Annotated in this window: 51 protein-coding genes and 2 pseudogenes (1 of these 53 running past the window's edge); 23 read left to right on the forward strand and 30 right to left on the reverse strand. The window is 62.6% G+C overall.

All coding sequences use genetic code 11. The features are described from left to right. Positions 1-814 (reverse strand): formate dehydrogenase accessory sulfurtransferase FdhD (locus AC0L2K_RS14310; RefSeq protein ID WP_473531636.1); only part of this gene is annotated, 814 nt, incomplete at its 3' end. A 181-nt stretch (positions 815-995) separates the two neighbouring features. Here AC0L2K_RS14310 and AC0L2K_RS14315 point away from each other — a divergent pair. The 4 genes from AC0L2K_RS14315 to fdhF all read left to right on the forward strand — a co-directional run bounded on the left by AC0L2K_RS14315 (position 996) and on the right by fdhF (position 7293). Beyond that, positions 996-2252 carry a molybdopterin molybdotransferase MoeA gene (locus AC0L2K_RS14315; RefSeq protein WP_473531637.1) on the forward strand — a complete coding sequence of 419 codons (1257 nt, stop codon included), beginning with the start codon at positions 996-998 and terminating at the stop codon, positions 2250-2252. A 130-nt stretch (positions 2253-2382) separates the two neighbouring features. Beyond that, positions 2383-2622 carry a sulfurtransferase TusA family protein gene (locus AC0L2K_RS14320; RefSeq protein WP_031254334.1) on the forward strand — a complete coding sequence of 80 codons (240 nt, stop codon included), beginning with the start codon at positions 2383-2385 and terminating at the stop codon, positions 2620-2622. A 206-nt stretch (positions 2623-2828) separates the two neighbouring features. Then, positions 2829-4502, forward strand: coding sequence for an NADH-ubiquinone oxidoreductase-F iron-sulfur binding region domain-containing protein (locus tag AC0L2K_RS14325; protein ID WP_473531638.1), 1674 nt, complete (start codon positions 2829-2831; stop codon positions 4500-4502). Position 4503: 1 nt separating this feature from the next. Next, positions 4504-7293, forward strand: coding sequence for a formate dehydrogenase subunit alpha (gene fdhF / locus AC0L2K_RS14330; RefSeq protein ID WP_473531639.1), 2790 nt, complete (start codon positions 4504-4506; stop codon positions 7291-7293). A 63-nt stretch (positions 7294-7356) separates the two neighbouring features. Here fdhF and AC0L2K_RS14335 read toward each other — a convergent pair whose 3' ends face one another. The 6 genes from AC0L2K_RS14335 to AC0L2K_RS14360 form a co-directional block, all read right to left on the reverse strand. Then, positions 7357-8106 carry a ribonuclease activity regulator RraA gene (locus tag AC0L2K_RS14335; protein ID WP_023797622.1) on the reverse strand — a complete coding sequence of 250 codons (750 nt, stop codon included), beginning with the start codon at positions 8104-8106 and terminating at the stop codon, positions 7357-7359. Between the two features lie 23 nt (positions 8107-8129). Next, on the reverse strand, positions 8130-9293 hold the full coding sequence (locus AC0L2K_RS14340; RefSeq protein ID WP_473531640.1) for a mandelate racemase/muconate lactonizing enzyme family protein: 1164 nt from the start codon (positions 9291-9293) through the stop codon (positions 8130-8132). A gap of 49 nt (positions 9294-9342) precedes the next feature. Continuing rightward, positions 9343-10440 (reverse strand): ABC transporter ATP-binding protein, encoded by a 1098-nt coding sequence (locus AC0L2K_RS14345; RefSeq protein ID WP_128173384.1) that lies wholly within the window; start codon positions 10438-10440, stop codon positions 9343-9345. Positions 10441-10450: 10 nt separating this feature from the next. Then, positions 10451-11341, reverse strand: a complete 891-nt coding sequence (locus tag AC0L2K_RS14350) for a carbohydrate ABC transporter permease (protein ID WP_473531641.1) — start codon at positions 11339-11341, stop codon at positions 10451-10453. After that, entirely contained in the window at positions 11338-12297 is a 960-nt protein-coding gene (locus AC0L2K_RS14355; RefSeq protein WP_128173383.1) for a carbohydrate ABC transporter permease, read from the reverse strand. Before AC0L2K_RS14355 ends, AC0L2K_RS14350 begins: the two co-directional genes overlap by 4 nt. A 65-nt stretch (positions 12298-12362) precedes the next feature. Next, positions 12363-13838, reverse strand: a complete 1476-nt coding sequence (locus tag AC0L2K_RS14360; RefSeq protein ID WP_473531642.1) for an ABC transporter substrate-binding protein — start codon at positions 13836-13838, stop codon at positions 12363-12365. Positions 13839-14049: 211 nt separating this feature from the next. Between AC0L2K_RS14360 and AC0L2K_RS14365 the strand changes: the two genes are divergently transcribed. The 6 genes from AC0L2K_RS14365 to AC0L2K_RS14390 all read left to right on the forward strand — a co-directional run bounded on the left by AC0L2K_RS14365 (position 14050) and on the right by AC0L2K_RS14390 (position 21562). After that, positions 14050-14757, forward strand: a complete 708-nt coding sequence (locus tag AC0L2K_RS14365) for a GntR family transcriptional regulator (RefSeq protein ID WP_027151244.1) — start codon at positions 14050-14052, stop codon at positions 14755-14757. 59 nt (positions 14758-14816) lie between these two features. Continuing rightward, positions 14817-15983 (forward strand): mandelate racemase/muconate lactonizing enzyme family protein, encoded by a 1167-nt coding sequence (locus tag AC0L2K_RS14370; RefSeq protein ID WP_473531643.1) that lies wholly within the window; start codon positions 14817-14819, stop codon positions 15981-15983. A 61-nt stretch (positions 15984-16044) separates the two neighbouring features. Beyond that, on the forward strand, positions 16045-17406 hold the full coding sequence (locus AC0L2K_RS14375) for a mandelate racemase/muconate lactonizing enzyme family protein (RefSeq protein ID WP_287225611.1): 1362 nt from the start codon (positions 16045-16047) through the stop codon (positions 17404-17406). A gap of 17 nt (positions 17407-17423) precedes the next feature. Next, positions 17424-18623: a mandelate racemase/muconate lactonizing enzyme family protein gene (locus AC0L2K_RS14380; protein WP_128173379.1), complete on the forward strand. Its 1200-nt coding sequence runs from the start codon at positions 17424-17426 to the stop codon at positions 18621-18623. Between the two features lie 71 nt (positions 18624-18694). Next, positions 18695-19519, forward strand: a complete 825-nt coding sequence (locus AC0L2K_RS14385) for a 5'-3' exonuclease (protein ID WP_128173378.1) — start codon at positions 18695-18697, stop codon at positions 19517-19519. A 537-nt stretch (positions 19520-20056) separates the two neighbouring features. Then, positions 20057-21562, forward strand: coding sequence for a calcium-binding protein (locus tag AC0L2K_RS14390; RefSeq protein WP_473531644.1), 1506 nt, complete (start codon positions 20057-20059; stop codon positions 21560-21562). 248 nt (positions 21563-21810) lie between these two features. On the opposite strand, the gene AC0L2K_RS14395 is transcribed toward AC0L2K_RS14390, so the two are convergent. Continuing rightward, complete coding sequence (locus AC0L2K_RS14395; protein WP_236473698.1) at positions 21811-22014, reverse strand: DUF6074 family protein; 204 nt, start codon at positions 22012-22014, stop codon at positions 21811-21813. 31 nt (positions 22015-22045) lie between these two features. On the opposite strand from AC0L2K_RS14395, the gene AC0L2K_RS14400 reads away from it, so the two are divergent. Further along, a complete protein-coding gene (locus tag AC0L2K_RS14400; protein WP_128166335.1) occupies positions 22046-22318 on the forward strand; it encodes a hypothetical protein in 273 nt (90 codons plus the stop codon). A 3-nt stretch (positions 22319-22321) separates the two neighbouring features. Here the strand turns inward: AC0L2K_RS14400 and AC0L2K_RS14405 are convergent, their stop codons facing one another. After that, a complete protein-coding gene (locus AC0L2K_RS14405) occupies positions 22322-23191 on the reverse strand; it encodes a LysR family transcriptional regulator (protein ID WP_473531645.1) in 870 nt (289 codons plus the stop codon). Between the two features lie 236 nt (positions 23192-23427). On the opposite strand from AC0L2K_RS14405, the gene AC0L2K_RS14410 reads away from it, so the two are divergent. Further along, positions 23428-23583 (forward strand): YjiS-like domain-containing protein, encoded by a 156-nt coding sequence (locus AC0L2K_RS14410; protein ID WP_473531646.1) that lies wholly within the window; start codon positions 23428-23430, stop codon positions 23581-23583. Positions 23584-23632: 49 nt separating this feature from the next. On the opposite strand, the gene AC0L2K_RS14415 is transcribed toward AC0L2K_RS14410, so the two are convergent. From AC0L2K_RS14415 to bglB, 7 genes are all read right to left on the reverse strand, one after another. Beyond that, complete coding sequence (locus AC0L2K_RS14415) at positions 23633-24715, reverse strand: ABC transporter ATP-binding protein (protein ID WP_473531647.1); 1083 nt, start codon at positions 24713-24715, stop codon at positions 23633-23635. Between the two features lie 8 nt (positions 24716-24723). Further along, positions 24724-25776: a carbohydrate ABC transporter permease gene (locus AC0L2K_RS14420; protein ID WP_473531648.1), complete on the reverse strand. Its 1053-nt coding sequence runs from the start codon at positions 25774-25776 to the stop codon at positions 24724-24726. Continuing rightward, positions 25773-26798, reverse strand: coding sequence for a carbohydrate ABC transporter permease (locus AC0L2K_RS14425; RefSeq protein WP_473531649.1), 1026 nt, complete (start codon positions 26796-26798; stop codon positions 25773-25775). Before AC0L2K_RS14425 ends, AC0L2K_RS14420 begins: the two co-directional genes overlap by 4 nt. Before the next feature lie 15 nt (positions 26799-26813). After that, positions 26814-28076: an ABC transporter substrate-binding protein gene (locus AC0L2K_RS14430; RefSeq protein ID WP_473531650.1), complete on the reverse strand. Its 1263-nt coding sequence runs from the start codon at positions 28074-28076 to the stop codon at positions 26814-26816. An 82-nt stretch (positions 28077-28158) separates the two neighbouring features. After that, the gene (locus tag AC0L2K_RS14435; protein ID WP_473531651.1) at positions 28159-30684 is read right to left on the reverse strand and encodes a hypothetical protein; all 2526 of its coding nucleotides are present in this window, start codon (positions 30682-30684) and stop codon (positions 28159-28161) included. Beyond that, positions 30681-31517 (reverse strand): 5-dehydro-4-deoxy-D-glucuronate isomerase, encoded by an 837-nt coding sequence (gene kduI / locus AC0L2K_RS14440; protein WP_473477739.1) that lies wholly within the window; start codon positions 31515-31517, stop codon positions 30681-30683. Before kduI ends, AC0L2K_RS14435 begins: the two co-directional genes overlap by 4 nt. Further along, positions 31514-32602: a beta-galactosidase BglB gene (bglB, locus tag AC0L2K_RS14445; RefSeq protein ID WP_031254343.1), complete on the reverse strand. Its 1089-nt coding sequence runs from the start codon at positions 32600-32602 to the stop codon at positions 31514-31516. The genes kduI and bglB overlap by 4 nt, the downstream gene beginning before the upstream one ends. A 119-nt stretch (positions 32603-32721) precedes the next feature. Between bglB and AC0L2K_RS14450 the strand changes: the two genes are divergently transcribed. Continuing rightward, on the forward strand, positions 32722-33765 hold the full coding sequence (locus tag AC0L2K_RS14450; RefSeq protein ID WP_023797644.1) for a LacI family DNA-binding transcriptional regulator: 1044 nt from the start codon (positions 32722-32724) through the stop codon (positions 33763-33765). Positions 33766-33803: 38 nt separating this feature from the next. On the opposite strand, the gene AC0L2K_RS14455 is transcribed toward AC0L2K_RS14450, so the two are convergent. Then, the gene (locus tag AC0L2K_RS14455) at positions 33804-34349 is read right to left on the reverse strand and encodes a flavin reductase family protein (RefSeq protein WP_023797645.1); all 546 of its coding nucleotides are present in this window, start codon (positions 34347-34349) and stop codon (positions 33804-33806) included. Between the two features lie 67 nt (positions 34350-34416). Further along, the gene (locus tag AC0L2K_RS14460) at positions 34417-35574 is read right to left on the reverse strand and encodes an LLM class flavin-dependent oxidoreductase (RefSeq protein WP_473531652.1); all 1158 of its coding nucleotides are present in this window, start codon (positions 35572-35574) and stop codon (positions 34417-34419) included. A 130-nt stretch (positions 35575-35704) separates the two neighbouring features. Between AC0L2K_RS14460 and AC0L2K_RS14465 the strand changes: the two genes are divergently transcribed. Together AC0L2K_RS14465 and AC0L2K_RS14470 are read left to right on the forward strand one after the other, a co-directional pair. Further along, positions 35705-36382, forward strand: coding sequence for a GntR family transcriptional regulator (locus tag AC0L2K_RS14465; RefSeq protein WP_473531708.1), 678 nt, complete (start codon positions 35705-35707; stop codon positions 36380-36382). 9 nt (positions 36383-36391) lie between these two features. Continuing rightward, positions 36392-37519 (forward strand): Gfo/Idh/MocA family protein, encoded by a 1128-nt coding sequence (locus tag AC0L2K_RS14470; RefSeq protein ID WP_473531653.1) that lies wholly within the window; start codon positions 36392-36394, stop codon positions 37517-37519. A gap of 18 nt (positions 37520-37537) precedes the next feature. Here AC0L2K_RS14470 and AC0L2K_RS14475 read toward each other — a convergent pair whose 3' ends face one another. From AC0L2K_RS14475 to AC0L2K_RS14505, 7 genes are all read right to left on the reverse strand, one after another. After that, complete coding sequence (locus AC0L2K_RS14475; protein ID WP_473531654.1) at positions 37538-38593, reverse strand: 3-carboxy-cis,cis-muconate cycloisomerase; 1056 nt, start codon at positions 38591-38593, stop codon at positions 37538-37540. Beyond that, the gene (pcaG, locus tag AC0L2K_RS14480; RefSeq protein WP_287171264.1) at positions 38590-39204 is read right to left on the reverse strand and encodes a protocatechuate 3,4-dioxygenase subunit alpha; all 615 of its coding nucleotides are present in this window, start codon (positions 39202-39204) and stop codon (positions 38590-38592) included. The genes AC0L2K_RS14475 and pcaG overlap by 4 nt, the downstream gene beginning before the upstream one ends. After that, positions 39204-39962, reverse strand: coding sequence for a protocatechuate 3,4-dioxygenase subunit beta (pcaH, locus tag AC0L2K_RS14485; protein ID WP_287171263.1), 759 nt, complete (start codon positions 39960-39962; stop codon positions 39204-39206). Before pcaH ends, pcaG begins: the two co-directional genes overlap by 1 nt. Positions 39963-39964: 2 nt before the next feature. Then, positions 39965-40363, reverse strand: coding sequence for a 4-carboxymuconolactone decarboxylase (gene pcaC / locus AC0L2K_RS14490; RefSeq protein WP_287171262.1), 399 nt, complete (start codon positions 40361-40363; stop codon positions 39965-39967). Beyond that, entirely contained in the window at positions 40360-41160 is an 801-nt protein-coding gene (gene pcaD, locus AC0L2K_RS14495) for a 3-oxoadipate enol-lactonase (RefSeq protein WP_287171345.1), read from the reverse strand. Before pcaD ends, pcaC begins: the two co-directional genes overlap by 4 nt. A gap of 5 nt (positions 41161-41165) precedes the next feature. After that, positions 41166-43058 (reverse strand): bifunctional sugar phosphate isomerase/epimerase/4-hydroxyphenylpyruvate dioxygenase family protein, encoded by a 1893-nt coding sequence (locus tag AC0L2K_RS14500; RefSeq protein WP_473531655.1) that lies wholly within the window; start codon positions 43056-43058, stop codon positions 41166-41168. Between the two features lie 84 nt (positions 43059-43142). Further along, the gene (locus AC0L2K_RS14505) at positions 43143-43829 is read right to left on the reverse strand and encodes a TetR/AcrR family transcriptional regulator (RefSeq protein ID WP_128166363.1); all 687 of its coding nucleotides are present in this window, start codon (positions 43827-43829) and stop codon (positions 43143-43145) included. A 176-nt stretch (positions 43830-44005) separates the two neighbouring features. Between AC0L2K_RS14505 and AC0L2K_RS14510 the strand changes: the two genes are divergently transcribed. The 6 genes from AC0L2K_RS14510 to AC0L2K_RS14535 all read left to right on the forward strand — a co-directional run bounded on the left by AC0L2K_RS14510 (position 44006) and on the right by AC0L2K_RS14535 (position 49127). Further along, positions 44006-44917 carry a shikimate dehydrogenase gene (locus AC0L2K_RS14510; protein WP_473531656.1) on the forward strand — a complete coding sequence of 304 codons (912 nt, stop codon included), beginning with the start codon at positions 44006-44008 and terminating at the stop codon, positions 44915-44917. Positions 44918-44965: 48 nt separating this feature from the next. Next, a complete protein-coding gene (gene dctP, locus AC0L2K_RS14515; protein WP_473531657.1) occupies positions 44966-45952 on the forward strand; it encodes a TRAP transporter substrate-binding protein DctP in 987 nt (328 codons plus the stop codon). A 73-nt stretch (positions 45953-46025) separates the two neighbouring features. Then, positions 46026-46544, forward strand: a complete 519-nt coding sequence (locus AC0L2K_RS14520) for a TRAP transporter small permease (RefSeq protein WP_091595709.1) — start codon at positions 46026-46028, stop codon at positions 46542-46544. Continuing rightward, the gene (locus AC0L2K_RS14525) at positions 46541-47842 is read left to right on the forward strand and encodes a TRAP transporter large permease (RefSeq protein ID WP_287171254.1); all 1302 of its coding nucleotides are present in this window, start codon (positions 46541-46543) and stop codon (positions 47840-47842) included. The genes AC0L2K_RS14520 and AC0L2K_RS14525 overlap by 4 nt, the downstream gene beginning before the upstream one ends. Before the next feature lie 4 nt (positions 47843-47846). After that, positions 47847-48281: a type II 3-dehydroquinate dehydratase gene (locus tag AC0L2K_RS14530; RefSeq protein WP_473531658.1), complete on the forward strand. Its 435-nt coding sequence runs from the start codon at positions 47847-47849 to the stop codon at positions 48279-48281. Positions 48282-48290: 9 nt separating this feature from the next. Further along, a complete protein-coding gene (locus AC0L2K_RS14535; RefSeq protein WP_128246273.1) occupies positions 48291-49127 on the forward strand; it encodes a 3-oxoadipate:acetyl-CoA acetyltransferase in 837 nt (278 codons plus the stop codon). Positions 49128-49378: 251 nt separating this feature from the next. On the opposite strand, the gene AC0L2K_RS14540 is transcribed toward AC0L2K_RS14535, so the two are convergent. From AC0L2K_RS14540 to AC0L2K_RS14550, 3 genes are read right to left on the reverse strand one after another with little or no spacing between them, the layout of a single operon-like run. Continuing rightward, the gene (locus AC0L2K_RS14540) at positions 49379-49633 is read right to left on the reverse strand and encodes a nickel-binding protein (protein ID WP_287174752.1); all 255 of its coding nucleotides are present in this window, start codon (positions 49631-49633) and stop codon (positions 49379-49381) included. Between the two features lie 25 nt (positions 49634-49658). Further along, positions 49659-51386: an ATP-binding protein gene (locus AC0L2K_RS14545; RefSeq protein ID WP_473531659.1), complete on the reverse strand. Its 1728-nt coding sequence runs from the start codon at positions 51384-51386 to the stop codon at positions 49659-49661. After that, the gene (locus AC0L2K_RS14550) at positions 51353-52741 is read right to left on the reverse strand and encodes an AAA family ATPase (protein ID WP_473531660.1); all 1389 of its coding nucleotides are present in this window, start codon (positions 52739-52741) and stop codon (positions 51353-51355) included. Before AC0L2K_RS14550 ends, AC0L2K_RS14545 begins: the two co-directional genes overlap by 34 nt. A 494-nt stretch (positions 52742-53235) precedes the next feature. On the opposite strand from AC0L2K_RS14550, the pseudogene AC0L2K_RS14555 reads away from it, so the two are divergent. Next, a pseudogene (locus AC0L2K_RS14555) lies at positions 53236-54170 on the forward strand (carbon-nitrogen hydrolase family protein). A gap of 128 nt (positions 54171-54298) precedes the next feature. Here AC0L2K_RS14555 and AC0L2K_RS14560 read toward each other — a convergent pair. Then, positions 54299-54883, reverse strand: coding sequence for a GNAT family N-acetyltransferase (locus AC0L2K_RS14560; RefSeq protein ID WP_287237902.1), 585 nt, complete (start codon positions 54881-54883; stop codon positions 54299-54301). Between the two features lie 211 nt (positions 54884-55094). Here AC0L2K_RS14560 and AC0L2K_RS14565 point away from each other — a divergent pair. Next, positions 55095-55814: pseudogene (locus tag AC0L2K_RS14565) on the forward strand (DUF899 domain-containing protein). Positions 55815-55933: 119 nt separating this feature from the next. On the opposite strand, the gene AC0L2K_RS14570 reads toward AC0L2K_RS14565, so the two are convergent. After that, positions 55934-56162: the 3' portion of a GFA family protein gene (locus AC0L2K_RS14570; RefSeq protein WP_128180880.1), read on the reverse strand. 188 nt of this gene lie beyond the right edge of the window; the window shows 229 of its 417 coding nt (coding positions 189-417); its start codon lies off the right edge, out of view; its stop codon occupies positions 55934-55936.

The raw sequence follows: 56162 nt of genomic DNA on the forward strand, positions 1-56162 counted from the left end.
CCCCCCCCCCCCCCCCCCCCCCCCCCCCCCCCCCCCCCCCCCCCCCCCCCCCCCCCCCCCGCCCCCCCCCCCCCCGCGCCAGATCTACTCCCCAGGCGGTGAAACCCGAGCGCGAGACGAGGATCGGAATGCCCATTCGAACCGTCTTGATCGTCATTTCCGACGTCAGCCTGCCCGTCGTGTAAAGGATCTTGTCAGCGGCATCGATGCCCTGGCGATACATCCAGCCGGCGATCTTGTCGACGGCGTTGTGGCGCCCGACGTCCTCCATGTAGCAGATCGGCGTGCCTTCCTTGCAAAGCACGCAGCCATGAATCGCGCCCGCTTCAAGATAGAGCGACGGCGTCGTGTTGATCGTGCGGGTCATTTGGTAAAGCCAGGAGGTGTGCAGCGCGGCTGGCGGCAGAGTGATATCGAGCGCCTCGAGAAGATCGCCGAAAGCGGTCCCCTGCGCGCAGCCTGAAGTCTGCGTCCGTTTTCTAAGCTTCTGCTCGTAATTTGTGTTGCGCTCGGTACGGACGACCACGACCTGCACGTCGTCGTCATATTCGACCTCGGTTACGACGTCGTCAGATTTAAGCATGTTCTGATTGAGCAGGTAGCCCAGCGCCAGATATTCGGGATAGTCGCCGATCGTCATCATCGTGACGATCTCCTGGGCATTCAGATAGAGCGTCAGCGGGCGTTCAACGGGGACGCGGATTTGAATAGCGGCGCCCATATGATCGATGCCGCTGACCTGTTCGGTCAATCGGATGTCATCCGGGCTCGGCATGATGATGGCGGGGTCTGGTCGGGTTTTCATCTGTTGCATGGCGCTCTCTTGAAATTGCAATCCCGCTCGCCGGAGTGGACGCGTTACCTCCGGCTTGACCTGCACTATATAGCCTGTTCAAACCGATGCCGGTCCACAAAAGCGCGCACAGGCGCAGACTGGGTTTGCCGGATGGCGCCGAGCTGCCGGCTCGGCCAGATCCATAGAGGCTGAAGGCTCGATGGCGCAACTTTCAGATGACTGCTTCGCTTTCGGCGGCCCGATGCGATCGCTCGATGATACAGCCGCACTGATTGCTTCACGGCTGACCGTTGTCGACGAGACCGAAACCGTCCAGCTGGCGATTGCCGATGGGCGCGTCCTGGCGAGTGAACTGGTGGCGCCGCTGCCCCTGCCGCCTTTCACCAACTCAGCCGTCGACGGCTATGCACTGCGCGGCGACGACCTGCCGGGAACCGTTGAAAAAGCCTTGCCGGTGAGTGGCAGGATCCAGGCTGGGATGGCGCCGGATCGGCACGCCGCGCCCGGACAAGCCATACGCATCTTCACCGGCGCTCCGCTGCCGGAGGGGGCAGACACGGTCTACATGCAGGAAGATGTCCGTGTCGACGATACCGGCAGGGTCATTCTTCCGCCCGGCCTGAAAAGAGGAGCCAACGTGCGGCCGGCGGGCGAGGACGTCGCAGCAGGCAAGGTGGTCCTGCAGGCCGGCCAGCGCATGCGCCCGCAGGATGTTGCGCTCGCCGCGGCGCTCGGCATGACGCAGATCGATGTGCGGCGCAAAGTTCGCGTCGCGATCTTCTCGACCGGCAACGAGATCGTCGCGCCGGGAAAGGTCCGGGGACCGGCCCAGCTTTTCGATTCGAACCGCTTCATGCTGATGGCCATGCTGGCAAGATTGGGCTGCGAGACCACCGATTTGGGCATTCTGATCGACGACAGCAGGCTGATCGCGGATGTGCTGAGCAAGGCTGCGCCAGGACAGGACCTGATCCTGGCGTCCGGCGGGGTCTCGACCGGGGAGGCCGACTGCGTCAAGGCCGCCGTCGAGAGTGTGGGCACCCTGGTCTTCTGGCGGGTGGCCATAAAACCCGGCCGCCCAGTCGCCATGGGGGTGATCCGGGGAACAGCCTTCATTGGGCTGCCCGGCAATCCGGTGGCGAGCTTCGTCACATTCGCCCATATTGCGCGCGCCGCGATCTTTGCACTGGCCGGCGCACGGCAGCAGCCACCAATTTCGCGGCCGGTGCGGGCCGCCTTCTCCTACCGCAAAAAGCCGGGGCGACGCGAATATGTGCGGGTAAGCCTGCGTGGGACGCAGGATGGCACATATGAAGCCGTCAAATTCCCGCGCGAGGGCGCTGGCATGCTGTCTTCTTTGGTTCAAACGCACGGCCTTGTCGAACTCGGCGAGGAAATAGCCGAGGTCGAGCCGGGCCAGACCGTTCAGTTCCTTGCCTATTCGGACCTGTATTGACGAACGCCGTCGAGCCGGTGGGCATGCAGTATGCCAAAATGCGGTGCGACGCCTGGCCGCTCTCAACTGCAGTATACCCTGGGTCGGCGACCGTTGACGACCGGTAAGCGGTCCGCCATGGTGCGCCACCATGACGACGAGACAGCTCGATCTGACGGGATTGAAATGTCCCTTGCCGGCGCTGAAAACCCGCAAGGCGCTCAGCGGCATAAGCCCAGGCGAGCGCCTTGAGGTCCGTTGCACCGATCCGCTGGCAGCCATAGACATTCCCAATCTGATCAACGAAATGGGCGACCGCCTGGAGGCGATGCAACGGCAGGGAGACCACATCGTTTTCTTGATCGAGAAGGCGCAAGCTGCCCCGGTATAGGCCGTGCGACAAATCAGGGCGCAGATCAGTTCTGTCGCGGCGCCCCGGCCATGCTAAAATTGTCAAACCGGCATTTGGTTCAACTTGTCTGCCAAGTCGATTTGTGTGCCAAGTCCTTGATCCAAGGTGCGCCGGGCTGAGGGAGCTCACAACCACATTGGTGGCGGGAGCCGCTTCCTCAGACGAAGGGTCCGGGAGGAGAGAGGATGACAATGCAGCAACGGCGATCTCCCGATCGCGGACCCAAAGGGCGGGCGCTGGATGATGTTGCCCTGGCCGAGGTCCGGGAACTTCTTGGCCATCGCGAACGGCGCCGGGATCTGTTGATCGAATTCCTGCATCTGATCCAGGACCGCTACGGTTGTCTGTCGGCCGCGCATCTGCGAGCGCTTGCCGAAGACATGCGCCTGTCCCAGGTGGAGGTTTACGAGGTCGCGACCTTCTACGACCATTTCGATATCGTCAGGGAAGGCGAGGCGAGGCCCGCGCCGCTGACAATCCGGGTGTGCGAATCGATAAGCTGCATGCTGGCGGGCGCCGAGCACCTGATTGGCGAACTGGCCGCCAAGGCCGACCCGAAGACGGTCCGCGTCATGCGTGCGCCCTGCATGGGCCGCTGCGCCACAGCGCCCGCGGCGCGCATTGGCGACCGTGAGGTCGACCAAGCCAGCAGCCATATCCTCATCGATCTGGCTCGCTCGGGCGATACGAAGGTTGTCGTGCCCGATTATGTTGGCCTTGATGCCTATCGGGCCGCTGGCGGCTATCAGCTTTTCCGGAAGGTGAGGGCGGGCGAGACCGGCGTTGACGCCATCATCGACACCATGGAGCACGCCGGTCTGCGCGGTCTCGGCGGCGCCGGCTTTCCGGCCGGCAAGAAATGGAGCTTCGTGCGTGGCTATCCAGGGCCGCGGCTGATGTCGATCAATGGCGACGAAGGCGAACCTGGCACTTTCAAGGACCGCATCTATCTTGAAAAGGATCCGCACCGCACCTTCGAAGGCGCGCTGATCGCCGCCCACGCGGTCGAGGCCGAGCGCATCTATTTCTACATGCGCGACGAATACCCGGCCGTGCTCGCCATTTTGCGCGCCGAGATCGCGGCGCTCGAGGCAGCCGGCATCGTCAAGCCCGGTTTCATCGACCTGCGGCGCGGCGCCGGCGCCTATATTTGCGGCGAGGAAAGCGCGATGCTGGAAAGCATCGAGGGCAAGCGCGGCATGCCCCGTCACCGGCCTCCCTATATTGCCGAAGTCGGACTTTTCGGACGCCCGACACTCAACCACAATGTCGAGACGCTGTGGTGGATTCGCGACATCGTCGAGAAGGGACCCGATTGGTTCGCCGCGCAGGGCAAGCCCGGCCATCAGGGAATTCGCTCCTGGTCGGTTTCCGGACATGTGAAGGAGCCGGGCGTCAAGCTGGCCCCGGCCGGCGTCACCGTGCGCGAACTGATCGAGGATTATTGCGGCGGCATGGCAGACGGGCATGAATTCAAGGCCTATCTGCCAGGTGGAGCCTCGGGCGGCATCCTTCCGGCGTCGATGGGCGACATTGAACTCGATTTCGGCGGCGAACTCGCCAAACAGGGCGCCTTTGTCGGCTCACATGCGGTGGTCGTGCTTTCGCAAGCCGACAACATCAGGGATGTGACCCTCAATCTCATGAATTTCTTCAAACATGAGAGTTGCGGGAAATGCACGCCGTGCCGGGAAGGAACCGAAAAGCTGGTAATGCTCTTGAAAGAGAAGGGCGTGCCGAATGAGACGGCGATGCGCGACCTTGAAACAGTGATGCGCGATTCCTCTATCTGCGGTCTCGGCCAGGCGGCGCCAAATCCGGTCAATCACCTTTTGACGCATTTTAGGGATGATCTTTGAAATGGCAGATGGCGTCATATTCACCCTCGACGGCAAAACGGTCACAGCCGCTGACGACGAGACGATCTGGGACGTTGCAAAGCGCGAAGGCACCAGGATCCCGCATCTGTGCCATGTCGACATGCCCGGCTATCGGCCAGACGGCAATTGCCGCGCCTGCATGGTTGATGTCGAGGGCGAACGGGTGCTTGCCGCCTCCTGCATCCGCAAGCCTTCCGCCGGAATGGTGGTGAAGACGAATACCGAACGGGCGACGAAATCGCGCCAGATGGTGTTCGAGCTGCTCGCCAGCAACATGCGGCCGGCGGCCGACGGTCCGGATCAGCAGTCGATGTTCTGGCAGTGGGCTGGTTCGATGGGCATTTCCGGCGGTCGCTACAGCTCGAAATTCGCCACGGATGATGTTCGGCCAGAATTCGACATCACGAATCCCGCCATTGCCGTCAATCTCGATTCCTGCATCACTTGCGGCGCCTGTGTCCGGGCCTGCCGCGAAGTCCAGGTCAACGATGTGATCGGCATGGCCGAGCGCGGCAATCACTCGCTTCCCGTCTTCGACATGCACGATCCGATGGGCCTGTCGACCTGTGTCACCTGCGGTGAATGCGTGCAGGCCTGCCCGACCGGCGCGCTCTACGAAAAGTCGCTGATGGATGAGGCAGGCAAGACCCGGGTCATCCAGGAATTCGACAAGGTCGTCGACACGCTGTGCCCGTTCTGTGGCGTCGGTTGCCAGACCAGCGTTGCGGTCAAGGACAACAGAATAGTCCAGGTCGATGGCCGCAATGGCTATGCCAACGAGAACCGGCTCTGCGTCAAGGGTCGTTTCGGCTTCGACTATGCGATGTCGCCTGAACGCCTGACCAAGCCGCTGATCCGGCGCGACGATGCGCCGAAGTCGGGCGATGCCGATATGCGCGGCGTCGATCCGCTGACCGTTTTTCGTGAGGCTACCTGGGAAGAGGCGCTTGCGCGCGCCGCCGGCGGGCTGAAGACGATCCTCAGGGATTATGGCGGGCAGGCGCTGGCCGGTTTCGGTTCGGCGAAAGGCTCCAACGAAGAGGCCTATCTGTTCCAAAAACTGGTGCGCCAGGGTTTTGGCACCAACAATGTCGACCATTGCACGCGGCTTTGCCACGCATCTTCGGTGGCGGCGCTGATGGAAGGCGTCGGTTCGGGTGCGGTTTCGGCGCCCTTCAACGACGCGCTGAAGGCCGAATGCATCATCGTTATCGGCGCACGGCCGACCACCAACCATCCGGTCGCCGCGACCTATTTCAAGCAGGCGGCCAAGCGCGGCGCCAAGCTGATCGTCATGGACCCGCGCGGCCAGGACCTGATGCGCCATGCGTCGCATTCGCTGCGATTCAAGGCTGGCAGCGACGTCGCCATGCTGAACGCGTTGATCCACGTCATCGTCGAGGAAAAGCTCTACGACGAGCAATATATCCAGGCCAACGCTTCCGGATTCGAGGCCCTGAAGGCCAAGGTGAAGGATTTTTCGCCCGAGGCGATGGCCGAGGTCTGCGGCATCGAGGCGAGCGTGCTGCGCGACGTCGCCCGCACCTACGCGACCGCCGAGCGGTCGATCATCTTTTGGGGCATGGGGATTTCCCAGCACACACACGGAACCGATAATGCGCGCTGCCTTATCGCTCTGGCGCTGATCACCGGACATGTCGGCCGGCCGGGAACAGGCCTGCACCCACTGCGCGGCCAGAACAACGTGCAGGGCGCATCCGATGCCGGGCTCATCCCGATGTATTTCCCCGACTATAAATCGGTCGAGAACATCGACATCCGCGGCGCATACGAGAACTTTTGGGGTCAGACGCTGGACCCGAAACGCGGCCTGACGGTCGTCGAAATCATCGACGCCATCCATGACGGCGAAATCAAGGGCATGTACATACTGGGCGAGAACCCGGCCATGTCCGATCCGGACCAGACCCATGCCCGGCAAGCACTGGCCATGCTCGACCATCTCGTAGTGCAGGACATCTTCCTGACCGAGACCGCCTGGCACGCCGATGTGGTGCTGCCGGCCTCGGCGCATGCCGAAAAGCTCGGCACATACACCAACACCAACCGGCAAGTGCAAATCGGCCGGCCGGCGCTCGACATGCCGGGCGAAGCGCGCCAGGATTGGGAACTGATTGTCGAACTGGCGAGGCGCATCGGTCTGGACTGGAATTACGGCCATGTCTCCGAGGTCTATGCGGAAATGGCGGCCGTGATGCCGTCCTTGAAACATATCTCCTGGGACCGCATCGAGCGCGAAGGTTCGGTGATCTATCCGGCCGACGGTCCCGACAAGCCCGGCAATGAGATCATCTTCTCGTCCGAATTCCCGACCGCGGACGGACGCGGCCGCATCGTGCCGGCCGATTTGCTGCCGCCTGACGAAGTGCCCGATGAAGAGTTTCCACTGGTGCTCACCACCGGCCGCCTGCTCGAGCATTGGCACACCGGCTCGATGACCCGCCGGGCGGGCGTGCTGGACGCGATCGAACCACAAGGCATCGCTGCGATGAACCCTTATGAGATCAAGCGGCACGGCCTGCGCCAAGGAGAGATGATTGCGGTCGAGACCCGGCGCGGGACGGTAGACGCCATCCTGCGCGCCGACCGGGAGGTCGCCGACGGTATGGTGTTCATGCCGTTCTGCTTCAACGAAAGTCCGGCCAACATGCTCACCAATCCGATGCTGGACCCCTACGGCAAGATCCCGGAGTTCAAATACTGCGCCGCGCGAATTGCGCCGGCGGCGAGGGCCGAAGCTGCCGAATAAACCAGTCCGCGCGCCATCTGTGAACGGTTGCCAGCTGCCGCCCGCCACGGGGTAATCCATGCGCTAACCGGGGTTCTCCAAGCGGTTTGTCTTGCGCCACTCCTCGTACTCCCCGCGGGCATCGTCATGCAGCGGATAGTAGCGTTGCAACGGCCCGCCCTCCATCAGCTTCACTCGCGAGAACTCCTCCCAATCGTGATGCTTCTGTGATTCTTCGATTACCGCCGGGGCCATTGCGACGGGAAGCACCACCACCCCGTCGTCGTCGGCGACGATGATGTCACCGGGGATCACCGTGACACCGCCGCAGGCAATCGGAACGTTGACGGCATTGGGATAAATGCTGGTCTGCACATGATAGTTCGGCGTCCAGCCGCGCAGCCATAGAGGCAGATCGAGCTTTTCAACATTGGGCCGGTCACGCATGCATCCATCGATGACGATGCCGGCGCCGCCCCTGCCTTTGAAATACGTCGACATCATATCGCCGAAGACGCCCGAGCTCATGTCGCCGCGCGCGTCGACCACGACCACATCGCCCGCCTGTGCGTGATAAAGCACGTGCCGATGCAGCTGCGTCTCCGGATCGGCATATTCTCCCTCGGTGAACAGGTCCGGCCGCTGTGGCATGAACTGCAGCGTCAGCGCCGGCCCGACGATCGACTTGCCGTGGTTCTGCGCCACAGGTCCGACCATGTGCGGATTGCGAAAACCCATGTGGCCAAGCGTGCCGGCAACCGTCGCGGCGCCGATCCCCCTCAGCGCGTCGATCAGGTCTTTTGGCGGCCGCGTGATGTCGGGAGCATGTGTCATGGTGGACTCCGGTTGAAAGGCAACTACCAGTTCGTAACAGAACCGTCGCGGCGCTTAAGGTGAGGCGCTTCCCAAAAACGAAAGCTCGCCGCCTGGATCGCCTCCTCGTTGACCTCGACGCCGAGCCCCGGCAGATCGCCGACCGGATAGTCGGTCCCGTCAAGCCGTGGTTGCACGGGGAAGAAGTCGGAGTTGTCGAAGCCCAGCTTTGTTTCGGGTTCCCTGGTCTCGAGCCACGCGAAGTTGGGTACCGCGGCGGCGAGATGCACGGTCGCGGCCGTGCACACCGGACCAAGCGGATTGTGCGGCATCAGGTCGACATAGTGCGCCTCGCTCCAGCCAGCGACTTTCATCGCCTCGGTAAGCCCGCCGACATTGCAAACATCGAGCCGGTTGAACTGATGAATGCCGCGCTCGATGTAGGGCAGGAACTGCCACTTGCTGGAAAATTCCTCGCCAATGGCAAAGGGGATGTCGGTCATCGTACGCAGCGATTCGTAGGCCTCCGGTGTCTCGTCGCGTATAGGCTCCTCGAGGAAATCAAGCACGCCGCGGCCGAGCTTGTTGCAGAAGCTCGCCGCCTCGGCCACCGACAGCCGATGATGATAGTCGATGCCGAGGACGACGTCGTCGCCCAGCGCCTCGCGCGCCCGGTTAAGGATACTGGCGGTAGTGCCGATCGACTCGCGCGGCTCGAAGATGTCCCTGCTGTTTTGCCCGGCGGGGAAGAAGCGGATCGCCTGCCAGCCCTGTGCACGCAGCTCGCGGGCGCGTTCGATGGCAGCGTCACCTTCGGCCTCGCCTCCGGTCGAGGCGAAGGTGGGGATGCGGTGGCGCTGCTTGCCGCCTAGCAACTCGTAGACCGGCACTCCCAGCGCCTTGCCCTTGATGTCGTGAAGGGCGATGTCGATGGCGGAAATCGCCGCCTGCAGAACACGTCCGCCTTCGAAGTACTGGCTGCGATAAAGCTCCTGCCAGGTCCGGCCGATCTGCATCGGGTCGCGGCCGATGAGAAACTCGCGATAGTGCTCGACCGCGCCGGCCACCGCCTTCTCGCGACCACTCAAGCCGCTCTCGCCCCAGCCGAAGATGCCCTGGTCGGTCTCGACCTTGACGAGCATCTGGTTGCGCGTTCCTACCCACACTGGATAGGGCTTGATCGCGGTGATCTTAAGCTTCGTAGTCATCCACGCCACGTTCCAAACGCATCCGCCCTGTTTCAGTTGGCGCCCTGTCTCAGTTGGCCTTGAGGGCCATTTCGGTTTCGCCGTCGAACAGATGCATCCGCTCCTGGTCGAACTCGAGCCAGATCTGTTCATCGGGCGCGACGGCAATGTTCGGCGGCACGCTGACGTTGACGATGGCGCCGGACAGGAACGCCTGCACGAAGGTGACGTCACCGGTCGGCTCCACCGTGTAGGCCTTGGCCGGAATGGCACCGGGGACGGCGCTGTTGCGCAGCTTGATCGTCGAGTGACGTGCGCCGAGCACGACTTTCCTGGTCGTCGCCCTTGCGACCTTCCGGGCGTTGCGCGGCGAGAGCTCAAAGCTCCAGCCCTCCGCGCTGGTCAACACAGAGTTGCCGTTTGCCGTCGATGCCTGCAGCGGAATAAGGCTCATCGCCGGGCTGCCTATGAAGCTGGCGACGAACATGTTGACGGGATGGGCAAAGACCTGCGCCGGTGAATCATATTGCTGCAGGTAGCCGCCGTTCATCACCGCCATCTTGTCGGCCATGGTCACGGCTTCGAGCTGGTCGTGCGTCACATAGATGATCGTCGCCTTGAGGTCCTGGTGGAAGCGCTTGATCTCAGACCGCATCTGCACGCGCAGTTTGGCGTCGAGGTTGGAGAGCGGCTCGTCCATCAGGAACACGGCGGGGTCGCGGACAAGCGCACGGCCCAGGGCCACCCGCTGCTGCTGCCCACCCGAAAGTTCGCGCGGCTTGCGCTCGAGCAGGTGCGTCATGTCGAGCACTCGCGCCGCTTCCTTGACCTTCTTGTCGATCTCGTCCCTGGGCAGTTTGCGCATCTGCAGCGGGAACGCCAGGTTCTTGTAAACCGATTTCTGCGGATAGAGCGCGTAGTTCTGGAACACCATGGCGATGTCCCGGTCCTTGGGGTCGAGGTCGTTGACCACCCGGTCGCCGATGACGATGTCGCCCGATGTCATCGGGATCAGCCCCGCGACGAGATTGAGCGTGGTTGTCTTGCCGCAGCCTGAAGGGCCGACGAGCGCAACGAACTCGCCGTCATTGACCGTCAGCGACACGTCGTTGACAGCTTTGAAGCTGCCATAGGACTTGACGAGATCTTTGAGGACCACGTGGGCCATCGGCAACTCCCTAGTGCTTGACCGCGCCTTCTGTAAGGGCGCGTACGAAGTATCGTTGCAGGACGAGGAACAGCACGACGACGGGCACGCTCATCATGAAACTGGCCGCCATCAGGCCCGGAAAGTCCGTCGTATTTTCCGAGAAGAAGCGCTGGATGCCGACGGGCAGTGTCAACTGGTCGTTCTTGGTGAGGAAGGTGTAGGCGTAGATGTACTCGTTCCACGCGCCGATGAACGAATAGATCGCGGTGGCGATGATCCCCGGCGTCGAGAGCGGCATCACAATCAAGATGAAGGCCTGGAACCGCGTTGCCCCATCGATGCGCGCCGCCTGCTCGAGCTGCACCGGAATGTTGTCGTAAAAGCCCTTGAGCAACCATATCGCCAGCGGCAGGCCGAAGGTGAGATAGGTGAGAATCAGCGAGCCATGCGTGTTCATCAACCCGAGCAGGCGCATCAGGATGAACAGCGGCACGAGAAAGATCACCGCCGGGAACATGTTGCGCAGCAGCACGGCAAAGAACAGGAAGTTCCGGCCGGGGAAACTGAAGCGCGAAAACGCGTAGGCCGCAGGGACGGCGACGATCACCGAGAGGATTGTCGTGACGGTCGACACGAAAAGGCTGTTCCAGAAGAAGCGGAGGAAGTCCTGGCCGACGCTGTTCTGGGGATCGAGCAGCTTCTCGTAGCTGGCGAGGGTAGGTTCGTCCGGCCACCATTGCGGCGGGAATTGCAACGCCGCGAACCCGGACTTGATCGAGGTGATCAGCATCCAGATCATCGGCACCGCGGTGTAAAGCAGCATGAATGCGAGGAAGATGCGCCCGGTCCACCGCCATCCGTCGACGCGCATCGGGCGACGGCTCGGGGCTCGCGGGGCGGTCTCGGCAGTCGTGCTCATGCGCTCCCCTCTTGCCGCTCGTTGCCGCTTAGCGCACGGACGTAGAAGTAGCCGAGCGTCATCAGGGTGAGGAACAGGAGCACCGAATAGGCAGATGCCACGCCCCAGCGCTGCCGGCCGAAGGCGAGCTCATAAATGTGGGTGATCCAGATATGCGATGCGTTGGACGGGCCGCCGCCGGTCATGATCCAGGGGATGATGAAGGAATTGAAGTTGGCCACCGCGAGCAGCAGGATCGTCACCGTCGAGACGTTGCGCAAGTGCGGGAAGGTAACGTGCCAGAAGCGCTGCCAGGCGCTGGCGCCGTCGACCTGCGCGGCGCGCAGCAACTGCTCGGGCACGGTCTGCAGGCCGGCCATCATCATGATCATGGCAAACGGAAACTCGCGCCAGATATTGACGACGATCAGGGAAGGCAGAACCGTGTTGACGCTGTCGATGAAATTCGGCGGTCGGTCGGCCAATCCGAGGCCGACCAGCACAGCGCCGATGATCCCGAAGTCCGAATGATAGATCCACTTCCAGATATAGGAGGCGGCGACCGCGCTGATGACCCAGGGAATGATCAGGATCGCGCGCAGCACACCGCGGCCGACAAACTCGCGGTGGAGTGCCAGCGCGGTGGCAAACCCCAGGACAAAGGCAATCAGAGTGGAGCCCAGCGTCCAGATCAGAGTGTTCCAGGTGACTCTCCAGAACACCTCGCTGGTGAGGATGGTCGTGTAGTTGTCGAAGCCGATGAAGCTCTTGTCGCGAAGCTGCAGGCCAGGCGGCGTCTTGAAGAACGACAGCTCGATCGTGTAGTAGATCGGATAGGCGATGACGATGAGCATCACGGCGATCGCAGGGAGCACATACGCGTAGTCAGCGCGATGCTCCCATATCTCGCGTAGCACGCCGGACCTGCCGGATTGCAATCTTCGGCGAGCCTCGGCCTTGCCGGTCACGATCGTCACTTGGCGCGCCCTTATTCTTCTGAACGAACCGGCTGCACTATCGGTGCAGCCGGTCAGGCCCTGGACTAGAGCCCGCCCATCAGGTCTCTTACCTTCCTGGCCGCGTCGTCCGCTGCCTCGTCGACGGTCATCGCTCCGGTCAGGGCATTCTGCAGCATGTCCGGGACGATGATGTTCATGATCTCCGGGGCCTGCGGCAGCGCTGGGAACGGGATGCCGTATGGCAGCATCGAGGTCGTCACATCGAGGAACTTGATGTTGTCCAGACGTTCCTTCATCCATTTGGTCTTGAAGCCGTTAAGGTTGCCCGGGTTCGAGCCGGCATAGGCCATCTTCAGCGACCATTCAGGGCTCGTCCACATGCAGATGATAGCCTTTGCGGCCGGCTCGTCGACCTTGCCGCCCTCGACATATTCGGGCTTCAGGATGTGAATGTTCGAGCCGCCGAACACGACTGCGCGCTTGCCGTCGGGGCCAGTGGGAATCAGGCCGTAGCGCATGTTGTCGATGACGGTCTGCGCCTTGTCCTTGTCGGCGCCCGTCGCCTTCTTCTGCAGGTCGAGCATGACGTCGTAGTCGGACGGATGCGAGATCATCATGCCGAGCTGGCCGGCGAGGAACAGGGGCTGGTTATCGGCCTGCTGGTTGGTGAGTGCGGAAACCGGAACCGACTTGTCGCGAACATACATGTCGTACGAGGCTTGCAGGGCGGCCTTGCTCTGCGGGCTATCGAGCCTGACCTCCTCATAGGTCGGGTTCGCGGTGGCTTCGTCGAAGACGCCGCCGCCATGAGCCCACAGCTGCGGCATGAAGCGGTACGGCGTATTGCCGGCATTCTTGCGAGCCACGAGGCCGTAACCGGCAATGCCGAGCTTGTCGTGGATCTGCTTGGAATACTTGACGACGTCGTCCCAGGTTGCCGGAGCCTTGTCCGGATCGAGGCCCGCACGCTTGAAGATGTCGGCGTTCCAGATGAACGCCATCGTCTCGTTGTTGGTTGGAATGCCGTAGGTCACTCCCTCCCAGGTCACAGCCTTCATGGCGCCGGGCCAGAAGTCCCCGGTGGAATACCCGACATCCTCGGGTTTGAGCGGCTCCAGATAGCCTTTTGAGGCGAACTCGGTACCACCCAGGATTTGCAGGCGGACCGCCATCGGCGCGGCATTGCCCAGGAGCGCCGTACGGAACTTGTCAAGAAGGTCGTTATAGGTGAGGGCTTGTTCCTCGAGCTGGATGTTCGGATAGGTCTTGCGGAAGGTCTCGAAGAAATCCTTGTAGTACTGGCGCAAAAGGTCGGGGTCGCCCTCGAACACGCCCTGATACCAGAAAGTCAGTCGCCCCTTGTAGTCGAGCGGGGTGACCTTGGCGCAATCGGCCGCGGTGTCAAAATCCTCTGTGCCCGCAATGGAGCGCACATATTCCGGCGACCACTTGCTGAGGTCGACGGGCGCTCCCAGCGCCGATGTCGACGTCAGCGATGCCATCAAAGCAGTGGCGACAGTGCCGCGCAGGACCGCACTGCCGAGCGTAATCCTCGTCATAGGTATCCTCCCTGGTTCTCTATGCCGCCCTGCGCCGAGGCAAAGCGGTCTAGCTCGTTCGACCGCGGGACGCTTTCTGTTCTATGTATCCCTTCGATCATTTTGTACGTTTTCAGATCGTGGATTGCCTGTCAACGCGCTGGATCGTACATTGTTTGTGAAAACCGTGTGTGATATCGGGCAGGGTATGTGTTGATCAGGGGAGCCGGTCTTGGCCGAAATAGATGATTTTAAAGCCATGCCACCGGTGGAGACTGACCCCATGGCCTCCAGCGAGGGCGCCTCGCTTTATGAACTGATCAGGGAAGACATCATCGAGGGACGGCTCGCCGCCAACGAACGGCTCGTGGTCACCGATCTCGCCCGGCGTCACGGCACCTCGACAAACCCCGTACGCGAGGCCCTGCAGCTCTTGCGCGGGGAGGGTTTTGTCACCTTTCTCCCCAACCGCGGGGCGCGCGTGCGACCCATAGATCAGGATTTTGTCCGGGATATCTATGAAATCGGTGTTCTGATCGAGCCGGCCCTGACGCGATGGTTTGTGAACATGGCGACCGGCGAGGACATCGCCGAACTCGAACGTCTCCAAGGCCTGATTGAAGAGAACAATTTTGCCGACACCTTCAGGCACAGTGAACTGGATACCGCCTTCCACACCGTGATGTACCAGCGGCACTATAACCGCCATGCCGCTGAACTTTGGTGGAAGCATCGCGAAGTGCTGCGAGCCGTGAGCCGGCGTTTCAATTTCACGCTGGCGCGTCGTGCCGCGATCATTCGCGAGCACCGCGAACTCATCGCGCACGTGAAAGCGGGAGAAGCCGACAAGGCGGCCGAACTCGTTTCCCGCCATGTCGAGGGTTCCGGCCGGCATATCCTCGAACAGATGCGTGCGCGCAACGCCGCTCGGGCCGGATAGGAACGAAGGTCCAGTCTCGAACACCGTTAGCCCTAAGCATTTCAGATAAAGGGATTGAGATGAAAATCACGAGCATTCGGCCGTGGCTGATCAAGTGCGATGCTTCTTATTGGGGAGAGTTCCTGTTCGTCGAAGTGACGACCAGCGAGGGGGTGAGTGGCTGGGGAGAGATCACCACCACGACAAGGCTCGCCAACCGCGCTCTCTGCACGATCCTGCGGCAGATCGGCGTCGCCGTGACAGGCGAGGATCCAGCGCGTATCGAGTATCTCTGGCACAAGATTTTCCGCAGCTTCACCTATATGGGCAGCCGCGGCGCCGCCGTCGAATGTGTGAGCGCCATCGATATAGCCCTCTGGGATATCCGCGGCAAAGTCCTCGGCAAGCCGATTTACGAGCTGCTGGGCGGACCGGTACGCGACGAAATCGCGCTCTACACCCATCCCAACCAGGCCAGATTCATCAGCAAGGAGGCTGTGGTCCGCGAAATTCTGGACATCGTCGAGTCCGGACACACTGCGCTCAAGTTTGATCCTTTCCCCCACCAGGGCCACAGCGCCGATGGCATGTCCCGCGAACAGCGGGACGGGTACCTCGATGGCAGCATGACCCGCAAGGACGAGCGCGAAGCCGCCGAACTCACGGCGCTGATCCGCGAAACGGCGGGGCCTGACGTCGACATTCTCATAGACGCGCATGGCCGCTTCGACGTTCCCACCGCCATTCGCCTCTGTCGGAGCCTCGAGGAAGCCGGCCAGATCGACTGGTTCGAGGAGCCTTGCCCGCCCGAGAGCCTCAACGCCCTCAGGCAGGTGCGTGAGAAGGTCAGTGCCGCCATCGCGTGGGGCGAGCGCGGCCACACGAAGTGGGATTTCGTGCCGGTACTCGAGAACAAGCTCGCTGACTACATCATGCCGGACGTCACCTGGACCGGCGGCATTACCGAACTCAAGAAGATTTCTGCCCTATGCGAAGCCTACTACATCCCGGTCTCGCCGCATGACGCCGCGGGACCGATCAACGTGGTTGCGGGAGCGCAGGTGATGATGACCGTTCCTAACTTCTACAGGCTCGAAACGTCGGAGTGGAACCTGGGCAAATACGATCACCTCATCGACAGACCGCTCGACGTCTCGAACGGCAGCCTCAAGCTGACGTCGAGGCCTGGTCTCGGTATTGAGATGGACCGTGACTACCTGCAGGCCCATGAGATTGAGCTGGGCTAGCGACGCTCCATGCCGGCGTGCGGGCGACGACCAGCCCCACCCACCAGAACGAGGATAAGTCATGGCAAAGATGGGTGGCGCCGACGAGGCGCTCAATCGGGTGAACGCAAACTCCAAGCCATCCCAGCTTCGCATCACCGACATGCGGGTAGCCGAAATCGTCGGCGCGCCGTTCACCTCGACCCTGCTCAAGATTTACACCAACCAGGGCATCGTCGGACTTGGCGAGGTGCGCGACGGCGCCAGCGCCACCTATGCGCTGATGCTGAAGAGCCGGCTGCTTGGCGAGAATCCCTGCAACATCGATCGCCTGTTTCGCCGGATCAAGCAGTTCGGCGGGCACGGCCGGCAAGGCGGCGGCGTCTCGGCGGTCGAAATCGCGTTGTGGGATCTCGCCGGCAAGGCCTATGGCGTGCCCATCTACCAGATGCTCGGCGGCCGGTTTCGAGAGAAGGTGCGCCTCTATTGCGATACCGACGCCACTGTGCCGAGCGGCACCGAGACCGGCAAGCGCCTCAAGCAGCGCATGGCGCTCGGCTTCACGTTCCTCAAGATGGATCTGGGATTGATGCAGATCGCCGATGTCCCCGGTGCGGTCGTGTCTCCTGCCGGCTCTCTTGATGGGTATCGCGTCCAGCCCGGCCGCGGCCAGGTCAAGTCCCTTGAAGAGCGGCGCGCCCGCAACGCCGCCTACGATTTGCACAACGTCCCCCACCCGTTTACCGGCCTCCACTTTTCCGACAAGGGCCTCGACTTGCTTGAGCAGTACATTGCCGAGGTTCGCGAGGTTATCGGCATGGATATTCCGCTCGCTATCGACCACGTCGGCCACATCTCGCTGCAGAACGGTATTCGCCTCGCCAGGCGGATTGAAAAATATGTGCCGGCCTGGCTCGAGGATGTGATCCCATGGCAGTACACCGAGCAGTACCGACAACTGCAGGACGCCACCACGGTGCCGATCTGCACCGGCGAGGACATCTACCTCAAGGAGGGCTTCGAGCCTCTGCTCAAGAGCGGCGGCCTCTCCATTATCCACCCGGACCTGCTCACCAGCGGGGGCATCCTCGAGACCAAGAAGATCGGCGACATGGCGCAGGACCACGGCGTCGCCATGGCCATCCATATGGCAGAAAGTCCGATCGCGGCGATGGCCGCGGCACATGTCGCGACTGCGACCGAAAACTTCATGGCGCTCGAATACCACTCTGCCGATGTCGACTGGTGGGACGATATCGTCACCGGCGTTGCCAGGCCGCTCGTGAAGGACGGCTTTATCACTGTTCCCGACAAGCCGGGCCTGGGGATTGACGACGTCGTCGACGAGGTGATCTCGCAGCACCTGCAGCCAGGCGTCACCGGCATCTGGCAGCCCACGGATCACTGGGACGACGAATATTCCTGGGATCGCACCTGGAGCTGAGGCGAAAGGAACCGAAGATGAAGATCACCGACCTCCGCTGTGCCGTCATCGGCAAGCATCCCATCGTTCGCGTCGTTACCGACGAGGGCCTCTATGGCCTGGGCGAGGTCGAGTACACCAAGCCCTATCTCAAGCCCTGGGTCCTGCATTTTCGCGAGGCGCTGATCGGCGAGGACCCGACCGACGTCGAACGGGTGATGCTGAAGATCCGCCAACGCGGTTCTTTCAAGCCCTATGGCGCGGCGGTAAGCGCTATCGAGCATGCGTTGTGGGACATTTCCGGCAAGGCCGCAGGCGTGCCGGCCTACAAACTGCTCGGCGGCAAGGTGCGCGACCAAGTGCGCGTCTACAACGGCTCGATCCGCAGGAAACGCACGGGCGACCGGCCGGAGGATTACGCCGCTGACGTCAAATGGATGATGGAGCAGCCGCAGAACTTCTTCATGATCAAGCAAGGAATCTCGTTCCACTCCAACATGAAGGACACCATTGAGGGCTTCCATTACGGCGTGACGCAGAAGCAGGCCGGCTATCACGGTGCCATGGATCAAGGCATGATCAGCGAGCGCGGTTTCAATCACATGCTCGACTGCGTGATCGCGATGAAGGAAGTGCTGGGCGACAAGGTGAGCCTGGCGCTCGACTGCGGCCCGGGCTGGATGCTGCCCGACGCGATCAAATTCGCTCGCGCGGTCGAGAAGTACAATTTAATGTGGCTGGAGGACATGCTGACTGGCGACTATGTGCCGTGGGTCAATCCGCAGGCCTATCGGGAGCTGACAACCTCCACCTCGACGCCAATCCATACCGGCGAGCAGATTTACCTGCGGCACAATTTCAAGGAGCTGATCGAGACGCAGGCGGTGCGCGTCATCGGCCCCGATCCTGCCGATATTGGCGGCATTGCCGAGCTCAAATGGGTCGCCGAGCACGCCCATATGCATTCGATCCTGATGGCGCCGCACGGCACGGCGAACGGCCTGCTTGGCCTCGGCGCGCTGATCAACGTCTGCGCCACCTTGCCCGCCAACTACATCGCCTTCGAATATCCGAGCGCCTCCGACCCCTGGTGGGAGGACCTCGTAATCGGCCTGCCGTCGCAGATCGTGACGGACAGCATGGTGGATCTGCTGGAAGCGCCGGGGCTGGGCCTCGATATCGACGCCGAAGCAGCCCGAAAGTATCTCAGGCAAGAGGATGCGGGGTTCTTCGACTGAACCATCCCTGGATGCCAGCCATCGGTCCTGGCTTTGCAGGCCGGGCTGGATTTTGTTCCTTGAAGGTTACGATGATCGTTCATTTGGTAGACGGCACATACGAACTGTTTCGCCACTTCTATGGCCAACGCCGGTTCAACAATGGCCAGGACAAGCCGTTTGGCGCCGTCGTCGGCGTGCTGAACACACTGCTGGAGATGATCGAGAACGGCGCCACACATGTTGGGGTGGCTACCGATCATGTAATCGAATCGTTCAGAAATCAGCTCTGGCCCGGCTACAAGACCGGGGATGGCATCGAGCCGGCATTGCTCGCCCAGTTCCACCCGCTCGAGGACGCTCTGGCGGCGATGGGAGTGGCGGTCTGGCCGATGATCGAGCTGGAAGCCGACGACGCGCTGGCATCCGCGGCACACAGCGCGGCTGCCGATGAGGGCGTGCAAAAGGTGTGCATCTGGACGCCGGACAAGGATCTCGCGCAGTGTGTGCGCGGTGACCATGTGGTCCAGGTAGACCGCAGGAGTCAGAAAATTCGCGATGCCGCCGGCGTACGCGAGAAGTTCGGCGTTGAGCCGGCGCTGATTCCAGACTTCCTCGCGCTGGTGGGTGATGCCGCCGATGGCTACCCGGGTCTCGAAGGCATCGGCCTGGTCTCGGCCGCCCGGCTGCTTGGCCGCTACGGCCCGCTTGAAAGCTTTCCGCAGGAAATCCTCGGCAAGCGGAGAGAGCTCGCGCTTTTGTTCAAAAATCTCGCGACGCTGCGCACCGACGCTCGCCTCTTCGATAATGTCGAGGAGCTGCGCTGGCACGGGCCGACCAAAGCGTTCGAAATCTGCGCTACCCAGCTAAATGACGCCCGGCTCCTCACCCGTGCGCTCAAGGCTTGGCGTTGCTGACTGCGGGAGGCGAGGTCTGGAAGCGGCCTCTTAAGGCCAGCCTCGAGTCCCCAATCGAATAGGGGCACTGTGCTCGCGGCAGGAGTCCGGCTGAAGAACTAAGCGTCGTTCGGCGCGAAACCAACGCTTTGCCCTACAAGAACGGGCGCATGAGATGCCGCCGCCAGGACCGGTCGCCGCGTCCGACGAGCGGATCGAGATAGGCCGTCCGGTTCGCAAGCGGAAGATCGGGCCGAACGGGCGAGACGAGTTGAGGGTGATCCTGCGAACCTTTGGAGCAGAGATCGCTTCGGGTCCGGAGTGCCTGATGCCCAACACGACCGCATCTCGTCGGCTCGCCGCATCCCCGACTGGATTTCACCAGCGTCGGCCCATTGCCGAATCCAATCAGAGAGTTCGGCATGATCACCGAATTAACCACATTCGAAGAAGGCGAAAGGCGGTTGGGTCTGTCACCGATCCGTCTCGCGTAACATGTTACTGTTGGAATTGGGGGCATCCGCAGCACGTCCAGCGCAAAGGCAAGGAAGAGACAGGATGCCGACCTTAAGCAATGGCAGTGAACTCATCGTATGGAACGAACCCGAGAATCCCAATCCGACCCCTGACTCGGTCCTTTTCAGCATTACGGAAACAGATGGCGACGTAATCGGACCGATAGGGGCAAAGCCGGATTTCCCTTTCGGTGGGATCGAACTAGCTTCGGTCGATGTCTTCGATGGCTTCTTCACCATCACCAGCTTCACCCACGAGGGCAGGACCGAAACCTGGACGACAGTGGAAACGCAGGTCTTTGACAACGAAGGCAATTTTCTCCGCACCGTGTCCGACCAGGCGGCCTTCCAGTCGGTCCGGATCGTCTCGATCAGCGCCGACAGCCCCGACGACCTCACGCTGACATGGATCGGGGCGAACGAATATTTCGGCGGCGAAAACACCCAATACGGTCAGCATCAGATCATCTTGAAAGGGGGCGTGCTTCAGTCCGACACCTTCGTTAATCACGCGCCCAACGTTGCCGACCTGGACTTGTCGATTTCGCAGGCGCAATCTCTCGACGACGTCGAGTTCAGCGCGACAGATGCCGACTACGATCTCTTGAACTTTATCGTCTTGGACGGGCCGGACAGCGGCACCCTGGAGCAGGAGACGAGTTTCGACGGTAACTACTACCCGTTTCACCAGGGTCATTATGGCACTACCCTGCACTATCATGCGGATTTTCTGAGCGGAAACCTGTTCGATTACACACCGGAGGCAGGGTTCATCGGCACCGACAGCTTTACGGTTTACGCTACGGACGGCCAGGGCAACAGCAATGTGGCGACGATTACGATCACAGTCACTCCGCCGGCCGAATCCATTACCCTGACCGACGCCAAAAACATCGCGAGCTACGCAAGCCATGATCATGCCGTGCTCGTCGCCGCGCTGGGCGGGGGCGACCGCATCAGCGGCACCCCGTTCAACGATTCGCTCGACGGCGGTGCCGGCCATGACCAGCTGTTCGGCGGCGCGGGCGCAGACGACATCATTGGAGGCGCGGGCACCGATTGGCTGAAGGGCGGCGGTGGCAATGACGCGATCAGAGGTGGTGAGGGCGCAGACGGCGTCCGCGGTGACACCGGCGACGACGTCCTTGACGGCGGCGGCGGCTCCGACGACATGCGAGGTGGTGCTGGCGACGACATCCTCAATGGCGGCGCCGGCCGCGACCGGCTGGCCGGCGAGGGGGGCAGGGATGTCTTCGTGTTCGACGCACTTGGGCCGGCGAACTACGACAGGATAGAAGACTTCAATGCGCACGACGATGTGTTCTGGCTGGACAGCTCCGCATTCGTCGGGCTGTCGGCCGGCTCGCTTTCCGCTGCGGTTTTCGTTGTCGGCAAGCACGCCATCGATGACAACGACCACATCATTTACGACAAGGAGACCGGCGATCTGCTGTTCGATGTGGACGGAGCAGGAGGCGCGGCGACTGTCAAGTTTGCCGCCTTGGACCCGAGCACATTCCTCACAGTGGACGACTTCTTCGTGTTATAGGCGCGCATGGTGGGGGCAGCTACATAGACCGAACGTGATCGCGCCCATGCGCAGGATTTCCCTCCCCGATTGCGCAGTAAGGGGCGTCAGGGCTCATCCGAGCCCTTCATGACCCGACTGGCTGGTGTCTGCAACGGTGAGGCATGATTTCGACGAACGCGGCTATCTTTTCATCCGCATTGAAAAACCTTGCATTTGACGGATGCAGTGGTGCCACGCGGCAATCCATCGTCGTGAGCCAGCCAATGCTATTGTGCTAGTTTCGCCGCACTGCGGGTGGCTATATCATCCAAGACAGCATGAAGAAGCGTTCCGACTTCCTGTTCGGCCAGCCCGGGTGCAATTCCTGATTCGGATAATTGAACGAGAATTGCCTTGGCGGTGTTGCGCCAGAAGGCGTTCGCGTCCTCCCCGTTCTTGGACTCCAGGACCAGGGCGATCCCTTCGACCAATTTCCGCCGCCGATAAAGCGGAAATGCGCTTATGTTCGAATCGCACATCGATCACCTCACCTCTTCAGTCGCGCGAATAAGCATTGGCGGGTTAGAAAATTTGGTTAACAGCGCTCTTTTGACGGTGGTCAGCCATGGAACAAAGCGTCCGCTGGGCTCGATGGTCGGTGCCGCGAATAGCGGCTGGACGCAGCGGCATGGCGAGTTCGAGTCCCTGTTGAAGTATTACGGCCTAGGCCTGACGGCGCAGGAGTCCGGCATGAGTGCCACCATGCGGCTCAGCTGGCGGCCGATCGACGCCTGAGGCTTACCGGATCGGCGTCTCGCCGCGAAACAGCGGCTGGTGCACCCGCATCAAGGCGGCAATCCGGTCGGCGACTTTTCGCACCGGCGGCGCGTGACGTTCCTCGTGATGGGTGACGATCCATTGGTCGGTTTCGAGTTCGGGGATAGGCTGAGCGACGCGAACCAGCCGCGGATCGCTGTCACCGACGAAGCACGGGAAGATCGAAAGGCCGGCGCCGGCGGCCACCAGTTCGCGCACCGAATGGGTGTTGTTGCCGCGCACGGCGATGCGGTCGCCGTGATGGGCTTGCAGCCAGCGCGCCGAGGCAATGTTTGCCGCTTCGCCGGTGACGCCGACGAACAACCCGGCGGCGATGCCGTTGATCAGGTGGCGTCCGGAATAAATGGCGTAGGCGACCTTGCCGCTCTGACGGCCGGCCAGCCACTGTTCGGTCGGGCGCTCGCTGCGTATGCCGATGTCGGCGGCACGGCGGCCGATGTCGACACGGTCGGTGGTGGTGACGAGCTCCACCCTTATGCCGTCATCGACCGTCCAGATCTCGCCGATATGGGCGGAAACGAAGGCTGAGGTCCATGGCCCGGCCGAGACGCGGACAATGCGGTCGGGCAGGTTTCCCTCGCGCCAGCGGGTCAGCGACTGCATTGCTGCCTCGACGCCTTCGGCGCGCCGCAGCAGTTCTTCACCGATCGGGGTCAGCCGGTAGCCTGTCTGCTGGCGCACGAACAGCGGTTCGCCGATCTGCTTTTCGAGCGCGGTGACGCGTCGTCCAAGGGTGGCTGCGCTGAGGCGCGTGGTTCCCGTCGCTGCGCTCAAGCCACCCAGCCGCGCAACGTCGAGAAACAGCCTCAGATCGTTCCAGTCGATATCCATTTTGCAGAAATGAAAAACTCCTTGCGAGCGTGGCTGTAGCGCGAAGCGGGCATCACGCGCAAGTATGGAGGCATTGGAGGCGTTGGACAATTCTGCCTGGAAGCGACAGTGACAAGCGCCTCGGCCGGCCAAGAAGCCAGCGCAATCCTTGCGATCGCGGATGCGCTTCGCGCAGATGCTTTGCGCTTTCGACCAACCTAGGCGCGCGGGCTTTCTGCGCGCCAAAGGAGACGATCATGTTGTATAGACTTCGACACCGTTTCGCCCGCTGGCTTGCCTATCGCCAGACGCTTGCGAGCTTGAGGCAGCCCCCAGACAGCACACTGGCCGATGCTGGCATTTCTCGCGAAGAGATCCGCGAGCATGCCCGCCACGCCAGCCTGCGTCGTTGAGGAGGCGGGGCATGCAGATGATGACGCCCCAGACGGGGCTAACCAACTTCTAACTCACAGCGATGCGCAGGCCGGTGTCATCGAAAAGATGCAGATGGCTGGTATCGAACTTCAGATCCACCGTGTCGCCGGAAGCCACCGGGCATTGTCCGGCGACAACCGCTAGCATGGTCTGGCCGCCGCTTGTCCTGGTGTGGACGATTGTCTCGGAGCCGAGGGCTTCCACCAGCGCGACGCGCGCCGCAACGTCTCCCTTGCCGGCACCGGCGAGGCTGATGTGGTGTGGCCGCAGCCCGAGCGTCACGTCGCCATTGGCAGCGCTGACGTTCCCGTCGATCTCGAATCCAGCTGAACCGTCCAGTGTGAGGCTTGATCGGCCAGCGCCCCCGGATGCCACCTTTACCGGCAGGAAGTTCATACGCGGTGCACCGATGAAACCGGCGACGAACAGATTGGCCGGATGATTGTAGAGGTCCAGCGGCGTGCCAATCTGCTCGATGCGGCCGGCGCGCAGCACGACGATGCGGTCGGCAAGCGTCATCGCCTCGATCTGGTCGTGCGTGACATAGACCATCGTCGCCGACAGCCGCTCGTGCAGCGCGGCCAGTTCGGCGCGTGTCGAGATGCGCAGTTCGGCATCGAGATTGGACAGCGGCTCGTCAAGCAGGAAAGCGGTTGGATTGCGCACGATGGCGCGGCCGATCGCGACGCGCTGGCGCTGGCCGCCGGAGAGCTGGCCGGGGCGCCGGTCGAGATATGGCGCGATTTCCAGCATCCGCGCGGCTTCGGCGATGCGCGCATCGATTTCGGCGCGCGCCATACGGGCGTTCTCCAGTCCGAAGGCCAGATTCTGGCGCACGCTCATGTGCGGGTACAGCGCGTAGGATTGGAACACCATCGCCAATCCCCTGTCGGCGGCCGGAACGGTGGTCACGTCCTTGCCGTCGATCGCAATGACGCCGCCTGTCGGCCGGTCAAGCCCGGCGATGAGCCGCAGCAGCGTGGACTTGCCGCAGCCGGAGGGGCCGACGAAGACGATCAGCTCGCCGTCAAGGATGTCGAGATTTATGTCGTGCAGCACGCCGACCTTGCCGAAAGCCCTCGATACGCCGGTGAGTGTGATCTGGCTCATGGTAGCCTCTATTTCAGACCGGAGCCGGCAATGCCGGTGGTGATGAAGCGCTGAAGGAATATGAACACCAGCACGACCGGGATCATGGTGACGACAGTCATGGCCAGGATGTAATGCCATTGCACATTGAGTTGGCCGGCATAGGTGTTGAGACCAACCTGCAGCGTATAGACCTCCTTGCGCGACAGGACGATCAGTGGCCAGAGGAAGTCGTTCCAGCGCCAGACCACGGAAAAGATCGCCAGTACCGCCAGCGCGGGGGCGGTCAGCGGCAGGATGATGCGCCAGTAGATCTGCCATTCCGACGCCTTGTCCATGCGCGCTGCATCGATCAGCTCGTCGGGGATCGTCAGCATGTACTGGCGCAGCATGAAGACGCCCGTGGGCGTCGCCACCGTCGGCAGGATCACGCCCCATAGCGAATTGAACAGTCCCATTGCCGAGATCACCGAATAGAGTGGCACCAGGATGACGGAGAGCGGCACCATCAGCGTCGCGACAATGAGCATCATCACAGCCGAACGTCCCCGAAAATTGTACTTCGACAGTGCGAACGCGGCCATCGAATTGGTCAGGAGCGTAATCAGGGTGGCGACCACGGTGACGAAGACCGAGTTGCGCAGATAGAGGAAGAAGTCGAAGGCGAGGAAAGGCTGGACATAATTGTCGAGCGCGAAGGCGATGCTGCGCTTGGGCGCACGGTTTTGGATGTTGACGCGTATGATCTCGCCCGGGTTGGCGGGATCGACCATCTGCGCGACGGTGCCGAGGCGGCGCACTTCGGCGAGCACGCGCACGCTGCCGTCGTCATTGCGCACTTCGAAGAGCTGCAGCGGCTCCTCATACCCTTCCACGATCGCTTCGGCGGTGACATAGGGCAAAACAGTCGGCGGGAACTCGGCCAGCGCCGCAGGCGTCTTGAACGACGAGTTGACCAGCCACAGCGCCGGGCCGAACATGACAAGCAGCCCGCCGATCAGCCAGAACCAGGTGAAAACGTCGGTCCAGTGCCAGCCGGCGCCGCCGCGCCGGCGGAACAGAAATTCCGCAACCCTGCTCATCGCATTTTGCCCCGCTGCTCGTTGCGCCTTGCGATGCTCAGCTGGATCAAGGTCAGCACGACCAGCACCGCTCCCATGAGGATCGAGGCCGCGGAGGCGAGCCCCGGATTGCGCAGCATCGAGGCGAAGCCGACCTCGTAGATGTACTGCGTGAGGAACAGCGTGCTGGTCCCGGGACCGCCTCCGGTCAGCACATAGATCTCATCGAATATCTGCACGGCGCGGATGAGTGTCAGCACCAGCACGACCAGGAGGTTGGGTGCCAGCAAGGGCAGCGTTATGCGCCAGAAGACGCGCATGGGCCGCGTGCCGTCCATCTCGGCGGCCTCATAGAGGTCTTTCGGAATGGCCTGAAGGCCGGCGAGAAGGATCAGCGCGTAGAAGCCGACATGGGCCCAGACCGACACCATGATCGTCGCCGCGAAGGCCCAGTTGCGCTCCACCAGCCAGTTGACCGGGGTTCCGCCCGCCTCGAACACCATCAGGTTGAGCAGTCCCTGCCGCTGCAGGATCCAGCGCCAGATGAGACCGACCACGACCGGCGACAAAAGCACAGGGAAGAAGAACACGGCGCGCCAGAAACTGCGCGCACGCAACTCACGGTTGAGCACTAGTGCGGTGACAAGCGCCACGGCGACCATCATCGCCACTTGCAGCACGACGAAGGCCAGGGTGTTCCAAACCGCGATCCAGAACAGGTCCTCCGTGCAGCTCTTCGGGTCGAGATAGCTGCCGCAACTGAACAGCCGCCCATACTGATCGGCGCCGACGAAGGTGCGGTCGCCGAGGAACAGCGCCCCGCCACCGGTCATCGAATAGAGGATGTTGATGGCCAGCGGAAACAGCACGAAAATGCCGAACACCAGCATGTTCGGCGCCAGGAAGAACACGGCCATGCCATTGTTGCCCGTGCGCCGTTGCAACATGCGCAGTGGCGCATCGAAAACATTCGCAAGCCAGCCGACCGGCGCCAGGATCATGGCGCCGGCGCGGGTTGCTATGCCGTTTCGGACGTCTCCCATGACACTGCCGCGACGCTACTTCGATGCCTCGGCCACCTGTGCCTTGATGTCCTCGTCGATGCGGACGAAAGCCTCGTCGAGCTTCAGCTCGCCGGCCATGACCTGACTGATGCGGGTCACCAGCGCGCCATAAACCGGAGTTCCCCATTTCCATGCCGGCAGGGCGGCGGCATTCGGCGCGATCTTGCCCGATGCATTCAGGAAGGCTTCGAGCGACGCCTTGACGTTCTCGTCATCGCTCTTGTAATCGATCTTGCCGGCGAGAACGCCCTTGTGTGCGGGCAGGAACAGGGTGCGCTCGGTGAATTCGCGCATGATGTCCTCGCGGCCCAGGAAGTCCATCACCTTGCCGACTTCAGCGGGGTTCTTGGTGTATTTGACGGAGACCAGCGCGGCGCCGCCCGGCATGCCGGTGCAGGCGGCGGTGCCGCACGGCGAGCCCGTCGCCACCCAGTCGAAGTTCTTGCCGATCTTGCTGGCCAGGTTGGCAACCTGCCAACTGCCCGAATAATAGTAGGCAATCTGCCCATTGATGAAGTCGTCGGCCCCGGCGCGATAGGTGGTGCCCGACGCCGACACCCAGATTTCCTTGTTCATGCGGCCGTCGGCAACCCAATTGACCAGCTTTTCGGCGAAGGCTTTCGTGCCGGCGTCAATCGGCGCCGGCAGTCGATCACCGCCGATGTAGTTGGCGCCATAAGAGATGTTCGCCGCCGAGATACGATGGCCGCTGCGGTCGATGGCAAAGGCTGCGTTGAGCTGCTGGCTCTGCTGCACCTTGCCGGCGGCATCGACCCATTCGTCCCAGGTTGCGGTGTCGGCCGGGATCGGCACGCCGGCCTGTTCGAAAAGCGTCTTGTTAACGAAGCCGCCGGTCAGCGTGATCTGGGTCATGAAGCCCGGAATGATTTTGGAACCGTCAGGGCGCATCCAGTCGAACTGGTCGCCGAAATTCGTCTGCCAGTATGCTGGATCGGCAACCACAGGCGTCAGGTCGAGCCAATGATCGGCGAGTTCCTTGATGTTGGTGACGCGGGCGATATCAGGGCCCCGTCCTGCCTCGAGTTCGACCGGAAGCTGCTCCTGAACAACCTTGTAGGCGACATTGTCGAGAATGACGTTGATGTCCGGATTGTCTTTCATGAAGCGGTTGAGCAGGTCCTGTATAACCTCGCCCTCGATGCCGTCCGAGTACCACATCACGCGAACGTCGCCTGCGAACGCGGTCGACGACAGAAGGCCGGCCGAAAGGCCCAGGATTATCGAATTCATTCTCATGGTTCACTCCTCCGCTTTTGCGGTCTTCACCGCTTGATTGTCGCTGTCCGAGCTGCTTGTCGGGCTCCTTTTGATCCGATCCTCACCTGGTTCCGATGGCGTCGGCTGTGAAGAACGTGGCTTCGCCGCTGACCTGCCAGTCGGCCGGATCGATGACACGGTCTTCAGTCTCAATGCGGCCATCCGGATGGAACAGCACGTCGCCATATTCCGGGTCATTGACATGCAGAAGGCCGCTTTTTCCGTGGCCGAGCGCGAGCTGAGAAAACTGCGCCTCGAATTCCTCCAGCGACCCGTATTGCCGGCGCCGGCCCAGACGGATGATCCACGCGGCTTGATGGCCCGGCACGCGCAACTCGTTTCCAGTCGTCGGCCCGCGGCCGACGAGCTCGAAGGCGCTGTCGGCCTTCAGCATCGCGAGCCCATCGCCGCCGCGCGCCGAAGCTATATGTTCCTTGACCCTCGCTTCGTCGAACGCGCTCTGTGGGAACCAGGCATGGGTAAAGTCGGGTTGCTCGGCAGCGCAGCTGAACATCACAACCGCCAGGTCGCGGTATTGATGCACGCGCGGCAGAGATCCGGAGCCGCCCCAGTAAGACGGACGGCCATAGCCCGAATGAATTGTCTCGCCCGGATGGTTGATCCATATCTGCGCGTCGGGATTGCCGCCGAGGCGCAGGTGCAGCACCGTTTCCTGATAACCCCATTCGTTCCAGCGATAGGCTGCTGCGCTTCCCATGGCGAAATCGCGGGTCTTGTAGTGGTAGAGCTTGGCGATCCGGTTCTGGCCCTGCGCGAAGCACCATTCCTGCGCGTCGTCGCCGGCCATGCAGGCGATACCGGTCAGTTCTTGCGGGACGTGGAGCCCATGGTCGCGCAGGCAGAGCGCAAGCTGCGGCAGGGCGTGGAAGCGCATGCCGTAGAAACCTTTGCCCCACAGCATGCGTGCAATGCCGGAAAGTTCCAGCGAACGGGCGGCGCGCAGCGTGTGTTCGTAGGAGCGGCCCTGCGCGCCGGTAAGCATGCCCTGCTGAGCCGAGCGGGCGACGATCTCGAGCAGGCGGTTGATCGCAGCCCCGGCGCGCCGGCGCACATCGGCGTCTGGCCCAAGCGCGTACAGGATCGTCAACCCTTTGAGATCGATCGGGAAATAAGGGGCGGAGTTGAATTCCGCCATCTCCCATGCCTCGAAATGATCAAGCCAGGCGCGCACGCGCGCAAGGCCCACGGTCGACTGCTCCGCGCCGGTGCGCCCCGAGCGGACAAAGCGGGCATCGGGCAGGAGGTGGCCGCCGAGATAAGCCGCGGTGTGAAACAGAAGCGCGTGGTTTTCGGAAAAGTACCACTGCACGTCGTTGCCCGGCTCATCCATCCAATAGCGATAATTGAGGATCGCCTCGTCAATGCGGTGACGGAGATCGACCGCGATCCTGTCGCCATAGGCACGACGGCACCAGAGCAGTGGAACCAGGATGAAATCGGCGCAGTCGTGGCAATCCTCGATCGCCGGCAGTGCAGCAGCAATGATGGCGTCGGTTTCGGGGCCGCCACGGCCGGTCGCCAGCCGCGCCAGCGCCCGCACGGTATCGGCCTCTGCGAAGTTGGAGACCTGTTCCAGGGCTTCGCCGATCCTGTCGGCAAGGACGGCCGGAGCGCGGCCCTGACGCGCCGCATGACAGATCTCGACGCCGAAGACCCGCTGGGCAACAAAGCCTGAAGATGAGAGCGATACGGCAAAATGCCGGAAGTCGGCGGGAAGGTCTTCCGTGGCGGCAATCGTGATGCGTCTTGCCCCCGCTTCGATGCGGCGGCGGAAGATCACGGGCGCCTCGATCGACATGAAGTCGCCCTCGATCACAACAGCTACATCCACCGCAACCGGCAGCGCGACATCCGTCACCAGCGCCACTTCGCCGCCGGAATAAAATGGACGCTCGAAATGCATCGCGTCGAGAGCGGCTTCCATGGCCGCCGCGACGTCGCCTTTGACGGTCGTGGGCAAGACCTGTTCGGCAGTTGGGCCCCGGAGATAGTCGAGTTGGAAGAAGTAGCGTGCGTCACGCTCGGCGAGATCGTCGAACCAGATGCTGATCTCGTTGGCGCCGGCGACGAGATCGACCTCGAAATCCTGAGAAGCCTCGAGATTGCGCCCGTAGGGCGCCATCCAGCCGGCCTCTATCCCGTTGACGAACAAAACGGCGCCGCCGCAGGTGCGCAGCCGCAGCCGCGCCTGGCCGTCCGAGCCTGCATCGAGCACGGTACTTGCCCAGGTGGCGACCACGGTCGGGCGGAACCAGAAGCCCGACAGGTCGACACGGGGCGAGCCGAACGGAAGCCAAACACGGTCCGGCTCGAACACGCCCTGCGGCTCGGGCCGTTTCCCGCGGCGTTCGGCGGCAAACTCGGTTCGGCAGGGATATTCGTGCGGGATGAAATTCTTGTGCTTGGTCAGGAAGAAGAAGGGATCCATCTCCCCTTGCATCGGCTGATCCGCAACATCGTAGCGCTGCTCGGACGTCGTGCCGACGAGCCAGTAAACGACGGGGCCGCCGAGCGCGAGCGGCCGGCGCAGCGTAAGATCGTGCGTGATCGGTTCCACGGTGTTCATCGCAGCGTCTCAACGGGCACGGGCGACACGTCGTTATAGGCCTGGTTCTCGCCGGTCATACCCCAGACGAAGGCGTAGGGGCCGGTTCCGCTGCCCATATGGATCGACCAGGCCGGCGAGATGACACATTCGCCATTGGCCACGATCAGATGGCGGGTATTGTCCGGCCGTCCCATCAGATGGATTACCCGATCTTCCGCCGCGAGATCGAAATAGAGATAGGCTTCCATGCGCCGCTCATGCAGGTGAGGGGGCATGGTGTTCCAGACGCTGCCCGCAGCGAGATCCGTGATGCCCATCAGCAACAGACAGGAAGGCGCGACTTCCGGATGAATGTACATGCGCAATGTGCGCTTGTTGGCGCGTCGCTCCTCGCCGAGTTCGAGCGGCTTCGCCTCGGATTTCGTGATCAGCCGATGCTTGATGTCTGCGCCGGCCGGAACCGAGTTCATATAGAACCAGGCGGGGTGCGCGGCGCTGTCGCTTTCGAGCGTCACTTGCTTCGCGCCGCGCCCGACATAGAGCACATCGCGGTTGGCGAGCGCGAAGCGCTGCTGGTCGACGCTCACCGTTCCTGCGCCGCCGAGATTGGCGATGCCCATCTCGCGCGCGGTGAACAGATGAGGCGTGCCGACGTCCGCGCCATCGCCGAAACTCAGCGGCTCTCCGGTTGGGCACGCGCCGCCAACGATCATGCGGTCGACATGGGTGTAAGCGAAGGCGATACGGCCGGGCTCGAACAGCCGCTCCACCAGAAACTCGGCGCGCAGCCGCTCCGTTCCGTAGCCATCGATGTCGCCCGGACCGGCGCCGAAGAGAACGCGCATCGTCATGCCGCTGCCTCGTCAGCTTCGGCATGGATCATCCCCTCGGTGAGGCAGAGGATCGCCAGGGCCTGGCCGTAGCCGGTAGGCTGGATCGGGATGTCGCGGTAGAACTGGAGATCATGGCCCATGCGGGTGCCATAGGAAACGTTTCCGAGCACGCCGTTCTCGTCGATGCTGGCCAGCACCGCGTCGAGTGCGCGCCGGCCCGCTGGACCGCACGCCTTGGGCCCGAAGCCCAGGCGCGCAGCTTTCATGAGACCATAGCCGATGCCGGCGGTGGCCGACATCTCCTCATAGGAGGTCGGGTCATCGAGCAAAGTGTGCCATGCTCCCGATGGCGCCTGCAGGCGCAGCAGCGCTTCGATCTGCGCTTCCAGCACGCCGAGCAGATAGGCTTCGACTGGCTTGCCGACACCACCATTTTCGATCAGGTCGAGGATGCCGACCGTGATCCAGGCGTTGCCGCGGGCCCAGAGAGCGCCGGCAAAATTATGTCGGCCGGCAAATGTCCAGCCATGGAACCACAAGCCGGTTTTCGGGTCGGCGAGATAGCGCGCATGGACGAGGAACTGGCGAACAGCCTCGTCGATGCAAGCTTGCCGGCCGGCCGCGCGGCCGTGGAAAGCGAGGAACAGGCCGGCCATGAACAACGTGTCGTCCCACAATTCGTCGTCGTTGATTTTGTCTGAGACATTGTGCTGGAACCCGCCCTCGGGCGTGCGAGGCATGTCGCGAAGCAGCCTTTCGGCCCATTGGCAGAGAGGCGTTTCCCAGCGCTGGTCGCGTGTCTCGCCCCAGAGCAATGCCAGCGCCATCATCGGAGCGGTGGTGTTGATGTTCATCGGCGGCAGGCCCGCCCTTAAATGGCGCTCGTACCAATCTTCGATTGTCTTCAAGAGTTTCGGGTCGCGATTGTGCCGCCAGAGGCAAACGAGGCCGTAGAGGCCTACACCCTGCGGCCATTCCCAGGAATCGAAGCTGATGTAGTCGCCGGCCGTGCCGTCGAGGTTGGGCTCGTCGAAACGGCCGTCATGGCGCAGGCCGGTCATGCCGCGCACGAGCAGGTCGAGCTTTGAGCGCATATCTCTCATGGACGACGCCACCACTCCTCCCAAGTTTGCGCGATGTCGGGCAAATGGGTGCCACAGGAATTTTTATTGCGCAATCTGAAATTTTTTTGCAGCATGAAGGCCTGGTGAGGAAACAGCCTATGGTCGTCAAGGTCGAAAGCGGGAAGCGCGGCACGCCCAGCCGGCGCGTGCGGCTCGAAGACGTCGCCGCGCGCTGTGGCGTATCCGTCAGCACGGCGTCGCGGGCGCTTGCTGGCGGCAAGGGCGTGCGCGGCGACCTTCGGTCGACGATCATCGAAACCGCCAGGAAGTTGAACTACACGATCCCCACGTCGATCGCCGGCCGCAAGGTGATCCTCGCCGCAAGCAACGCTGCGAGGATCGACTATGGCCGCAACCAGTTCACCTTCTATGTGCTCGACGGACTGAACGAGCGCGCAAAAACTCTCGGTGTCGAGCTGGTGTCGCGCTCGATCGCCGACGCCGGTGAGCAGATCGCGCTGCTCAATGAGGCCAGGCAAGACAAGAGCGTCGTCGGTTGCCTGTTTCTGACGCTTGACGACGAGGCGGTGCTGACGCTGACCGGCGGTTTCGGCAAGCCGATCGTGCTCATAAACGGCGACGACCCGGCCATGCACCATTCGAGCCTGACGCCATGCAACCGCTCGGCGGCGCATCTCGCGACGCAGCACCTGCTCGACCTCGGCCACCGGCGCATCCTGTTCCTGATGCGACGCGGGCGGCGCACGATCGAGCGTCGCTTCGAGGGCTGGCAGGATGCACTGCGAGAGTGCGGCCTGGCGGCCGGCGACCTGGCCGTGGAGGTGGCGGATTGGCTGCCGGACCTTGCGGCGGAAGCGATTGCGCGGCGCATCGAGGCGCGTGGCCTCGATTTCACAGCCGTGCTCGCCGCGGGCGACAGTCTCGCTATCGGCGCGATGATGGCGATCCGGAAGTCGGGTTACGAGGTGCCTGCCGACGTGTCGGTCATGGGCATGGATGACCTTCCGCAGGCAGCTTTCCAAAACCCGCCCCTCACGACGATGCATATCCCGATGCGCGAGATCGGCGCGGCGTCGCTCGACCTCCTGCTCGCCGATCTCGGCGGGGACCTGCCGCCGCGCCGTATCGAATTCGCCTGCCATATCGTGCAACGCCAGTCGACCGGCCCGGTTCGCGCCTGAGACGTATGGTTCACACCGCTGTCCGGGCCAGGCCATCGCTACATCGGTGTGGCCACGTTCGAACCGTCTTCGAAGCGTCCGTAACCTCCGCCGAAGAAAAGCAGAGGTTCGCCGTCTCGCAAGGTCGCGGCGGTTACGCGGGCAACGACGATCAAATGGTCGCCGCCCTCATGCCCGGAGATCCGCACGCATTCGAACCGCGACAGGCAGTCACCCAGCAGCGGCACGCCGGCATCGTTCAGGTCGTGCGGGAGGCCGTCAAAGGCTTGACCGGCGCGAGCGAAGCGCTGGCTCAGCTCGATCTGCTCCGCGCCCAAGACATGAACCGCGAAATGCTCGCAACCAGCGAAGGCGGCAAAGCGCCTCGAATGCCGGCCGATCGACCAGAGCACGATCGGCGGGTCGAGGGACACCGATGCAAAGCTGTTCGCGGTGATGCCGACGGGACCATCAGGCGTCATCGTGGTGACGACGGTGATACCGGTCGCAAACCGGCCGAGCGCGTCGCGGAACTCGCGCTTGCGGTCGGGGCCGGGCACGAAGCTTTTCATCGGTTGCTGCTCGGGGTTGAGGAAGTGGTACATCAGGCGCCCTCCTGGCCAAGGGCTGCGGTGGAAGCTTCAATCTCGTTGACGCGCCTTCGCAGCATCATCATCGCCGCTCCCCGGTTCCGAGCGGAGTCGCCGGGGTGATTTCCGGCACCCGGCCATAGACATGCGGCAGCGAGCAGGTGCTGATGTTCGGCAGCACGCGCTTGCCGAAGGACAGGGCCTCGTCGAGATGCGGATAGCCGGAGAAGATGAAGGCGCGGATGCCCATTTTCCGGTATTCCTCGATCTCGCACATGACTTGATCGGTCGAGCCGACGATCGCGGCGCCGCAACCGGAGCGTGCGCGGCCAACGCCGGTCCACAGATGCCGCTCGACATAGCCTTGTGCGTCGGCGCCGGCGCGGTTCTTTGCCTGGTGCGCGACGCCCAGGGATGTCGCGTCCAGTGCGCGGCCGCGGATAACGCTGCCCTGCTCGTCATCGAGTTTCGAAATCAGTTCCTCGGCATATTCGCGGGCTTCGGCTTCGGTGTCGCGCACAATCACGTGGACGCGCAGGCCATAATCCAGTGTGCGGCCATGGGCGGCTGCACGCTCGTGAACATCACGCATGCGGTGCGCCAACACGTCCTTCGCCTCCGGCCACATCAGATACACGTCACACTGTGCGCCGCAGAGTTCGAGCGCGTCGGGCGAATAGCCGCCGAAATAGAGTAGCGGCCCGCCATTCTGTTGGTAGGGCTTTGCGGGGTCGGCGGTTACTTTCCCGAATTGGTAGACCTCGCCCTGATGGTTGATTTCATCGCGCGTCCAGGCCTGACGCAGGATCTCGATGACCTCGCGCGAACGCTGATAGCGGAAGCGGCTGTCGGCGAGTTCGCCGGGAAAGTCGGAAGAGATGACGTTTACAGTCAATCTGCCCTTCAGCATGTGGTCGAGCGTTGCGAGCGTGCGCGCCAGCATGATCGGTTGCATTTCGCCGCAACGCACCGCCGCGAGAAGGTTGATCGTCGAGGTTATCGGAGCGCAGCCCGCCACGAAGGACAGAGTATCCTGGCCGACCTGATAGGACGAGGGGCACAGGATATTGCGAAAGCCCAGTCCTTCGGCTGTCTTGACGATATCGGAGCAGTGCTCCCAACTCGACCGCAGCGCGCCATCCGGTACGCCGAGATAGCGGAAATCATCGGAGCACAAAGCGGAAAACCACGACACTTCAGCAGCATCGAGATCTGCGGACGTCACCGGAACGACCGTCAATGTCGGCACTCCTCGTTGTCAGAGACTGGATTTCCCTGTTGCATATCATTCGTGTTTGTGTAGATCAATAGTGTATCAATTTTGCGTTGGAGACAATGTGACCACGTCCAGAAACGCCTATGCGCTTCCGATGCATCAGCAGGTCAGCGAAATGCTGATTCGCGAGATCGCGGCCGGGCGGATGATTGAGGGCGAAAAGCTTCCGCCGGAGCGCGACATGGCTGCGGGGCTCGGAATAGCGGTCGGTACTTTGCGCAAGGCGCTCGGCGATCTCGAGCGCAAGGGCTTGCTCAGTCGCATCCAGGGTTCCGGGAACTACGTACGTTCGCAACCTGACGTGGCCAGTGTCTATTCCATGTTCCGGCTGGAACTCCTGGAGGGAGGCGGGCTGCCGACGGCGCGCGTTCTGTCAGTCGATCGGCTGGCGAAACCGATGGACCTGCCGGTGTTCGGGTCGAGCAGCGAGGCTCATAGAATAAGGCGGCTGCGGAGCCTCAGCGGCAAGCCGGCGGCGCTGGAGGAGATCTGGCTCGACGGTGCCCGTGTGGAGACGGTTGCTATCGAAGAACTGTCGGATTCGCTCTATCTCTACTACCGCAAGGTGCTCGGCTTCTGGATCTTGCGTGCAGAGGACCGCGTCGGGGTCGGCCAGGTGCCGGGATGGGCGCTGCCAGAATTCGGCCTCGCGCCGGGCGCTGCCGCCGGCTTCATCGAGCGTACCGGCTGGATGCAGGACGGCGCCAGCGCGGAGTTTTCCAGGACCTGGTTTGATCATGGCGTCGCGCGCTATGTCGCGCGGCTGCGATAGGGAACGGATATGGCGAAGCACATTTCCTACGGCATCATCGGCTGCGGCATAATGGGGCAGGAGCATCTTCGCAATATCGCGCTGCTGCCCGATGTCGGCGTCGCGGCGATCTTCGAGCCCGACGCGACAATGCGCGCACGCATGGCAGGCCTCACCCCGCAAGCGTCGATCGCCGGCTCGGTCGCGGAGGTGGCGGCCGATCCGCGCGTCGACTGCCTGCTCGTCGCCAGTCCGAACTATGTGCATTTCGCACAGCTCAAGGAAATCGCCGCTATCCGTGCGCTGCCTATCCTGGTCGAGAAGCCGCTTTTCACCGATCCGGTCGACGCAGTCGCGGTGAAGGCGTTCGCCGCGACCTATACCGCACCAGTCTGGGTCGCGATGGAATACCGCTATATGCCGCCGGTCGCTCGATTCATCGAGCAGGCGCAGGACGCCACCGGTGGCATCCGGATGCTGACAATCCGCGAACATCGCTACCCGTTCCTGGACAAGGTGGCCCACTGGAACCGCTTCAACCGTCGATCGGGAGGCACGTTCGTCGAAAAATGCTGCCATTTCTTCGATCTCATGCGGCTAATCCTGAAATCGGAACCGGTAAGAATCATGGCGTCGGCCGGACAGGAAGTGAACCATCTCGACGAAAATTATGATGGCGAAACACCCGATATCTGGGATTGCGGCTACGTGCTGGTCGATTTCGCCAGCGGCGCGCGCGCCATGCTGGAACTGTGCATGTATGCAGAGGGCAGCCGCTATCAGGAGGAGATCAGCGCCGTCGGTGCGCGAGGTAAAGTCGAATGCCTGGTGCCGGGTCCCGGCCGCTTCTGGCCAGCCCATCTCGGCGCGGCGCCGACGCCGCAGTTGATCGTCAGCCCACGCTTTCCGCAGGGACCGTACACCGTCGAGATCCCGGTCGACCCGCAATTGTTGACGGCCGGCGATCACAACGGCTCGACTTTCTATCAGCATCAGCGGTTCTGCGCCGCCCTGCGAGGCGAGGGCCCGGTCGAGGTGACGCTGGATGATGGCTGGAAAGCTGTCGCCATGGGTATGGCCGCACAATTGTCGGCAAACCAGGGCACGGCCATTTCCAACCCACTCGATGCCTGCGAGAGCGCAAGATCCACGGCGTGAGCCGCCTAGTGGGATCAGTCAACCCTTGCCTCCGATTGCCGCTATGGTTCTGACCAGCCTGTCCGCGACACAGGTCGATGCTCCAGCCGCCATGAGCATCTGCGGCAGGATCAACCATTCCAGCGTCCAGGCTGCACCGGAGCGCTCTTGCTCATGGATCAGCGCATGATGCATTCCCGACAATTGGACCGCGTTGTAGCGGGCAAGCGTCACCAGCATCTCGGCGTCGACGGGATTGCGCTTGTGCGCCATGGCGGACGACGAACCGCCGCCCGCCCTTTGCAGCTCGTCGCCTGCCTGCGCCATCAGCGCAATGTCCTGCCCGAACTTGCCGAGGCCGCCCGTCACAAGCGACAGCCAGTTGGCCAGCTCAGCGATGCGGTCGCGCTGGCTGTGCCATTGCGGCGCGTCGCCAAGGCTTAGCTGCCGGGCCAGCGTGGCACGGATGGCGGCCCCCTTGTCTGCGAACTTCTCGAGTGTCCCGGCGGCGCCGCCGAACTGGACGACGAGAATCGATCCTCGCACCAATTGAAGCCGCTCGTGGTGGCGCACCAGCGGTTCGCACCAGCTTGTGACGCGATCGGCTACGGAAATCGGAATCGCTGCCTGCATTCGGGTTCGGGCCATCAGCGGGCGATCGCCAAACCGATGGCCGAGATCGGCGAAGGCGACCACCAGAGCCGAAAGCCGTTCTTCCAACAGGTCGATACAGGCGCGAATTCTCAGGATCATGGCCGTGTCGATCACGTCCTGGCTGGTCGCACCGAAATGCACATGCTCCGAATGCGGCTCTCCGACAGCATGCCTGATCTGCCGCACGAGTTCCGGCACCATGACGCCGTCGCGCGCCGTTGCGTCCCTCAGGGCCTGGATCTCCGGCCGGAAGTTGTCGAGGACGCGCCCGATGGCGCTTGCTGCAGCCGCCGGGACGATGCCGAGCGCACCTTCTGCGTCGGCGAGCGCCTTCTCGAATTGCAGCATCGTCGCAAGTTCGACCTCGACGCCGAGCAGCGTCGCCATCTTCTCATCGCCGAGAAGCCCGGACAGGAGGGGATTGTCGAATGCTGCGATCATATGTCGAAGAAGACCGTCTCGTTGATGCCCTGGAGATGAATGTCGAACTTGTAGATGTCGCCATCGCGCGGCGCGACCAGCGTTGACACGCGCTCTTTCTGCTCAATGCGCATCAGGACGGGATCCTCGGCGTTGGCGGTTTCCTCATCGCCGAAATACATACGGGTGTGAAGGCCAATGTTGATTCCACGCGCGACGATCCAGACCGTCAAATGCGGCGCCATCTTGCGGCCGTCAAAAAACGGCACGCGACCGGGTTTGATGGTTTCGAACAGGCATTCGCCCGTCGTCATGTCGGTGGGCAGCCGGCCCCAGCCGGTAAAGTTCGGGTCGGCGGAGCCGCGCAGATCCGAGGGCGAATTGTAGATGCCGGCGGCGTCCGCCTGCCAGATCTCCACAAGTGCGTCGTTCAGCGGCGAGCCGGCGCCGTCGATCACCCGGATATTGACCCTGATGCGTTCGCCCCTGGTCTTGTCGTTGACCATCGCGGTGCCAAGGTCGCGTTCAAAGACGCCCGAGATACCGGCAAAGTTGGGCGTCAGCCCGATATGGACATAGGGTCCCGCGGTCTGCGAGGCGCTTTCCTTCAGCCGGCCAAGAGCCTGGACCATCAGTTGCCCTCGATGCGGTTTTCGAACAGCGTCGAGCGGCGGCCGCGCAGTACAATGTCGAATTTGTATGCCCGCGCATCCATCGGTATCGTTGCCTCCATGTCGAGTGCGGCGGTGAGGCCTTCAATAGCGCGGCGGTCGTTGATGGTCCGCACGATCGGGCACCTCCAGATCATCGGGTCGCCCTCGAAATACATCTGGGTGATCAGGCGCTGCACGAAGCCGTACCCGAAGATCGAGAAATGGATGTGCGCTGGACGCCAGTCGTTGGGTCCGTTGGGCCAGGGATATGGCCCCGGCTGGATCGTGCGGAAACAATAGGAGCCATCCTCGCCGGTGATGGTGCGGCCGCAGCCGCCGAAGTTCGGGTCGAGTGGCGCGAGATAAGTCTCCTTCCTGTGTCGATAGCGTCCGCCGGCGTTGGCCTGCCATACCTCCAGCAACGCACCGGCGACGCCGATGCCGCGCTCGTCGAGCAGGCGGCCATAGACGAGGATGCGTGGCCCGATCGCGCTTTCGCCCCGCCCGGCAAAATTGTGTACGAGGTCATTGTCCAGTTCACCGAGAATACTTTGGCCGAAGACCGGCCCGGTAAGCTCCGACAGCGTGTTGTCGAGGGAAAGAAGCGGCCGTTGCGGCGAGCGCAGCACGGACGTCTTGTAGGCTGGCGTGAAGGCCGGCGGATGCCAGTTGCGGTCGCGCGGAAAGAAGGCGCCGATTTCCGGCGTGCGGTTGGCGGGAAAGCGCGACTTGGTCATGATTAGCCGGCTTGAGCGTCGATTTCGTCGAACGTCTTCCTGGCGATCTTCATCGCATGATTTGCCGCCGGTACCCCGGCATAGATTGCCACATGCAGCAGCGCCTCGCGTATGTCGTCGCGCGTCGCCCCGGTATTGACGCTGGCGCGGATATGTATCGCAACCTCTTCGTCCTGCTTCAGCGCGGCGAGCAGCGCGATGGTGATCATGGAACGCTCGCGCCTGGTGATGTTCGGCCGCGACCAGACGTGGCTCCATGCAGCCTCCGTGATCAGTTCCTGGAAAGGAATGTCGAATTCGGTCTTGGCCGCCTCTGCCCGGTCGACATGGGCGTCACCCAGCACCGAACGGCGCATCGCCATCCCTTCGACGTATCGGTCGCCGTGTCGTGGCTTGCTCATTTGCGCTCTCTTGGCATGTCGTTCAGGAAGCCACGGATCAGCCCGGCCAGCCTTTCCGGCTGCTCGACGCATGGGATGTGGCCCGCACCGGAGATGACCTCGAATCGTGCGGCGGGGATTGAGCGGGCCAGCGATTCCACCAGTTCAGGCGGCGTCGATCCGTCCTGATCGCCGACAATGCAGAGTGTCGGCACTTTGATCGCGGCGGTCGTCGCGGTGAAATCGGCGTCGCGGATAGCCGCGCAGGCAGCAGCGTAGCCGGCCGGATCCTGGCGCGTCAGCATCGTTTTATAACCCGCCAGTTCCTCGCCGCGATTCTTATGGAAATCCGGCGTGAACCATTTTCGCATCACGTCGTCGGCAAAGCTGGCGATGCCCTCCGACAGGGTCGCGTTGATGCGCTCGTTCCACATCTCGGCCGTACCGATTTTCGCTGCCGTATCGCAAAGGATCAATCCCTCGATCAAATCCGGCCGCGTCTTGTAAAGGCATTGCGCAATGACGCCGCCGATCGAAAGCCCGCAGATCACCGCGCGCTTTACGCCAAGATGGTCGAGCAGCCCTGCAAGGTCCGTCGCATGGGTCTCGATTGTTTGCGGCGCGCCACCCAGTTCGCTCAGGCCGTGTCCGCGCTTGTCGAACGCAACGGATGTACAGTCGTCGGCCAGCCTTCGCTCGACCTCGTTCCAGATGCGCATATCCGTGCCGAGCGAGTTGGCGAAGACGACCGTCGGCCTGCCAGTTTTGGGACGATGCCGGTAGTGGATCGTCGCGCCATTGATGCGAGCAAAGTTCATACTTGTCATAGCTTTGGCATTCCTTTGGGCCGCATCAGCCGTTTTTGCGCGGCGATGCGGAATGGTGCGTTCGGCGCACCATAGCCTGCATACGCGCCGCGCCGTTCAACGAACTCGATAATGAATCCCTCTCCGAATGTCGGCGCATAGAGCTGAAAAAATTCGCCGTTGTCGTCGCGGTCATAAAGGATGTTGGCCGAGCGTAACCGATCGGCGACTTCCGGATCCAGACCGAAGCGCGCTTCTACGTCGTCGTAGTAGTTCATCGATATCTGAAGCGGTTCGAAGCCGTTGGCCTGCAGCTTCGCCGCCGTCGCAAAGATGTCATCCGTCGCGAGTGCCAGATGCTGGACGCCGGAACCAAAGGTTTCGGCGATGAAATGGCCGGCCAGGGTGCGGTGACTCTCGGCGCCGTTCAGCGTGAGGCGGAAGCGCTTGTCCAGACCTTCGATGACCTGGCTGCGCACGAGGCCGGCCGGATCGACGATGTCGACCATCGGGGTCTTGGTCGTCCTGAAGATCGAGACATAGAACAGCAGCCAGCTCGGCATCTCCTCCTGTGCCATGGTCTGCCCGACATGATCGATACGGGTGAGGCCGACGCCATTGCCGGACCTTGCCGACGTGACCGGCGTGAACTCTATGTCCCAGACCTTCGCCAGGTCGGTCTTGGCATCGAGGAAGTAGATCAGTCCGCCGCCGACGCCGCGGATCGCCGGGATCGACAACTCGCCGGGCCCGACCCGCTGGTGAAAGATCTCCGCGCCCAGTGCCTCGGCGCGCGCCACCGTGGCGGCGGCGTCCTCGACCTTCAGGCCCATCGCGTATGCCGACGTGCCATGGACAACAAAGGAAGAATGGGCAAAGCCCTGCCGCTCGGTGTTGATGACGATATTGATCTCGCCCTGGCGGTAGAGCGTGACCTCCTTAGAGACGTGCCGACCGGCCTCGACAAAGCCGAGCATGCGCAACAGCGATCCAAGCTGTCCGGCGTCCTGGCGATCGGCCGCGAACTCGATGAACTCGACCCCTCCGACCCCGATGCGGTCGGGCATTGGCGGGATGGCCATGTCAAGTGCCGGTTCTTCACGCCGCACCTGGTCCATCAACCATACGAGCGAACGCCGTCCGTCGACGGAGATCGCCTTTGCCGACCCGCCACGGAACTGGTCGTTGAAAATCTCGAGCGACAGATAGCCGTCATAACCGGTTGCCGCGACCGCCTGCATGAACTGTCGCGCCGGCAGATCGCCTTCGCCTGGCATGTTGCGGAAGTGCCGGCTCCAATAGAGCAAGTCCATGTCGATCAGCGGCGCGTCGGCGAGTTGGACAATGAAGATCTTGTCCGCGGGTATCGAACGGATCGAGCCGAGCTCAATCCTGCGGGCCAGCGTGTGGAAGGAATCGAGAACCAGCCCGACGTTCGGATGGTCGGTCCTGCGCACGATTTCCCAGGCATCGCGATGATCGTTGACGTGACGCCCCCAGGCCAATGCCTCGTAGCCGACGCGCAGACCGCGCCTGGCGGCGCGCTCGCCAAGCTCGCGAAAGTCCATGGCCGCCCGGTCGATCCCGCCAAGCGAGACCGGCGACACCGACGAGCATACCAGCATCAGATCGGTGCCGAGTTCCTGCATGACGTCGAACTTGCGCTCGGCACGATCGAAGGCGCGGTTGCGCTGCGGCTCCGGCAACCCCTCAAAATCCCTGAACGGCTGGAAGAGCGTTATGGTCAGACCTGTGTCACCAGCCATTCGGCCGACGTCGCGCGGCGAGCCGTCAAAGGCGAGGAAATCGTTCTCGAAGATTTCGACACCGTCGAAGCCCGCGGCGGAAATTGCCGCGAATTTCTCCGCCAGGTCACCGGCGATCGACACCGTCGCGATCGACGTCTTCAAACGCGCCTCCTCCCTGGTTTGTCGTGAACGAACCAGTTCGTACATAACTAAGGCAACGCTGGCAGCACCGCAAGTTTCGGCCGCTCAGCGTTCTGCGGGAGCTTCGTCCTTCGCGACAAAACGCAACAGCATCTCCACGCTGTTGCGTTTGAGCCGCTCGAGTTGTGCCGGCGCGCCGAAGTCGCGTCCGAAGATCATCGAAAAGGTGGTGCGATTGGAAACGTTGAAGAAGCACAGCGCGCTTACTTGCCAATGGAGTTCGATCGCGTCGAGTCCCGGCCGGAAGACCCCCTCTTCGACACCGCGTGAATAGATGCGAGAGATGTGGTCGATCGCCGTCACGTTCAGTTCGCGGATCGCATCCGATTGTTGGAGGTATTGGCCGTGATGGATGTTCTCGATCATCACCATGCGGATGAATTCCTCGTGTCGGTGATGGTGGTCGAACGTGAACTCCACCAGGCGCGTCAGTGCCGCCACGGGGGGCAGACCTTCGATATCAAGTTGAGCCTCGCCCTCGCGCACCTGACGATACGCGTTCTCGAGCGCGCGCAGGTAGAGGCCTTCTTTATCGCCAAAATAGTAGTAGATCATGCGCTTGCTGAAGCGTGTGCGCGCCGCAATCTCGTCTATGCGCGCGCCCGACAAACCGTTCAGGGCAAACTCCTTGGAGGCGATCTCCAGGATGTTGCGGCGCGTGCCCTCAGGGTCCTGGATACGCGTCGTGCTCGCGTCCGGCTTCGGCTTTCGTTCTTTCTTGATAACGGCCATGCAGTTTGAGTTCCCGCCCCGGCGCAGCCGGCATTTGACTAAACTAACCAGTTAGTACATCATTCGCAAATCGCGACCGGCTCATTTACCGGCGCGTTTGGCGTGAACACAAGGGCGATCCAGGAATTGCCGCATTTGGGCTGGGAGGCGGCCCGTACAGGGAGGAATTTCGGGAGATGGGCGACGACAGCCTTGTCGACCTCCTTTGCCGTCTTGCCGACGAGCACAAGGGCGCCGCCAGCGGCGACAGCGAAAAGGTCGTGATTGGCCTCGTCGGACGCGGTATTCAGTCCTCGCGCACTCCCGGCATGCACGAGCGTGAAGCCCAGCGCCTTGGCATCGGCTATTCGTACCTTTTGCTCGATTTCGACCGGCTCGGATTTCCGGACGCGGCGATCGGCGACTTGATCGCGGCGGCGGAAATTGCAGGCTTTCACGGCCTCAACGTCACGCATCCGTTTAAACAGGCTGTCATTCCCGTCCTCGATGCGCTGTCGCCGGAAGCGCGCGCGATAGGCGCGGTGAATACGGTCGTCTTTGCTGGCGGACGCAAGGAAGGCCACAACACCGACAGCTGGGGTTTCGCGGAGAGTTTTCGCGAGGCGATGACAGGCGCATCGATGGGCTGTGTCGCAATGTTCGGCGCCGGCGGAGCGGGCGCCGCAGTCGCAAACGCACTGATGGAAATGGGCGTTGGCCGGCTGTTCGTCCTCGACAGCCAACCCGGTCGCGCCTCGGATCTTGCGTCGCGGATGGGCGCCTTGTTCGGCGGTCGCGTCGAGACGTGGCCGGACCCGGCTGCAGCCGTGCGCATGGCAAACGGCATCGTCAACACGACGCCGGTGGGCATGGCGAAGTACCCCGGAACACCGTTCGACACGGCTCTTCTGACAGCCGAAAAATGGGTCGCCGACATAATCTACTTTCCGACCGAAACAGAGTTGTTGGTGGCGGCCCGAACGATCGGCTGCAGAACGCTGCCGGGCACCGGCATGGCGATCTATCAGGCCGTCCGCGCGTTCGAACTCTTCACCGGGCGCAAGGCCGACCACCGCGCCATGGCAGATCATTTCGAGGCCGCCGCATGAAGGCAATGACGCCTATAACCATATGAAGACCATAGGGAGGAAATCGACATGAAAGCTGAAATGAACCGACGCCTGTTTATGGCCGCCGCCGGCGCACTCGCTGCCGCGACCGCCGTTCCCGCCTTCGCGCAGGACAAGCCGAAGCTGCGTTTCTCGGCCGTGTTCTCGGAACAGGACATCCGGGCCGAGATGATGAAAATGTTCGCCGACGCCATCAAGGACGACTTTGCCTTCGAGGGTTATTACGGCGGCAACCTGTTCAAGCAGGGCACCGAACTTGTCGCCATCCAGCGCGGCAACCTCGAGATGGGCAACGTCGCCCCGCAGGACATCTCCAAGCAGATTCCGGCGTGGTCCATCGTCACCGCCGGCTACCTGTTCCGTGACGCCGCGCACGTGAATGCGTTCTTTGCCAGCGATGCCGGTGCGGAGCTGAAGAGGATGACCGAGGACCAGCTCGGCGTGAGGGTGCTCGGCCCTACCTATTTCGGCCTGCGCCAGGTCGGCCTGAAGCCGGACAAGGAAATCAAGACTCCCGCCGACATGGCAGGCATCAAGCTGCGTATGCCGGGTGGCGACGCCTGGCAATTCCTCGGCCAGGCGCTCGGTGCGAACCCTGCGCCAATGGCCTATGCCGAGGTCTATACCGGCCTGCAGACAGGCGCAATCGACGGGCAGGACAATCCGTTGCCCAACGTCGAGAACATGAAATTCTACGAGGTCATGTCGCAGATCGTGCTTACCTCGCACCTTGTCGGCTTCGACCTTCTCAGCATCTCGAAAAAAGTGTGGGACGAGATGGGGGCCGAGAAGCAGGCAAAGGTCCAGGCCGCGGCGGACAAGGCGATCGACTTCTCGACAGAGAAACACCTGACGCGCGAGAAGGAACTCGTTGAAACATTCAAGGGCAAGGGCCTGAAGATCTACGAACCCGATGTCGCAGCATTCCGCAAGCATGTGCAGGAGCAATATCTTGCCTCCGACCTGGCCAAGGAATGGCCTGCCGGGATGGTCGACAAGATCAACGCGCTTTGACGCGACGAACGCGCCGGCCGGTCCGCTTGCGACCGGCTGGCCGGTTTGGCCAGACGCCCGTCAGGGAGGCATCATGAACCCGGGATTGAGAAAGGTGGGCGGCTGGCTCTACCGGCGCGCCGAGAACGCCATCGCCATCGCAATCGGCGCCATGTTCGCCGCGTTTCTGCTGCAGGTTGCTTTTCGCTACCTTCTCAACTGGCCGACCGGCTGGAGCAACGAGCTCACCGTCGTACTCTGGATCTGGGTTGTGCTGTTCGGCGCAGCGTTCGTCGTTCGTGAAGAAGAGGAAATCCGTTTTGATCTCCTCTACGCCACAGTCGGTCCGGACATCAGGCGGGTAATGACGCTTGCCTTCGCAATCGCTCTCGTCGCGCTCTATGGCTGGTCCTTTCCGGCCGTCTTCAGCTACGTGACCTTCATGAAGGTCGAGAGCACCGCCTACCTCAAGATACGCTTCGACTGGCTGTTCTCGATCTATCTCGTCTTCGTGGTCGCCGTGATCGCCCGTTACCTGTGGCTGGCGTGGCGTGCTCTGCGCGGCGAAGCACCGGCGGAATTTGACCCCACGAAAGCGAGTTCGGGCGTATGAATCTCGCGAGTCCCTTTTCGCTGTCAGTCGTTGCGATCACAGCGCTGGCCCTGCTTGGCCTGCCGATCGGTCACTCGATGATCGCCGGGTCGATTCTCTATCTCTGGCTTGCAGGGCTCGACATGGGCACGTCGGCCGAGCAGCTCCTCAACGGGCTCTACACAAGCTATATTCTGCTTGCCGTACCGATGTTCATTCTCGCCGCGGAGTTGATGAACGCCGGGACAATGACCGACCGGCTGCTGCAATTCTGCAATGCCGTTGTCGGCCGTTTCCGCGGCGGCCTGGCGCAGGTCAACGTGCTGCAGTCGATCATCTTCGCCGGCATGTCCGGCTCGGCCATCGCCGACGCCGCGGGCACCGGCAAGATGATGCAGCAACTCATGACCAAGGATGGCAAGTACCCGGCGAGCTATGCCGCTGCGCTGACAGCCGTCACCTCCGTCATCGGCCCGATCATTCCTCCGTCGATTCCGCTGGTCATCTATGCGCTGATCTCGGATGCATCCATCGGCTACCTCTTCATTGCGGGTATCGTGCCGGGCCTTCTTCTCGCCCTGTCGCAGATGATCATCGTCGCCATCGACGCGCGCCGGAAGAACTTTCCGGTCGAGAAGCCGGTGCCGCTCAGGGAATTTCCGGGGATCACCTTGCGCGCATTTCCGGCGCTGATGCTGCCGGTCGTTCTGCTGGTCGGCATAAGGGGCGGCGTGATGACCCCGACCGAGGCCGCGGCGGTCGCCGCCGGCTACGCGCTGCTCATCTCGGTCGCGATCTATCGCAGCGTGACGCCGGGCCAACTCTACCATGCGCTTCTCAACAGCGCCCGCACCACGGCCTCGATCGGCATGCTCATCGCCGGCGCCCTGGTGTTCAACTACGTTGTCACGGTTGAGAACATTCCGCAGTCCCTGTCGGTGATCCTGAAGTCCTGGGATCTTTCGCCGATGGGTTTCCTGATCCTGGTCAACATCCTGCTGCTGATCCTAGGCTGCGTGCTGGAGGGCACGACTATCCTGCTGGTAATCGTACCGGTGCTGATTCCGACTGCGCAGGCGCTCGGTGTCGACATGGTGCATTTCGGCGTAATGGTCGTCGTCAACATCATGCTCGGGCTCGTCACCCCGCCCTACGGGTTGCTGCTGTTCATCATGACCCGCATCGCAGAGGTGCCGCTGCGCGACCTGGTGCACGATGTAATGCCGTTTCTCTACGCCATGATTGCCGCCCTGATGCTGATCACCTTCTTCCCATCGCTGGTGCTGTGGCTGCCGCGCCTGCTGGGCTATCAAGGATAGGACCATGACCAAGCCAATCTTCGTTCTCAACGGCCCCAATCTCAACCGGCTCGGCATGCGCGAGCCGGAGATCTATGGGCGGACGACACTCGCAGAAATCGAGCGGATGTGCCGTGACGCCGCCGGCGACCATCCGGTCCGTTTTCACCAGTCGAACATTGAGGGCGAAATCGTCAACTGGGTGCATGAGGCGATCGACGACGGCGCGGGCATTCTGATCAATCCCGCGGGTTTGAGTTTTGTTTCGATCCCGGTGCTCGATGCGCTCAAAATGTTTCCGGGCCCGATCGTCGAACTGCATATCTCGAACATCCATCGCCGCGAGGAGATCTATCATCGGTCGCTGGTATCGAAGGTCGCCACCGGCGTGGTCGCGGGGCTCGGCGCCGCGGGCTATCCGCTCGCGATCCGCTGGCTCATGGACCAGATAGACGGATAGTTTATCGCCATGCCTGAACCCTGTATCATCGCTGTTGCGATCACCGGCTCGCTGCCGCGCAAGGAAGACAATCCTGCGGTGCCGATCAGCGTGGCCGAACAGATCGAGTCGACCCAGGAAGCCTTTGAAGCAGGTGCGTCGCTGGTGCACATCCACGTGCGCAATGACGATCAGAGTTCATCGTCTGAACCAACGCGCTTCGCTGCCGTTCAGGCGGGGGTGCGTAGGCACTGCCCCGGCATGATCGTCCAGTTTTCGACCGGCGGGCGCGGTCGTGATCCTGCCGCGCGTGGCTCGGCGCTATATCTGAAGCCGGACATGGCCTCGCTCTCGACCGGTTCGGTCAACTTCCCATCCATCGTCTACGAGAACCATCCCGCCCTGATCGGTGATCTCGCAACCGCGATGAAGGCAAATGGCGTGCTGCCGGAGATCGAGATCTTCGACCTCTCGCACCTTCACGCTGCCAGGCGGCTGGCCGACGCGGGACTTTTGGGTGAGCGACCGCACATCCAGTTTGTCATGGGCGTGCAAAACGCACTGCCTGCGGAGGAGAGATTGCTCGATGTGCTCCTCAGGGAAGCGAAACTCCTGTTTCCACAGTCCACCTGGACAGCGGCCGGAATAGGACGCAACCAGACGATCGTAATGGAATGGGCGTTGGCGCGCGCAGCAGACGCAGTTCGCACCGGACTTGAGGATAATATCAGGATCACCAGGGAACGCCTGGCGCGCAGCAACGCCGAGCTTGTCGAACGCGCGGCGGCCTCAGTCGAGAAGTTTGGCCGGCGTGTGGCCACCGTCAACGAGGCGCGCCAAACGCTTGGTCTGGCGTCAGGATCGTAATTCCTGGGCCGCAACTTCGCGCCCCGCTGTCAGACCTGTTGCGCCTTGGCAACGTCCTCATCGATCCTTCAAGCGTTGCGGCTTCGGCGGCAGGTGAGGGCGGAGCCACATCATGGATGGAAAAACCGCCCCGGAATCTGGTCCGGCTGGAAGGGGACTGGGAGGCTGGATCGGATCGACTTCTTTCTCGATGGAGTCGGTTTCGACACACGGCTTGCAACTTTCACCCGCAATAGCCTGACGAGTGGGCCTCACGGCTCGCCCAGCACATCGGCGGCCCAGGCCCGCTCAAACCTGGCTTCGGCCTCGCGCTGGACGTTTCGAACGCTGGCGATATCAGCGGCTTCGTATTCGCAGATCATGCGCAGCCGGTCGGATGACCAGTAGCTACGGATCCAGCGGACATCGTAGAGGTCGAGGCACGGCGCCATCCGCGCCTCCACCGCGTCGAGTTCTTGCTGGGTGAACGGGGCTTCAAAAGACCGCTCGACGATTATGCGAGGCATGGTGCTCTCCTGTTCGATGGCTCGTTCAAGTCTGAAGGCCCGGCGTGGGTGCGGCCGTTGGAACGCGGCGCGCCGGTTCGGGAGGATGGCGCAAAACTGCTCGCGCCCTCGCGCTGAAATCCTCAAGCGCGATCGACGCCCGGCAATCGTCGTCGATTTCCGGTGCCGAAGAACTGTTCGCGGCCGCGCTGAGCAGGGCCTTGGCAATGGCGATCTCGCAGCGCCGGCGGATTTTTGCGGCGACTGTCAGCGCCTCGCTGGCGTGGAGCCGGACTTGCTCCATTCGGCCGGCACGACAATAAAAACTTGCGGCGCTGTTGAGAGCGTAAGCCAGGTAGGACTTGTCGTCGGCGGCACGAAGCCGCGCCAAGGCGCTCTCCAGCGCCTCGTCGGCTGCATCATCCGCCGTCATGAGGGCAGCAAGCGCCTGCAGGGCATCGACGAAAGGCGTCTCCTCGCCAATCCGTGCGGCAACCGACCGCAGCTCCTCGCAGCGGGCGTGCATGTCGGCATATCGTGCCATTTCGAAATGAAGCGTCGCCAGCCAAGTCAGGCATTTGTACTCGCGCCAGCGGTCTTCGCTTCGGCGCGCCAGGGCAAGAGAGCGAGCAAGATACACGGCGGCTTGAGCCTGCCGACCGTCCCATCGCTCCAGCAGCCCGCTAGCCCAATGCAGTTCGCACAACTCTGTACCAAGCGACTGCGCGATATCGCCGGCCTCCGCGATCAATTCGCGCGCGCGAGCGATTTCTGTCTCCAGCTCAAGCAGGCAGCGAGCCGTGTTGGCGAGCTGATGCGCCTGAATCTTGCGGTCAGCGTTGCGCCCTATCTCGGCCGCACGAAGCGTGCTGGCCTCGGCCTGCTCTATTTGTCCGGCCTGCTGATGGAGAATGGAAAGCAGATAGTGCCCTGTCGCCGCGGCAGCCTGCAGCCCTTGTTCCTCCGCTGCGGTGGTCGCGTCGGCGATCGCGTCTTCGATGGGAGGAAGTGATCGCAATCCGGGACCAGTCGCGGCAAGAACGCGGATCTTGAGCAGCGCAATCCGGGAAACCAGCTTCTCCGGCGCTTCCGGCAGCCGCGCGACATGCCGTAGCCCTCGCTCGGCCAAGCCGGCGGCCTCGGCATTGGCGAAGAGCCGAAGGGCCCGCTCGCCGGCGACGATGCAAGCTCGTGCGGCCATCTCGTCATCCTCGGCGAGCACGGCGTGATGAACGAAATCGGCTGCGGCGTCACCGCCGCGCTCCGCCGCCGGTCGAAGCGCGCGCGCGATATGTCGATGCAACAGCTTGCGCCTGGGATGGGACAAGCTGCGGTAGGTGACTTGCCGGACGAGGTCGTGGGTGAAGTCATAGGCGTCGCCGCCTGCCGGCCGCACCAGCCCGCGCCGCTCAAGCTCCCCCAGTGCCATCAGCAGCCCGGCAGCATCAAACGGCGCCAAGGGCGCGAGATCCTCCGGTGTGAAGGTGCGGCCATGCGCTGCAGCCCAGACCAGCGTTTCGCGCACCTGGTCGGTCAGCCCAGCCAGTTGTCCTTCTATCAGGGCCTTCACGGTACGGCCGGGGCCGGGATCCCCGCGCAGGTGAGCGCGGGCAAGTTCGAGCGCAAACAGCGGATTGCCATCGCTCGCGGCGATGATTTGAGCTGCGTCCAGAGCCGGGTCGAGCCGCCGGACCAGCTCTGCCGTGTGCTCGGCGCTCAACGTATCGAGCTCGATCTCCGTCAGTCGGCCATCGCGGACGAGCGAGCGCAGCACCCGTGATACCGCGATATTGTCTTCGATTTCTCCAGAACGCGCTGCGCAGGCGATGACAAGACCGGGGCTGCCTCCGTCCGGCGAGCAACATAGTGAAGCAGCGACGCGGACGCGTCGTCGATCCACTGGACGTCGTCGAGGGCAATACCCACCGGCGCGTCGGCGGCGAGCCCGTGAAACACGTCGACAATGGCGTCGAACAGCTGAGTGCGATCCCCGATCCCGCCTTCGCCGCCTCCAAGCTCGGGGAGCAGCGGGCCGAGAAGCGAAGGCAATCCATTGCGCGGTCGCTGCCGCTGGACCGAGCGCAGAAGATCGATCCAGATGCCATAGGATCGTGCCGTCTCGGCTTCGAATGCGCGCGCCGTGAAGGCGCGCCCGCCGGCAGCGGCCATCCGTTCGCTGAAATAGCCGAGCATGTGGCTCTTGCCGATGCCGGGCTCCCCAGTCACGAGGATGACATCCGGGCCGCCGTCGGCTGCCATCCCGACGAGGCGATCGATGCTTGTGCGCTCGGCGTCGCGCCCAACCATGGGCCCGGAAGCCGCTGGCCGCGGAGCGTCGTCCGGGGTTCCCCTGGCTGCACCGGAAGGTGCGGCTCGGGCACCTGCGATTGGGCTCGGTCGCAGCACCTGCCTCGCCGCCTTCAGTTCCTCGCCTGGCGGCGCGCCAAGCTCGGCTTCGAATGTGCGATGCGCCCGCTCGTAATGAACGAGCGCGTCGTTGGTCCGGCCCATCTTCCCAAGCAGCCGGACCACCGCAGCATGACCGGCTTCGGATAGCGGGTCGGCCGCAACAAATGCGTAGGCATAGGGCAGGGCATCCGTCGGGACGTCTTCCAGTCGCGCGATAAGCGCGGCGAGAACCCTGAACCGGAGCTGGCTCATCGCCTCCCGCTCCGCTATGCACCATTCCTGGTAACGGTAGCAGAGCGGCAGATCGAGCCCGTCGAGGAACTCGCCTCCAAACAGCGCCACAGTCTCGGTCAGCACCTTGGTGGTCGCGGCGGAGACGCTGCTTGCGGCAAGCGAACGCACGACCGCATGGTCGACCAGCGCATCGCCAAGTTCGATGCCGACCCGCTCACGATCCGCCACGAGCCGAGCTCTGCTGCCGTCGCCGAGCAGCGCGCGGATCTTGCTGAGGCTCCAGCGCAACTCGGCGCGCGGATCGTCCGGTCCGTCCCAGAACAGATTGCAGAGCCGTTCACGCCGGTGCACCTGACCGGTGGCAATGAGATAGCCAAGAAGCGCGCGCGTTTTGCGGGAGGCGGGCAAAGCGAGGGCCTTCCCGTCGACGCCGACAAGCTGGAGCTCGCCGAGCAGACGTACCCGGAGCGGGATAGGACGTTGCATTCCTGGCCTGCCTGCGCTGCCTCGAGATAATTCGACGCCGGTTTCCACGGGCGCTTCCACGATTGTCGGCAAGTTTAGCCGTGAACACGGTCTTGCGAAACAGCCTTGAGGAGCCAGCCGATGACAACCGCGGCAAAACCATTCAATGGGGCCCAATCTGGGAAGGCATCCCGCGATCGACGGCAGTCCCTGCGAGATGATTGTCGCCGCGAAGCCACCATCAACAAAGCGATCGAAGCCGCTGATGTGGCGCCACACTGGTCGTCTTTCCCCAAGCAATGGATACCGGGATATCCGACTGGGGTGTGAAGGCTGGGGGGACTGAACATGAGATCATTCGCACCCGCCATCGCATTGGCGATTGCAGAAGCTGCTGCCTTCGCTGAAAGCCGGCGGCTATGTCTTCGTGTTACGGCACACCGACACCGACAGGACTGCTCACAAGAAACCATTGCAGCTGAGGGGAACGTGAATTGGGAGTAGAGGAAACCGCCATGCAAGCAAAAATTGCCGTCGTTCAGAAGCCGCCGGTTTTTCTCGATCGCGAGGCGACCATCGCCAGAGCCGTCGAGGCGATCGACGAAGCCGCCGATGCCGGCGCCACCCTGGTGATCTTCCCTGAAGCCTGGATACCCGGATATCCGAGGTGGGTCTGGCGGCTGAAGCCCGGCACGGACATGGCGTTGTCAAGCGAGCTTCACGCCAGGCTGCGCAGCAACGCCGTCGACATCGAGCGAGATGACCTTGAGCCTCTGCAGCAGGCCGCCAGCCAGCGTGCGGTGACGATTGTCGTCGGTGTGAACGAGATCGATAGCCGATTCTCGGGCACAACGCTGTTTAATACCGTGGTCGTGATTGGACCGGACGGCACGCTCCAAAACCGACATCGCAAGTTGATGCCGACCAACCCCGAGCGGATGGTCTGGGGGACGGGCGACGCGAGCGGCCTGAGAGTTGTCGACACGCCGGTCGCCTGGGGTGCCTGATCTGCTGGGAAAGCTATATGCCGCTGGCGCGCTACGCTCTCTACGCCCAGAACATCGAGATTCTCGTCAATCCGACGTGGGACAATGGTGAACTCTGCCTCGCCACATTGCGTCACATCGCCCGTGAGGGTGGATGCTGGGTCATCGGCACCGCGACGGCAATGCAGGGCAGCGATCTGCCGGCCGACTTTCCCGATCGCGACCGACTGTTCAAGGCCGAAGAGTGGATCAACGACGGCGACGCCGTCGTCGTGAAGCCGGGCGGCGCAATCGCGGCCGGACCGCTGAACCGCGACAAGGGAATCCTGTTCGCCGAAATTGATCGGGAGGCGGTCGGCCGCGCCCGGCGGTCGCTCGACGTCGCCGGGCACTATTCCCGGTCGGATATTTTCTCGCTGTCGATCAGCCGGAAACCGCTTACACCCGTTGTGTTCACCGACTGAGCCGAGAGGGGCTGACGATCGCACCGGCGGTGGGCGGAAGCCGGGAGCCGGAATGTCGTGGAGAGCGTCCCATGACGCCGTCCAGTTAGCCGGGCGGCATGACGCTTCGCTCGTCTGCCCTGCCTGGCTCAACGCGGTCGCCGCAGCATCGGGACTTGCGTCGGCGATGACCCGACCTGGATCGCGCCGAGCGGTTCGAAGCCGTGGCGCTGGTAGAACGGAATGTTGCGCGGGTTCGAGGATTCCAGATAGGCGGGCGCGTGATCGCGATCGCACTGCGCGAGCGCGTACGCCATCAAGGCGTCGCCGTGACCTTCGCCCTGATGCGCCGGGTCGACGCCGATCGCGGGCAAGTACCAATGCGGTTCGGTCGGGTGGTACTTGGCCATCTGCTCGAATATAGCGGCGACTTCAGGGGCAAGAGAGGGCGCAACCGTGCTCTCGACAAGCGCACCAAGCCCTTCCTCGTCGGGATGCACACCGGGCGACAGCCACAGCGCCGTCCCGACATAGCCATCGGTGCAAAAGCCGCTTCCGTTTGAGAATGCCCTGGCCCCGAACGCGCGGACCAGTCGCGGCATGGCCGCGAGGTACTGGTGTGCATGCGGCCAGGTCCATCGCGCCATGGGATCCGCTGCAAACGCCAGCACGATTGTTCCGATCGCCGGATCTTCATCGGCCGCGGCCATGACTCTCACTGTCGGCGATTTCATGCTGCCTCCAAGCGACGCAAATGGTTCGACGAGGCGCCCGCGCGCCCAACGGGCGCCGCAACAAGCGGGCAGGAGTCCATGATCAGACAGTCCATCGGAAACCTGCCCCACATCTGGCTACCATGTTTCGCCTCCGGCGTTAAGTTTATCTCCTGGGGCAACAAGTTGTTTCGAGAAACGGAAAGGAAACCCGAGGAAGGAGACAGCAGCGATGACCAAACACAAGACCGGAACACGCGAGGAATGGCTCGGAGCGCGGCTCGCACTGCTCGAGGCGGAGAAACGGCTCATGCGGCAGAGCGACGAGCTGGCGCGACAGCGATAGGAGCTGCCGTGGGTTCGGATCGACAAGGAGTATCTGCTGGAGACCGAGGAGGGCAGCGCCTCGCTCGCCGACCTTTTCCAGGGGCGCTCGCAACTCTTGGTCTATTATTTCATGTTCGGCTACGGATACCGGCTCACCGATGAGCGCCAAGGATGCACCGGATGCTCGTTGATCGCCGATCACTTCGACTGCGTCATCCCCCATTTGAACGGCCGCGACATTACCCTCGTTTGCGAATCGATCGCCCCGTTGCAGGAGATCCAGGACTACAAGCAGCAAATGGGTTGGCGCTTCCCGTGGGTTTCGTCGCTCAGGAGCGATTTCAAATACGACTTCGGCGCCGCCTTCACCGAAGAGCAGCAGAGAGACGGCGCCAACTACAACTACCAGCATGTCGACAGGGCCGAGCCGCAGAAGGAGGGAATGAGCGTCTTTGCGCTCCAGGACGGTGCCGTCTACCACACCTACTCCACCTACGCCCGTGGCACCGAGGCGTTTATGGGGGTCTACCGTTTCCTCGACCTGGCTCCGTGGGGAAGGAACGAGAACGGGCTCGAGTTCCCCCAGGCGTGGTGGCGCCGTCATGACGAGTACGGCAATGGCTGAGCGCTGGTGTCATGGGCACAACCGCGAATTACGGTGACAGTGCACTGTTTTCGTTTCTGCCGTGCCTTCGATCCGTAATGCCGCGGTGGGCGTGCGCGTCCGCCCTGCCGCCGGGCCGGTTAGCCCTGCGGCATCTTCTCGAAGGTCTTCAGCGCGGTATCCATCTTGTCCCAGGGGAGAGCCCGGCTGCCGTAGGTGACAACGGTCGGATTGAAGCGGCTCGGATCGTCGAGGCTTGCGGCATGGACCGTGATCGGCTCCGGCATGGCGGTGTACGTCAGGTAAACCGGAGTTCCGCAGACCGGGCAGAAGGAATGGATTTTGACATTTCCGTTGTCCGCCGCGACA

It is taken from the genome of Mesorhizobium sp. WSM4817 (assembly GCF_055811135.1).

What these genes read in the sequence shown, in the direction of transcription:
- AC0L2K_RS14315 (WP_473531637.1), top strand. Translation starts at nt 996, where the DNA reads ATGGCGCAACTTTCAGATGACTGCTTCGCTTTCGGCGGCCCGATGCGA.
- AC0L2K_RS14320 (WP_031254334.1), top strand. Translation starts at nt 2,383, where the DNA reads ATGACGACGAGACAGCTCGATCTGACGGGATTGAAATGTCCCTTGCCG.
- AC0L2K_RS14325 (WP_473531638.1), top strand. Translation starts at nt 2,829, where the DNA reads ATGACAATGCAGCAACGGCGATCTCCCGATCGCGGACCCAAAGGGCGG.
- fdhF (WP_473531639.1), top strand. Translation starts at nt 4,504, where the DNA reads ATGGCAGATGGCGTCATATTCACCCTCGACGGCAAAACGGTCACAGCC.
- AC0L2K_RS14335 (WP_023797622.1), bottom strand. Translation starts at nt 8,106, where the DNA reads ATGACACATGCTCCCGACATCACGCGGCCGCCAAAAGACCTGATCGAC.
- AC0L2K_RS14340 (WP_473531640.1), bottom strand. Translation starts at nt 9,293, where the DNA reads ATGACTACGAAGCTTAAGATCACCGCGATCAAGCCCTATCCAGTGTGG.
- AC0L2K_RS14345 (WP_128173384.1), bottom strand. Translation starts at nt 10,440, where the DNA reads ATGGCCCACGTGGTCCTCAAAGATCTCGTCAAGTCCTATGGCAGCTTC.
- AC0L2K_RS14350 (WP_473531641.1), bottom strand. Translation starts at nt 11,341, where the DNA reads ATGAGCACGACTGCCGAGACCGCCCCGCGAGCCCCGAGCCGTCGCCCG.
- AC0L2K_RS14360 (WP_473531642.1), bottom strand. Translation starts at nt 13,838, where the DNA reads ATGACGAGGATTACGCTCGGCAGTGCGGTCCTGCGCGGCACTGTCGCC.
- AC0L2K_RS14370 (WP_473531643.1), top strand. Translation starts at nt 14,817, where the DNA reads ATGAAAATCACGAGCATTCGGCCGTGGCTGATCAAGTGCGATGCTTCT.
- AC0L2K_RS14375 (WP_287225611.1), top strand. Translation starts at nt 16,045, where the DNA reads ATGGCAAAGATGGGTGGCGCCGACGAGGCGCTCAATCGGGTGAACGCA.
- AC0L2K_RS14380 (WP_128173379.1), top strand. Translation starts at nt 17,424, where the DNA reads ATGAAGATCACCGACCTCCGCTGTGCCGTCATCGGCAAGCATCCCATC.
- AC0L2K_RS14385 (WP_128173378.1), top strand. Translation starts at nt 18,695, where the DNA reads ATGATCGTTCATTTGGTAGACGGCACATACGAACTGTTTCGCCACTTC.
- AC0L2K_RS14390 (WP_473531644.1), top strand. Translation starts at nt 20,057, where the DNA reads ATGCCGACCTTAAGCAATGGCAGTGAACTCATCGTATGGAACGAACCC.
- AC0L2K_RS14400 (WP_128166335.1), top strand. Translation starts at nt 22,046, where the DNA reads ATGTTCGAATCGCACATCGATCACCTCACCTCTTCAGTCGCGCGAATA.
- AC0L2K_RS14405 (WP_473531645.1), bottom strand. Translation starts at nt 23,191, where the DNA reads ATGGATATCGACTGGAACGATCTGAGGCTGTTTCTCGACGTTGCGCGG.
- AC0L2K_RS14410 (WP_473531646.1), top strand. Translation starts at nt 23,428, where the DNA reads ATGTTGTATAGACTTCGACACCGTTTCGCCCGCTGGCTTGCCTATCGC.
- AC0L2K_RS14415 (WP_473531647.1), bottom strand. Translation starts at nt 24,715, where the DNA reads ATGAGCCAGATCACACTCACCGGCGTATCGAGGGCTTTCGGCAAGGTC.
- AC0L2K_RS14420 (WP_473531648.1), bottom strand. Translation starts at nt 25,776, where the DNA reads ATGAGCAGGGTTGCGGAATTTCTGTTCCGCCGGCGCGGCGGCGCCGGC.
- AC0L2K_RS14425 (WP_473531649.1), bottom strand. Translation starts at nt 26,798, where the DNA reads ATGGGAGACGTCCGAAACGGCATAGCAACCCGCGCCGGCGCCATGATC.
- AC0L2K_RS14430 (WP_473531650.1), bottom strand. Translation starts at nt 28,076, where the DNA reads ATGAGAATGAATTCGATAATCCTGGGCCTTTCGGCCGGCCTTCTGTCG.
- AC0L2K_RS14435 (WP_473531651.1), bottom strand. Translation starts at nt 30,684, where the DNA reads ATGAACACCGTGGAACCGATCACGCACGATCTTACGCTGCGCCGGCCG.
- kduI (WP_473477739.1), bottom strand. Translation starts at nt 31,517, where the DNA reads ATGACGATGCGCGTTCTCTTCGGCGCCGGTCCGGGCGACATCGATGGC.
- bglB (WP_031254343.1), bottom strand. Translation starts at nt 32,602, where the DNA reads ATGAGAGATATGCGCTCAAAGCTCGACCTGCTCGTGCGCGGCATGACC.
- AC0L2K_RS14450 (WP_023797644.1), top strand. Translation starts at nt 32,722, where the DNA reads ATGGTCGTCAAGGTCGAAAGCGGGAAGCGCGGCACGCCCAGCCGGCGC.
- AC0L2K_RS14455 (WP_023797645.1), bottom strand. Translation starts at nt 34,349, where the DNA reads ATGTACCACTTCCTCAACCCCGAGCAGCAACCGATGAAAAGCTTCGTG.
- AC0L2K_RS14465 (WP_473531708.1), top strand. Translation starts at nt 35,705, where the DNA reads ATGCATCAGCAGGTCAGCGAAATGCTGATTCGCGAGATCGCGGCCGGG.
- AC0L2K_RS14470 (WP_473531653.1), top strand. Translation starts at nt 36,392, where the DNA reads ATGGCGAAGCACATTTCCTACGGCATCATCGGCTGCGGCATAATGGGG.
- AC0L2K_RS14475 (WP_473531654.1), bottom strand. Translation starts at nt 38,593, where the DNA reads ATGATCGCAGCATTCGACAATCCCCTCCTGTCCGGGCTTCTCGGCGAT.
- pcaG (WP_287171264.1), bottom strand. Translation starts at nt 39,204, where the DNA reads ATGGTCCAGGCTCTTGGCCGGCTGAAGGAAAGCGCCTCGCAGACCGCG.
- pcaH (WP_287171263.1), bottom strand. Translation starts at nt 39,962, where the DNA reads ATGACCAAGTCGCGCTTTCCCGCCAACCGCACGCCGGAAATCGGCGCC.
- pcaC (WP_287171262.1), bottom strand. Translation starts at nt 40,363, where the DNA reads ATGAGCAAGCCACGACACGGCGACCGATACGTCGAAGGGATGGCGATG.
- pcaD (WP_287171345.1), bottom strand. Translation starts at nt 41,160, where the DNA reads ATGAACTTTGCTCGCATCAATGGCGCGACGATCCACTACCGGCATCGT.
- AC0L2K_RS14505 (WP_128166363.1), bottom strand. Translation starts at nt 43,829, where the DNA reads ATGGCCGTTATCAAGAAAGAACGAAAGCCGAAGCCGGACGCGAGCACG.
- AC0L2K_RS14510 (WP_473531656.1), top strand. Translation starts at nt 44,006, where the DNA reads ATGGGCGACGACAGCCTTGTCGACCTCCTTTGCCGTCTTGCCGACGAG.
- dctP (WP_473531657.1), top strand. Translation starts at nt 44,966, where the DNA reads ATGAAAGCTGAAATGAACCGACGCCTGTTTATGGCCGCCGCCGGCGCA.
- AC0L2K_RS14520 (WP_091595709.1), top strand. Translation starts at nt 46,026, where the DNA reads ATGAACCCGGGATTGAGAAAGGTGGGCGGCTGGCTCTACCGGCGCGCC.
- AC0L2K_RS14525 (WP_287171254.1), top strand. Translation starts at nt 46,541, where the DNA reads ATGAATCTCGCGAGTCCCTTTTCGCTGTCAGTCGTTGCGATCACAGCG.
- AC0L2K_RS14530 (WP_473531658.1), top strand. Translation starts at nt 47,847, where the DNA reads ATGACCAAGCCAATCTTCGTTCTCAACGGCCCCAATCTCAACCGGCTC.
- AC0L2K_RS14535 (WP_128246273.1), top strand. Translation starts at nt 48,291, where the DNA reads ATGCCTGAACCCTGTATCATCGCTGTTGCGATCACCGGCTCGCTGCCG.
- AC0L2K_RS14540 (WP_287174752.1), bottom strand. Translation starts at nt 49,633, where the DNA reads ATGCCTCGCATAATCGTCGAGCGGTCTTTTGAAGCCCCGTTCACCCAG.
- AC0L2K_RS14550 (WP_473531660.1), bottom strand. Translation starts at nt 52,741, where the DNA reads ATGCAACGTCCTATCCCGCTCCGGGTACGTCTGCTCGGCGAGCTCCAG.
- AC0L2K_RS14560 (WP_287237902.1), bottom strand. Translation starts at nt 54,883, where the DNA reads ATGAAATCGCCGACAGTGAGAGTCATGGCCGCGGCCGATGAAGATCCG.